The sequence below is a fragment of the Flammeovirga sp. OC4 genome, from assembly GCF_000812565.1.
Classification (GTDB): Bacteria; Bacteroidota; Bacteroidia; order Cytophagales; family Flammeovirgaceae; genus Flammeovirga.
In genome coordinates, this window is record NZ_JTAM01000013.1 from 57,672 (window position 1) to 115,342 (window position 57,671).

Genomic DNA, 57,671 nt, shown 5'->3' on the forward strand with positions numbered 1-57,671 from the left:
CAACAGGTTTTCCTATGGATGTGTTGGATGTTATGGTCGAGCGTGATAATATTGCTAACTACCTTGATATTCCTTTACAACATGGTTCAACAGCAATGTTGAAAAGAATGCGTAGAGGCACATCAAGAGAGAAGCAAGAAGAACTCATCAATGCGATTAGAGAAAAAGTACCAGGTATTGCTATTCGTACTACTTTGATTACAGGTCACCCCGGCGAGACGGAAGAAGAGTACAATGAGATGTATGATTTCGTAGAAAGAATGCAGTTCGAAAGAGTAGGGGTATTTACTTATTCACATGAAGAAGATACGCATGCTGGTGACGATATGGAAGACGATGTTCCTGAAGATGTAAAACAAGATCGTGCAGACGAGATTATGCAACTTCAAGAAGAAATTTCTGATGCATTAAACCAGAAGAAAGTAGGTAAAGTTTACAAAGTATTATTCGATAAGATCGAAGGTGGGTATTTTGTAGGTAGAACAGAATTTGATTCTCCTGAAGTAGATAACGAAGTTTTAGTACCTGTCACAGAAGAGAATCATGTTCGTTTAGGAGACTTTGCTAATGTGAAGATTACAAGTGCTGAACCGTTTGATTTATACGGTGAGGTTGTTAAATAAAAAGTTAAAAAATAGATACTGTCTGATATTTCATCTCTGATTATTAAAAAAGATTTGAAAAATTGAGTTGAAACTGTTAGAATAGTTGTATAAATATCGAAAGACGTGAAAAATCACTTTAAAGTAAATTTTTCACGTCTTTCGTTGTAAAGAAATGAACTTGTAAGATTTTTTAACATTAAAAATATATGAATACGATTTTAACACTATTAATCGTCTTAAATATATTTTCAGATCATAACGGAATCGGAAGAATCGCGGAAGCTAATAAACAAAAGTCCGCAGGTGAGGAAGCATTCATTGCAAAAGATTATAAAACTGCAATTGAAGCTTATACTATTCTACTGGACTCTATGAAAATTGAAGATGATGCGGCAATGCTTGATTTAGCACATTCTTATTTCCTTTCTGAAGATAAAGAGAATGCAACTAAACGCTATGCCAGCATCCAGAATTCAGCAAACAAAAAAATTGCTTCTATTGCAAACCAACAGTTAGGAGTACTTAAAGCTCAAGAACAAAAGCTGGAGGAGGCATTGGCCTTTTTGAAAGCAGCAATGAAGCATGATCCCCAAAATATGGGAGCAAGGTATGATTATGAGATGTTGTTGAAGCAAAAGAAAGAACAAGAGCAGCAGAATCAAGATAATAAGGATCAAAACGAAGACAATAAAGACAAGCAGGATCAAGATCAGAAAGATCAAGACCAAAAGGATCAAGATCAAGAAGGTCAGGATGAGAACCAAGATCAAAAAGATCAAGAGAAAGGTGATCAGAAAGACGATAAAGATCAGAAAGATTCTGAAAAAGGAGATCAAGAAGGTGATCAGAACGAAAACCAAGAGCAAGAAGGAGAACAGGGAGAGGAAACTGAAGAAGAGCGAAAAGAACGTGAAGAGGCAGAAGAGAAAGCCAACTTCAATAACCGTATGGAGGAAATCAAAATGCCTGCTTCTCAAGCTCAGATGATTTTGGATGCCTTAAAAAATAAGGAAGTACAATACTTCCAACAGCAAAAGAAAAAGTCGAAAAAACAGGATAGAAACAAACCAGACTGGTAGAATGTTTCTGCTGAAAATGATCAATAAAAAGAGACCGCAGTTCTAAAAATTGTGGTCTCTTTTTCTATTTTAGATTATTGGAATTCGTTCCAAAATTCCATCTCCATAAATTTTATCTTGTTCTAATTCTTGAAGATGAACATACCCAATATGACAACCACAAGTAGTGTTAGAACATAATTTTGGCTGTAATGCCTCTTCAAAATTATCATGGTAGATATTTCCAATTTGATCTTTGATAAAGTGGCAGGACGTCATGTTACCGTCACCGTCCACTGAAAAAGTAGTGGAGCCAGCACGGCAGAGTTTGCCTAGACTCTCATGCCGTTGATTATTCCAATCGAATAATGGGTCTACTTCAAGGATCCTATTCAAATGCTCTTGCTCATAATAATCAGCTTCTCTTTTGTAAGCATTTACCCATAAATACACGGAAGAAGGAAGCCTTTTTCTTAAATGAGTAATCACATCAAGATCTTCTTTTAAACCTACAGTCCCCACGCTAAACCTAATGTTTTTCTCGATCAATGAATGGCATTTTTCTAGAAATGCGTCTAAGGATAATTGGCTAGGATGATAGGTGGTCCATAGTGCAAAACTCTCTTTGTTAACTTCATCCATCCAATCGACACCACAAGATAAATTGGTTTGTATGGCGACTCTATAAACATTGTTCATGTGACTCAATGCTGTCATCGCTTGCTGATAGTATTTTCTGATTAATCCTTCACCCCAAGGTGTGAATAAAATACCGATCTTTTCATTTCTATGCTTTACCCAATTTTGAAACTGCATTAACTTTTGAGCATCAATCGCCAATTCTTCTCTTGTGTTTTTTGTTTTGGCAAAAGGGCAGTAGTGACAAGAATAATTACAGCTGGTCAAAGGTCCTCTGTAAAGAATATTCCAAGTTTTATGCATTATACTAAGTCAAATTGAGCAATAGATTCTTTTATGGAATGAGAGTACAACCAAGGGCCAATCACGTCTTCCAGTGTTCGTCCTTTTAGGTTGAGTTGGATGTATGATGTGCTGATGTCAATCAATTGGAGTTGGTGCATCTCTTCTATTTCAAGTTTGAAATCCTCCAATACAGAAGAATTAAAGTAGGCTTGATAAGAAGCAATGGGTAAACCTGTTCCTTCGCAGAAAGACTTAATGAAATACCTTCTTTTTTCTTCTTCTAGATCAAGTTGAATACCATAATTCACTTTTTTGAATTCCTCCTTAGAAGTATTGTTATAGTTCTCTATAATATGTTTAATGGAAGATCTGCCAACAGCATAATCGCTACTGTAATGCAGTGATTTGGTATAAGAGCGAGCTCCGACGCCTAATCCTAACATTGCATTTTCTTGTGGTAAATAACCGGGGTGAGCAAATGAAGGAGCGTTCTTTTTCTTGAATTGTCTCATTGTGATTTGCTCATAGCCATTGCTCATTAAGAAGTCCCTTGCCTGTAGGTACAACTTCATTCTGAAATCATCCCAAGCTCGTTCCTTTAATCCCAAACCTGTCAATGGTCTTATATACAAAGGGTAAAGAAAAACCTCTTCGGGTGAAATTTCTATCATTTGATCCAAGGTATATTGCCAACTTTCCGTCGTTTGATTTTCTGCTCCATAAATCAAATCCAAGTTGAGTAATGGAAATTGAGCTTCTTTCAGGTCTCTGATCGCTCTTCTCACTTCTTCCACTTTTTGGGGCCTTCCCATTGCTTTCACTTCCTCTTCAATAAAGCTTTGCACGCCCATACTTACCCGGACGAAGCCTTTTTCTTTAAGGAGTTGAATTTTATCAGCCGTGATGGTTTTAGGAGAAACTTCAATAGCGGAATTGACGACTTCAGTTTTTAATCCTAAAGAGGAATTCAGCGTTGATAAAACAGACTGTAATTCTTCTGCTGAAAGATAACTTGGGGTACCTCCTCCAAAAGCGAAATTGGCAAAATGAAGGTTTCCTAATTCCTCTTTAACGGCTTCAACCTGTCTTGTCAACGCATTAAGAAACTCGTTTTGAAGGTTGCCTTTTGGGTTGGCAATTGTAAATAGATTACAGAAGCCACATCTCATTTCACAAAAGGGAAGATGAAGATAGAGAAAAACATCACGCTTCTTTTCCTCGCTCCACACTTCTTGGAGTGATAATGTTTTTTTAAAGTTTCTATATGCCATTTTATGAGGGTAAGAGTAGGCATAAGAATGATAGTATGATTGGTTGATATATTCTTTTAAATTCATTTTTCATTCATTAAAAATTCAGCATAAGGGACATTCCAAACCACTTCATGGGCCAATCGATGTCCATTGTATCCGTCTTCTCCATAAGCAGTTCCGTGATCTCCCATCAATAAAAATAACGTTGGTCGTCCCTTGAAAGCATTCATCAAAATTTCCCATTGACTATCCACATACTCTAATGCTTTGGCATGTGTAGTGATCGAATCCTCTTTGGCTCCTTGTTGGTAGAAATAATTGGGTTGGTGTATGGCTGAAATATTGATAAACAGAAAAAGCCTGTTTTGTTGATTTTGCTGTACAATTTCCTCTGCTTTTTGAAACTGGTATTTTGTTGAAAAAGGAGAGGTGACACCTAGGCGATCTTCCCAGTGGCTTTCATCAAACATGGAAGGAAACACTTTGCTCAATGCAGACCTTCTGTTGAAAAAGCCCACTCCACCAATACACGCTGTATGATATCCTTTTGCTTTTAAACCATCAATAATTGTAGCTTGTTCAAAAGTGAAAGTATTGGTGTTGGTCGTTTCACTTCCCGCAAATTGAGTGGCAAACAACCGTTCTTGCTTTGGTTGATCAATGGGAGTGGGGAAAAAACCCGAAAAAATTGCATGATGAGAAGCATAAGTAAAACTCCCCGGTGCATGCCTTTTCTCCCATCCTGATTCTGGTAGATATTTTTGAAGTTGAGGTAATCGCTTTTCTTTAAAAAGTTGTTGGCTGACATCATACCTCAACGTGTCCAACGTGATCAAAACAATATCATAATCACCCACAATTTTATTCGCATTGATCATATATAATTGGCTATTTCTTGAATGTCATTGATTTGAATATCCGCAATTGATTCTTTTGTTTCAGTAGGGTTGAGGTGAATTGTTTTCCATCCCATTTGATGAGCACCTTTGATATCCTTGTCATAATCATCACCAATCATTACAATTTCATCAGGCGTATACCCATATTCCATTTGAATTAAATGAAAGAAAAGTGGATTAGGCTTTTCAAAACTATAATCTCCCGATATGAAAGTAGAAGTTGGAGGGAAGGCTTTAAATAATCCAGAGTTTACAATCTTTTTCTGTTGATTATGATTCCCTCCATTTGTTAGTAATACAAGGTGAAAATGTTCTTTTAATTCCGCTAAAAATTGAAGGATTGAAGTGTCTATTTTCTCCACAAAATCCCCAACGACATACTTCTTCTGAAACTCCTCAAATAATTTTTGATGAATGAACTTTGAAATAAGCCATTGATAAAAAGTATCTCTTGATCTGTACCCTTTATTATCATATTCAAGAATAGTGGCTTTATGTTCAGTCCATATATTAGGTTGATTGACAAACTCAAATGCTTTTTCCAAGTAAGTACTATAGGCTTTGTCTCTATCGATTAAAGTATTATCTAAATCGAAAACGAGACATTTAATATTTTTAGGTAAGGACTTCATCGAAAATGGATTTAATGATAAAAGCTTGTTCTTCATAGGTTGTTCTGCCTTCAGAATTGACAATTCTAGGCACTAAATCACCAAAAGCATTCACTTCAATAATTTTTACTTTATGACTGTTGGCTTGGACCATCAGGTCAACTCCTGTCACCATAGCACCTTGAAATGATCTGACCGCTTGTAACGCTGTCTTTTTAATTTCTTCCCACTTTTCATTTCCTAAATAATCGATCAATCCATTGAGGTCTCCTCTCTCATTGCCAAGGTGTAGATTGGTCATCGGTGAGGTGCTGGACCTCATCACTACATGTTCTACTTTTTGACCAATGACGACCAATCGCAAATCAAATACTTTATTGTTGAAAGTAGCTTTAGGTTCCCATTTTTCAACAATGAGGTGTTCTTTCGCCAATTGATTGATGATCAATTTAATTTTTGTAGCATCACGATAAGTACTAATGTTTAATGAGTTGTATAAAGCGGAAGATTTATCAATTTCAACAGACGTTTTTAATACTTCTCTACTTTTACTTCTTCTATAAGCCATTACTCCTGAAGAGGAAGAACCGTGTGCAAGCTTAATGAAAACTTGATGTTCTTTTGCTTGATTCATCATTTGATGTAGTTCTTCATAACTCCGAACCGTCCCTAAAAATTTTGTTTTAGCAACATGATGTTCCAAAAGAATTTGATGGGCGTTCTTCTTGTCAAACATCTGAAGAATAGCCGTAGGAGTATTCATAAACCTTACGTTTCCCTTCTTCATGACACAATTCTCCACAAACTTTAAAGCTTCTTTAAAACCTAAATAAGCTTGTCTAGAATATTGAATTCTACCTTTATCATTAGGAAGAATATCAATTTCTTCTTTAGAGATTTGATGAAATTCTTCTTTTTTTATGCTTTCACTTCCCCATTTCAATAATCCTTTAAAGACATCGAAATTCTCACCAAAGGAATCAATTTTTATGATGTCGTTCTCTTCAACAAGTTCTTCAAAAGAATGAGGCGTGGATAGAAGATCTATCCACGCTATTGTTTGGTAGTTTAATTGATAAGAGTGTAGTGCTTCTTGCATCATCTGAAGCCTACGGTTCTCAGGATTGCCTATAAGTATTACTTTCAAAACTGGATTGATTATTCACCTACATCAACATAACGATAGGTTTCATCGTCATAAACATCTTCTTCTTTTTGTTCCCCCATTTTTAGTTCAATATGTGGGAATTTCTCTTTGATTTTTTGACCGATTCCACTAGATAAATAATTACTACTTAGGTTTAAGTAGCATAGTTGTGGCATACAAGGTGCATTGAGTAAACCTTCAGCACTTTTATCTCCTAAAGTTCCCATTGATAAGTCCAATGAAAGAATTGTTTCTTGTAATGGAGTCATGGAAATCAACTGTACAATGTCATCAGCATCAATGCAGTTTTGAAGCCCTAAATGAAATAATAACGGAAACTTACCGTCTTCTAATAATGGTAAAATATCAGCCTCTACCTCACAGTCATACCCATAATCATCTGTTCCTAGCCATAGTTCAAGATGTTTTAATTTAGGAAGAGTAGCATTTCCAATTTCTTGAAGTACGTTTTTGGATAACCCTCCAGATTGAATCACTAGTGTTTCTAGATTTTGATGTTCTATTTCACCAAGAGCCAATCCTTCACTTCCTTTGATCTGAAATACTTTAAGATTCGGAAAGTTCTTGAAAATCGCATTGAGGTTGGTTTGTTGAATCCATGAAATTTCACATTCATCAAAGTCCATATCACCAATAAATAGGGCTTCAATATGTTGTAAATGTTCTTTTTCTTCTACAAGCTTATTGATAATACTTTCACAGTCAGAATCATAAGCATCGGCCCAAATACCAATACTCAATCCAATAACTTCTTTGAGATTAGGGTCTTGAAGAAAAGCATCAATCAATTCAATTAGCTTTTGGTCTTCATCGTCCATATATTCAAGTCCTAGACGATAAACGGAATTTTTCTCAGTGATCCCTTCTGATTTTGTGAATTGATGTACTTTTTTATTATAAAAAAAATCTGCTGCCATATTTACGTTGCTTTTTGAGTTACTTCTTCTAGTATTAATTTGATAACCTAAAATTAGAGATGAAGAACGTAAAGTTGATACGTTTAAGTTTTTTTATCGAAGTAGAGTCAATTTTCCCTCTTTCTATTACAAAATAGTATTGCATAAAAAAAGCACCTATTCCTTTGGTGCTTTCTTCAGGTTGTGATTTTTGACTTAATGTTTTAAGATCCTAGGTAATAGATATACCCACAAAATAATGGCTGCTGGGACAAAAAGTAATTGTGTTCTTTTTGAATTTACTTTCATGGAGGGATCTAATTTTTGACCTCCCCAGAAGTAAAAATAAAATCCAAATATTAGCCCGCAACTGAAATAGATCTTAAATAGGAGTAGGAATATAATTACTGTTTGTTCTACAATGGTCATAGTAAGTTGGGCAATAAGTTATAAATACTTTAAGTTACTCAATGCATGTTTGACTCTATCTTAAGCAATGAAAATTCTATTGTGATATAATTAATTTTTGAAAGTGTAATCGTTTTTATGGTTTTATAAAATTAACGGAGTCACGTTGTAGATGAGTGTTTTTTTTTACTTAGAGTGAGTTTTTATGCACGCTTTTATTGGCTTTGGTGACCAATCATTTTATAATATAAACTATTTTTATTCATAATTCAATATGAAAAACGAATTCTTAACCTTTGTCTCAATACATCAACATTTTATTAATAAAACTGTTTATCTTAGTTATACTAGTATAATGTATAAGTAATACTGACTTTATACTTCAAAAAATTAACTTCTCAAGCTCATTATGATAAAAATTCAAAGGTTAAACATGGACAATTCATGGTACATTGAATTGGACTCACTCAAACTACTTGTTGATCCTTGGCTAGAAGGTGCCGAAATAGACTATTTCTCATGGTTTAATAAACAATGGCATCGAACACCACCATTAAGATATGAGGATATTCCTAATTATGATTTGGTGTTGATTACTCAAAAATATCCAGATCATTTTCATCATAAGACCTTAATCAAATTGCAACCCAAAAAGGTGATGGGCCCTGAAAGCATTAGAAAGAAGGTAAATAAAATACTACCGAAAGCTGAGTTTATAGCTTTTAATAAGAAGAAGAAACAACAACTTTTTGAAGGGGTAACGTTTCATTTCTTACCTACTAAAAGGTGGTTAGATCCTATTTACGATGCATTTTTGATTGATGATGGGAAAGAGAGTATATGCTTAGCCACACATGGTTTTGATATAGATTATAAATACGTCAAAGAGATGGGAGATTTCAGTCCAGTGACATTATTGATGACTCCTTTCAACTTTTATCAATTGCCGGCTTTTTTAGGTGGAACTGTTTCGCCAGGTTTAGAAGGCGTAAAACAATTGGCAGACGAATTTAATCCAATTTGTGTGGTGCCTACACACGATGAAGATAAACATGCTAGAGGCCTTGTTTCAAAATTTGCGAAAATCATTAAATCGATGTCCAAGGAAGATCTAAGGAAATTACCTTGGTTAGAAGAAACATATCAACCATTAAATCACTATCATCTTACTAAAATATCATGAACAAAAAACAACAAGCACTTTTAGAAATTACCATCATCTATTTGATTGTTGGTGCAGTCGGGTATTTAACTTTCCAATATACAGAATATGAATCTCTAGCTTTACGGTTTCTCGTTGCTGATCTAGCGATGACGGTTGTAACGTTTGTATTCTCTGTTGTAAAGAAAAATAGTAGTGTTTATGATGCTTATTGGAGTGTTATCCCCTTTTATTTCATTTTACAATACTTCTATTTATTTGATGGCTTATCTTGGAGCTTACCACAATGGGTCTGTGCATTTGTAATTTCCTTTTGGTCTTGGAGGCTTACATTAAGCTGGGGGAGAGGATGGCCAGGATGGCATCATGAAGATTTTAGGTATGCTGATTTTCGAGTTCAGTTTAAATCTTTCTTTCAGCCGATTAATTTTTTAGCGATACACTTATATCCAACATGTATCGTTTTTTTGAGTATATGGGGGATAGAATGGGTTTACTCGGGAGCAGAGTTGAGTAATATATGGTTGTTTGGATTGGGCGCCATGACTGCTTTTGTAGGAACTGTATTTGAATATTTGGCTGATAATGAATTGGACAAATTTCGTAAACGACCCAATAAACAGAAAACAGATATTTTAAGAACAGGCATTTGGGCAAAATCAAGAAACCCTAATTATTTAGGGGAAATGATGTTTTGGTTTGGAGTAGCGATGATGGGGTTATCTTATAGTGCACCATGGTACACCGCTTTAGGTTCTGTTGGAATGTGGTTGATGTTTATGTTTGCTTCCATTCCTTTAAAAGATAAACAAATGATGAAAAATAGACCGGAAGCCTTTCAGAAGTACAAACAAGAAGTTTCAAGGGTTTTACCTTTTTGAATAAAAACAAAAATGGCGATCTATGTTTAAGATCGCCATTTTCATTATCTAACTCTTAAAGTCCGTCCAACTCTTAGGGTAGTCCGTTTAGAAATACCATTAAGTCTACAGATTTTAGTGATAGATGTTCCATATCTTCTACTGATTTTCCAAAGAGAATCACCACTTCTGATTCTATGGTAAACACTCTTTTTCGATTCAATTAATAATTCATAATTCTTCGCGGTCAATGTAAAGTCTGAAGGAGGGGTGATCTCATGATTTGCAAAGTCAATCATATCTTCTGGATTAAAAGCATACCCTTGATACCTGATTTCAAAATGAAGATGAGGGCCAGTACTTCTACCTGTATTACCACCAAGACCAATTACTTCACCAGCTTTTACTTCCTGTCCTGGTCTTACTAAATATCTGCTTAAATGGCCGTATAATGTTTCAAGGCCATTTTTATGACGAACCATTACGTAATAACCATACCCTCTTCTGTTGTATTTTGCGATTCTTACCACACCATCAAACATAGAGCGTAGAGTATCCCCTACGGCTAGCTTTACATCAATACCATGATGAAATCTCCATCTTCTGAAGCCATACTTTGATGTTATCTTTCTTTTTTCATCCAGAGGAAAAGCCCATGCAAGTGTATCACCCTCTTCGTATAAATGAAGATCAACACTATCTTTTAAAACCTTAGAGGAAATATTATAAGGGTTGACATTCCAATTATCCCAATTGTTGTAATAGTCAAATCCAGTAAGGTAAGCTGCATCTACAAATTTACCTTCTTGGATTTCTACGAGATTTTGACATTGTTCAGTCTCGTTGAGATTAATTCTTTTATAGCCTTCAGGAAGTGAGGCTAATTCTTCTTGATGTTGACAGTCCTCTAGTCCATTTTCTAAAGTGAAAGTTGGAACAGTGATGTTAACATCAGAAATAATATTTTCTTGTACTAATTCAGTATTAGCTTTTTTTTCTTTCCCCTTAAATAACTTTTTAAAGAAACCTTGTCCGTATGATGCATTTGACGAAAGTTGTATCACACTCAAGAATAAAACAGTATATATAAAAGTAGGCGTTGAAATACGATTCAAGTTCATGATTTAAATTGTCACAGAATGAACTAAAAAATAAGTTTTTTGTTCGTTTAATTTATTCAAGCAGAAAGCTATAATTCATATAGACTTAATACTTAAGGTTACAAGAATACTAAAGTAATTGCTAAAAGGCAATTCGTGTTAAATAGTATTTGTCATGTAAACGTTAAATATCACTATACATTATGTGACATAACAAAAAAAGGTGTGATAAAATTCAATTATCACACCTTTTTTCATCTATTTTACTGAAGCTTAGTCCTCAAGCTCAACTAAATATCTTTCCGCCTCTAATGCAGCCATACAGCCAGTACCAGCAGCAGTAACCGCTTGTCTGTATATAGTATCTTGAACGTCACCAGCAGCAAATACACCTTTAATATTTGTTTGTGTACTGTCAGGTTTAGTGATCAAGTATCCTGCATCATCCATGTCTAATTGACCTTTAAAGATATCAGTGTTTGGTTTGTGTCCAATAGCAACGAAGAATCCAGTTACATCAATTGTACTTTCCTCATTTGTTTTATTATTGAATACTCTTACACCTTCTACTGCATCTTTACCTAAAACTTCTTTTGTTTCAGTGTTCCAGTGGATAGTGATGTTCTCTTTCTTCATCACACGCTCTTGCATGATTTTAGAAGCTCTCATCTCATCACGACGTACCAATAAGTGAACATTTGCAGCAAGATTAGACAAGTAGTGTGCCTCTTCAGCAGCAGAGTCACCTGCTCCAACTACCACTACATCTTGACCTCTGTAGAAGAAACCATCACAAACAGCACAAGCAGAAACACCCATTCCGTTTAAACGAGTTTCAGACTCTAATCCTAACCACTTCGCTGAAGCACCAGTTGAAATGATAATTGAATCCGCTTCGATTTCAGTCTCTTCGTTGACCGTAGCAACGTGAGGACCTTCCTCGTTAAATTGAACACCTGTAACAAAGCCAGTACGGATATCTGTACCAAAACGCTCTGCTTGTTCTTGTAATTCCATCATCATTTGTGGTCCCATGATTCCTTTAGGATAACCAGGGAAGTTCTCAACATCATTTGTGATTGTTAATTGACCACCAGGTTGAGGGCCTTGGTATAATACAGGAGATAAGTTAGCTCTTGAAGCATAAATTGCTGCAGTATAACCTGCAGGTCCTGAACCAATGATGAGGGTTTTTACACGTTCTCTTGACATCTTTTTATTTTTATTTTATATCAAATTCAACTTTATAAATACTCTACTGTGTTTTGTTTGAAAACGATGTTGGAGCACTTATTAAAAATAGTAACTATAATAACGGTGTGAGCGATCTTTTTTCATGACTTCAATAATCACTCTACCTCTAATTCTTGAAAGAATTTTTGCGAAATCTTTTGGATCATCCAAAGGGTATCGGTTGATTGAAACTAGAATCATTCCTTCCTTTAATCCCATTTCGCTGATCAAACCATTTCTTTCTACTTCTTCAATACGAATACCCGTTTCGAGATTTAGCTTTGATCTTTCAATTTTTGAAATCGCCGTAAATTTAGCACCGATTTCTTTAGCATCGTAAATCTTCTTCTCATTTACGTTAGTTGTTCCATCAATGTTTGTTAAAACAACATTTTTTTCTATTTTCTTTCCTTCACGTAATATTTCAATAGAAATTTTATCGCCAGGGACATAATAACTGAGTTGTTCATCATAAGCGGCTTCTGTTTCAATAGAGAAATTATCGATAGACAGAATGACATCACCCACTTCCAACTTATTCTTTTCTGCAGCACCACCTTCAATTTTTGTGATGACCACACCGTTGATTTCTTTCATTTTGAGCTGCTCCGCAATTTTTTCATTAACTGCTTTTATGCTTACTCCTAAGAAAGCCTTTTGAACTTCTCCGTATTTCTTCAAATCGTTGACCACTTTGGCAACAATATCCGAAGGTACTGCAAAGCCATAACCAGCGTAACTTCCGGTTTTTGATAGAATAGCAGTATTAATACCTACTAAATCACCATGTAAATTGACCAATGCTCCACCAGAGTTACCAGGGTTAATCGCTGCATCTGTTTGTATGAAAGATTCAATAGGGAATACATCGTTCATGATCCCAATCTTACGACCTTTTGCACTTACAATTCCTGCTGTTACAGTACTTGTTAAGTTAAAAGGGTTACCAACGGCCAATACCCAATCACCTACTCTAACTGCTTTGGATGAAGCAATTTGAATGGCAGGGAGATCATTTTTATCTATTTTCAATAAAGCAATATCCGTTGAAGGGTCAATACCAATCAACTTTGCTTCATAGGTTCTTTTATTATAATTGACTTCGATTTTATCGGCACCTTTGACCACGTGATTGTTTGTAACGATGTACCCGTCCTTTGAAAAAATCACGCCTGATCCAGAACCTACAGCTATACCTTGTGGATTTTTTTGTGTAGGTCTTCCGAAAAATAAGTCACTCCAAGTTCTTCTGTTGCTATACCTGTCTTTCACATAAGTGACAATATAGACCACAGATTTTGTGCTGACAGCTGAAGCCTCTGCAAAGTCAGCAATATTTAAATCTCTTGAGTTCTCATCTGTAAAATCATCAGAAGAGATGGCTGTTAATGGTGTAGGTGTTGGTTGTTCTTGAAGTGTATTATTAGCAAATCGGAACTCTTGTTGTTCCGAAGGAGCAAAGTAATTTTGGTAGAGAAAAGCACCTCCAAAGCCACTTATTAGACTCACCAATACCGTAAGTAGGATTTGTTTCATTTTGTTAGTGTTTACCTTTTCGTTTTCCGTATTACCTTTCAATTAAAATGCCTTTTCAACTTTTCTGACAATATGACTTAAGAATTAAGTAGATCAGATGATAAGATGACAGTTTCGAACTGTGTTTTTAATTGTTTTTCGTAAATCTCTTTATGAGATGTTTGAATGGCTAATTCTATGTTTTCAGATAGATTTTTCTTGATGAAATCAATATGATCAAGGTGAATTTCCTGTAATATTAATGAGTCAATTCCTGTTTGGTGGCAAATATTGATGATTTGATTGAATTCTTCTTTTCTTAAAACAGTATCTGGAATTCTTAGCGTATGCAACACTTCTTGTTGATGAGCAGTTTCAGAAAGTTGTAAGCATTCAATTTTACACCATCCTGCATTGGTTCTTAGAGCACCAACATTCAATGTGGAAATTACTTCATGAGTCCCCACTTTGATCAATTCTTTCATTGCAAAAACTTTTATTTGTGTAAGATCTTCACCATGAAAAGAACCAGCATTTGATTGAATGAGGATCGCTTTATTCTTAAGCTCTCTTGCTACTTTTTTTACCCAATAAGGAGCTATTTTAACTCCTTTCAGAGGAAGTTGTTTTCCAAGTTGAATCACTCGGTCCACCTCTTCCTCTGAAGCAAAAGGGTTGTTCAAATCAACTATGATTTGTTCGTATTGCATTATTTCAACTGCTTTAAATAAAGTTGAATAGTATTTTCAAGACCATAATACAGCGCATCACAAACTAATGCATGACCGATTGAAACTTCATCCAAACCTTTAATATTCTGATTAAAGTAGTTGAGGTTGTCTAAATCCAAATCGTGTCCAGCGTTTAATCCCAATCCCAACTCCACTGCTTTTTCAGCTGCTTTGATATAAGGGGCAATGGCCTCCTCTTTATTTTTATGGAATTGAGCTGCATAAGGCTCTGTGTATAATTCTACTCTGTCGGCACCACATGCTGCTGCACCTTCTACCATTTTTGGATCAGGATCCACAAAGATAGATACTCTAATTCCTTTTGCTTTAAGCTTAGCCGTTACTTCAGTGAGGAATTCTTTATTCTTAATCGTATCCCAACCTGCATTGGAAGTAATTGCATCATCAGCATCAGGTACAAGTGTTGCTTGTTCTGGAACGACATCTAATACCAATTCCATAAAACGAGGTTCAGGATTTCCTTCGATATTATATTCTGTTGTAACGACAGGTTTTAGATCATAGGTATCTTGTCTAGTAATATGTCTCTCGTCTGGGCGAGGGTGAATAGTGATTCCTTCCGCACCGAAACGTTCCGCATCCTTTGCAACTTTTACCAAATTTGGATTGTCCCCACCTCTTGCATTCCTAATGGTCGCAATTTTATTCACATTGACGCTTAGTCGAGTCATAATTCTATTTTCTAGTTAAATTTAAAGTTTCACAAAAATGCTTTATTCCATTTATAAAAGCATAACAAAAGGGAAAATTAATAGACTGTTAAGGAAAAATAGACCATAAATTATGTTCCTTTTGAAAGTTCTAACACTATTTACGGGCTTTATGTTCTAGAATTGAGCGGATCTAATTGCATTTTAAAGGTATTTCAGAAGGTTTTTTGTAACTTGATAGTAAACGTGCAAGAAGTTGTTATTTTTGTAGATAGAAATAGATTTCAAATCTTAACATTAAAACAATGAGCTTAAAGGCGAAAGTACAAGAGGCCATGAAAACGGCCATGAAAAATAAAGATAAAGCCACTTTAGGTACGTTAAAACAACTAAAAGCGAAGATTCAGTTAGCTGAAACAGCTCAAGGCAAAGATGCAGTTTTGACAACGGAAGAAGAATTGAAGCTTTTAATGAAAGAAGCAAAGCAAAGAAAAGAATCTGCTGAAACGTACCAAAGCTCAGGAAGAGAAGACTTAGCAGAAGTTGAATTAGTAGAGTTAGCAGTAATTGAGTCATACTTACCAAAACAGATGTCTGATGAAGAGATTTCTGCAGGTGTAAAAGAGTTAATTGCTGAGGTAGGAGCTACTTCTCCAAAAGATATGGGTAAAGTAATGGGCGCAGCAGGTAAGAAATTTGCAGGTGTAGCAGATATGAAAGTCGTTTCTGCTAAAGTAAAAGAAGCGTTAATGTAATTCAAAAAATTTAATAAAGACAGTGGAACAAGACTTAGGATTTTTTACATCATACATCAGAATCACAGATATCATTCTTGCGGGAATGATTGTATATGGTGCCTATAAAGGATTTAAAAGAGGTTTTTTATTAGAAATAATATCAACGTTGGTATTTGTAGTGGGTGCTTCTTTAATTTTCTTTGGTGTTGCAGGAGCTTTTTCTTCATCGAAAACGTATGTCAATACACCTAAATCCACTGTATTCTTTGCTTACGTCGTTTTCTTTTTTGCAGGAACCATGGGACTTAATTTATTAGGAAAATGGTTGCAAAATAAAATCGATTACTCTGTATTAGATGATTTAGATAATGTGGCAGCACTACTGTTAGGTGGTTTTAAATATGCACTTTCATTATCTGTAATACTGGGACTTTTTAATTCAGCAGGTTTAGGTTTACCCAAAAATGTGACCGAAGATTCAGTTGTTTACCCAAAACTATTGGAGTTGAATGATTGGGTATTGGATGCAGGAGGTACCATAATGCCGAGTATGAAAAGGTATAGTAAAGAGATTCATGAATTATTTGAAGAAAATTTATAACAAAAAGGGAAGTTAAATGACTTCCCTTTTTTATTTTTGTGCTCAAATAAACTAAGCATCATGATTTTATTATTAGATAACTTTGATTCATTTACATATAATCTAGTAGATTATTTTACTCAATTAGGACAAAAGGTGGAAGTAGTACGAAATACAACCCCTTTAGAAGAAATTGTAGTTTATAAATATGATGCTATCGTATTATCTCCTGGACCTGAAACACCAGATAAAGCGGGTAATATGTTAGAGGTAATAGATTATTACCACAAAACACATCCTATTTTAGGAATTTGTTTAGGGCACCAAGCAATTGGGGAATATTTTGGAGGAAAAGTAGTGAAGGCACTAAAACCTATGCATGGCAAAATATCTCAAATTGATGTACAGACTTCTGTATTATTTCAAAAAATTCCATCAGAGTTTTCTGTAGTGAGGTATCATTCATTGATTTTGTCGAATGTTCCCAATACAGTAGAAGTCGTAGCATCTTCTAAAGAAGGAGAAGTGATGGCAATTGCACACAAAAACTTACCAGTTTTTGGCGTTCAGTTCCACCCAGAAGCAATACTAACAGAATTTGGATTGGATATTTTAAAGAATTGGATTGGAACTTGGAAAGAGAATAATTGAAAAATGTGATTTTACTTTTTATATCCAATAACACCATGAAATAATACATCGGTTTTTAAAAATCAATTCTTATATTTATATATGAGAAGTATAGAAAAATTAAGTATTTCGATAAAAGTTTACTATTTTTATTGCTACTAAACCTCAATTTCTTGATTAGACTTACTTTCTCGACATGTCTCTACAATGCAATAATAAAGCTCTCAGTATCTAATTTATGGCGAGGTTAAAACATATCATAAAGCAATTATCTGAAAAAGACTACGAAGCAATAAGAAATTCTCTTATGGAAAGCAACGCTGAGAAATCGGCGTACCTTTTATCTTCTATGAGAGAAAAGAAGATATCTGATCAGCAGGTGATGTCTGAGTTAGATGTGAATACTAATGCTTATTATACTTTAAGATCAAGGCTAAATCAAAAAATTGAAGAATATTTGCTGCAACAAATGGAAAGCCCTAGAGCGGACCTTTTGAAAAAAGTAGCCAATATTCATGAAATGGTTTTTACGAAGAAAAGAGCTATTTCAATTGTTACTCTCAAAAAGTTGGAAAAAGAGTTGTTAGATTACGATTTGTCCAATGAATTGACTGTAGTTTATAAAGCTTTAAAAAGGCTTCATATTAATTCTCCAGATTATTTTGTCTATTCTCAACTTTACAATAAGCATGTAGCTTATATGTTAGCAGTCGATAAGATTGAAGATATATTAGCAGATTACTTTAAGAAGTTTGGTGTTTATGCATTTACAGGCGATGAAATTGATAAAATGGGTTTAGACCTGTTACATCAAGAGATGCAAAATACTTGTAAGCTCTATGAGTCACATCGACCTTTTGTTTATCAAAGCTGTATGAATATCTTCCACCGTTTGTTTATAGAAGATGATTCTAAAGTAAGTTTTTCAGATACAGAAGATATAGAACCCATTGAAGATATATTCTTAAAAATTGATCAGGTTTTTGATCAATATCAAATGGATTCCATCTACTTCCACCTTCATAATGTTTTTGAATTTTTGAAGTTGGAGTACTATACACACTATGGTGTATTTAGAAAAGCAAGTAAATACTTCGATTCTGTAAATGAAGATGTGGTACCATTACTGATGCACAGTAATTTATACACATTCCCTTCTCAATTTCTTCAGACAAAATTACAAAGAGCTTTACAGACCGATACACAAACAGAACTGTTTGAATCCAATAAAGATATTTTTGCAGATTACGAACCAGATAAAGAAGACGTACCCAACTATGTTTCTTATGTAGTTTACCGAGCAATGTCTGCTTACCATGCAAAAGAATTTGATGAAGCGGCTCGTTTCCTTAATAACCTTCTCAATGAAGTTAGTTTGAAAAAATACCCTCATGCTTTCTTGGAGGTGAAGTGTCTTTTGGCATTGCAATACGTTTGTATTCGCGATTTTGAATTGTTCAATCAGTTAGCCAATAGTATACAAAGGCAAATTCGATTGATGGGTAAAGAGAGTTGCCCTTCTATTTCACTTTTCTTGAAGATGCTTAAAACTGGAATGAGTGAAGCCAAGCGAGATAAAATGTCAAAGGTTTCAAATATCATTACAAAATATACGCAAATTAAGTCACCTTATATATTCGCTCCAACTCGACAAATTAGAATGGATGATCAATTTATTCGATATGTAAGTGGAGAAAATGAATAGCTGACCGCTACAAATAGAAAAGGTATTGATAATAAAATCAATACCTTTTTTTGTTAATTAATGATTAGAGTGCTGAGAATATAAGTGAGCTAATTAAGAGTAGATAAACTCTTTGTAAACTAGTCACCGTTCTTAAATTTAAGACTTACAATACATGTTTAACAATGCCTCTAACACATTTATATATATGCTGTGTTTTAAATTTCAAGTAGTGATAAATTTTTCTGGGTCAACGGCTTGTTGACGTATTTTTTAACGTAACTATAGTTTTGTGATCTGCTGATGTCTTGGGGGTTGATAGAAGAAGTCAACATGACGATGTTGCACTTTGCTTTCGTTTTTTCATCCAATTGATCAAACAGGTCTAGAAATTGAAAACCGTCCATTAGAGGCATATCAATGTCTAAAAAAATAAGCTCAGGTAAAACTTGATCTGCTATATCTCCAAGCTTTTCTATATTACGAAGAAACTCAATTGCACTTTTTGCTCCTGAATGAATAAATATGTTGTCGCTTATTTTAGAAGCTTCAATCATTTTTTGATTTATGAGATTGTCGATTTCATTGTCGTCAATCAACATCACAGAAAAGTATTTGTTTTGAGCCATAAAGTAATGTTAAAAACAGATAGGTATGTACTATTGTATGTAAAGAGAGTACTATAAAAATATTTATATTGGTTGAATAATCTCTAATTCAATATAACCAATGAAGGTGCAATGTCAAAGAAATTTGACCATTAAATAATCAATAAAAAAGCTCTTTTGATGTAAGTTTTAATTATTAATACTATAAAAAGAGCTTTAAAATAATGAATCTTAAAGCTCTTTCAACATGATTAAATATCGAATTTAATACCCTGAGCCAAAGGAAGTACTCTTCCATAGTTGACGGTATTGGTTTGCCTTCTCATGTAAGCTTTCCAAGAATCTGAACCGGATTCTCTTCCTCCGCCAGTTTCTTTCTCGCCACCAAAAGCACCGCCAATTTCAGCTCCAGAAGTGCCAATGTTTATATTCGCTATCCCACAGTCTGAACCTGCTGCACTTAAAAATGCTTCCGATTCTAGAAGATGATTCGTGAAAATAGCAGAGGATAAACCTTGTTTTACATCATTCTGAATTTGAATAGCATTTTCTACCTCTCCATTGTACTTTATAAGGTAGAGAATTGGAGCGAATGTTTCATCTTGTACAATAGCGTAGTGATTTTCAGCTTCAATAATAGCGGGATATACGTAATTTTCAGAAAGACCTTCAGCATGAAAGGAATCTCCACCGATTAATAAATTTCCACCCTCAGCTTTCGCCTTCTCAATCGCAGCTTTAAATGTAGTTACAGCGTCTTTGTCAATCAAAGGACCAACAAGCTTACTTTCATCCAAAGGATTGCCAATAGATAGTGAAGGATAGATTTTCAGCAGGCGCTCTTTCACTTTTTCGTATACACTTGAATGTACAATCAATCTACGTGTGGAGGTACATCTTTGACCACATGTTCCAACGGCTCCAAATACAGTGGCTCTGATGGCCATTTCTATATCTGCATTTTCAGTAATGATCAATGCATTATTTCCTCCAAGTTCTAATAATGATTTACCAAGACGTGCCCCTACAGCAGCACCCACTTTTTTACCCATACGAGTAGATCCAGTCGCTGAGATTAATGGAAGACGTTGGTCATTTGACATTTTAGCACCCACTGCAGCATCACCAATAATGTAGCTGAATAAGCCTTCTGGGAGGTCATTTTCATTCAATACATCTTGAAGAATATATTGACATGCAATGGCTGTTAATGGTGTTTTTTCTGAAGGTTTCCAGATACAAACATTACCCGCAATAGCTGCAATCATTGCATTCCATGACCAAACCGCTACAGGGAAATTGAAGGCAGAAATAATACCGACAATTCCAAGTGGATGCCATTGTTCAAACATTCTATGATCTTGTCTTTCGGATTTCATTTCAAGGCCATACAATTGTCTTGATTGCCCTACAGCAAAATCACAGATGTCAATCATTTCTTGAACTTCACCTAGTCCTTCTTGGTAGATCTTACCCATTTCGTAAGTAACTAATTTACCAAGAGGTTCTTTATATTTTCTTAGTGCCTCACCAATTTGACGGACGATTTCACCTCTTTTGGGAGCAGGTAATACCTTCCATACCTCAAAGGCTTTTTGAGACTCTTCAATAATGATTTCAAGGTCCGCTTCCGTAGCCATTTCTACTTCAGCAATCAATTCACCATCTGCAGGAGAGTAGATTTTTCGTGTTTCACGATTCTCATCTAGTTTCGCAAATTTTCTACCTGTAGAAAAGGCAGGGTTGCGTTGTCCAATTCCTAATTCTTTAAGGAAGTCTAATTGAACCGAAGTTGTATTCATGTTTATGTAGGTTATATGTGTTTAAATGGTAAGCAAAGTTGAAAAAAAAGTAAGTTAAGACAAAGAAAAAAGCCTTAGAATTTGTATTGAAAACCAAATCTAATATTTCTTTCAGTAAGTAATGTGTAAGAGTAAGAGTAAATAATAGGGGTTATATCCTGTTTGAGGAATGAAGTGTTATCTAAAATATTATTGATTTTAAAATAAAAATTGGAGTTGATTTTGGCAAGGAATATAAAATTTTACAATGTAGATTCATAAAATTAAGATTTTGAAGTCCGTCTTGCCTTAAGTATTGTATAGTTGGAGAAATTACCAATCTTCTTTTAACTATGTAGGAATTTATTTTCCCTTTGATAGAGATACTATTCATCTCATCTGTATCATTTGCATTCTGGAATAAGGTCTTGTTGTAGTGAATTGTGCTTTCAAAATTATACCATCGTTTTTTATAAGTGCTACTGATCTTGAAGATGGAAAGATAGCGATTGGTGTCACTATGATACTCCTCATCGTCTATCGTTTTATTTAATTGACCATTTCGAATATTCCCAAGTTCAAGACTCATTTGAATAGGGTGATTGGTGAAATTTTTATCAAAACTGAGTACTGACATTAACAATGAGTTGGAATTTTGATTTTTTTGTACCTCAATGATTGGGAAATTTTCAGAGAAAAAATTATCACTGTTGTAAATGAGACCGTATACAGAGGCAGCCGAAACAATCAAACCTATTTTATAAAAGTTACGGTAGAGGTGAGCTTCAAAGTTATATTCTAATTGAGGTTGATATTGATCAAAATTAGGAGGGTTTAATATTTGATTATAAGCAATTAATCGCTTACCGTTTGTGAGTGTTGTTAATTCAAAGTTGCTGACTTGCTGTTTAGAGACCAAATCACAATCTATATTAAAAGGTAATCTGAAATTGATTTTGCTATTGTATTCAAAAAAAGGAATTGTTTTATCATCATATTGCACAACACTATATCCAGGCTCAAATTTCAATTTAATTCCATTCCATCTTTTGTTGAAATTGATGAAAAAGGTATTTTTTTGAAAATTACCTTTATTCCCTCCGGAGAAATCCTCTGAAGAACTAATTAGATTTGTGGTGTTGGATTTATTGAAAAATAAATAACCAAGTTTAATACTTCCTTTCTTAAAGCGTTTATTAATGGCTACTTGAGCAACAAAAAAAGGATTTTCGGAAAGATCATTTTGTGTGAAATCTTGAAGATAATCAGGGAAAAAAGTATCATTATTTTTGTTTGAAATTTTTAGTTCATTTTTCACAAAAGATTGATGGATTTTCACTTGCAGTCCTATCTTTTTTGGAAAAAGTTTTTCATATAAAAGGTTCCCGTAAAGTCCTATTTTGTTTTTTTCTTTCAAGTAATTATAGTCAAATTGGTTTTGCTCATACAACTGTTGGTATTGATGATCATTTCTTCCTTGATCATACTCAAGGTTCATGTCAATTTTCAATTTTTGCTTTTTTTGATTGAAACGGTATTCAATCTTATTGATAGAGGTGAAGAGTTCTTTTTGTTCTTTTTGGGTAAGTGAATTGACAGTTCCTTCTTGAAGAATATATTGTTCACTGATAAATTGATCTTTGTTGTTTTTTAATTCAGAAAAAGAACCAATAAATAGTGAGCTATTTTTGGATATTTTCTTTTTAAAAGCGAAACCACCAATAGTATTTTCTCTGCGGTAAAAGATATTATTTAGGCCATAGAAATCTTCATTAAAGGTTTCTCTACCGATCAAATCGTCAAATTGTATAGGAGTTGAAAACATTTTATTTTGAGCTTCCTGACCAATATTCTTTATTTGTTCAAGTGAGATAGCCTGTTCTCCAAAATTATTTCGTTCTGAAAAAACTTGGATTGCATAACCTTTATTCGGTACTGAAAACAAATTGACTAATCCACCAATCGGGATTTCATTTTCAATTTTACCTGTTTCAAAGCCAACTTTACCAAACAACCCCAAATCCACATTTTTTTTCAATGAAATATCAATTATTACTAGTTTTTCATCGTCCACAATACTGTTTTTCATCGCAGTATTTTTCTCATCAAGCCGGATTTGAATTTTATCGACATCATTAGGGTTAATAGACCTTGTAATTAAAGCACTGCCATAATCACTTACCTCTTGTCCGTTGATTAAAATCTTTTGAACTTTCTGATTCTTAACAGTTATTTCTCCGTTCTTATCAATACTGAGGTCGCCTACTCTTGAAAGAGTATTTTCTAAATGTTCATCCGTTTCCTCTTTATAATAGTCGGTATTGATAGTAATAGAATCTTTACCGTATTTAATGGGAGATTTTTGAGCAGAAATATTGACTTCCTCTAATTTTTTAACCTTTTCACTCAATACAAAAAGTAGTGTTTTTTGCTGTTTTAGAGTATTTGGGTTGATGGTTTGGGGCAAACATTTATAAAAATGACTATTTACATGTAATTGAATAGAATCACAAGGTAAGTACACTGATATGTCTATTACAGTCGTACCATTTTCATCTGTTTTTACAAAGTAATTTAAGGAATCTTGTGTGTGATAAACTTTCATCTCGAAAGTAATACTAGGAATAGATTGTTTTGTAGCATGATCTATTGTTTTAAGCTCTATTTTTTGTGCGTAGGAGTGAAGAGTTAGTAAAAAAAAGCTCATAAAAATGAGCTTTAATTGTAAAAAATTAAACATTTCCCTTTTATTTACTTTGTGAAAGTTGAGGATATTGAAGTTGTTTTTGTTTCTTTCTCCAACCTTTTTTATACCATTTCCCAGAATAAATAGCATCCATAGTAATCTTTATAGGATATTTAGGAAGTTGTACAGTTGGTTCTTTTATTTTAGTGACGGTGATGGCTTCTAACGATTCTTCTATGTTGGAGAATTCCACTTTTAAAACAACACCGGGAAGACCAACAAATTCGGTAGGGCCATATTGATAAGGAAGATCAGGTGTATACCAAGCATAAACATACTCTATAAAACCATCCATACCATTTGGGTATAAAAAAGCATTTGTATCTTCAGGTGCTTTTGCGATTGCTTTGTATGCTTTATAGCCAGCAATTGTTTGAGTTTCCTCTGTGATTTCCCATTTGTAGATTGGTACTTTTTTTTCTAAAACTGTAGTGTCGGTTTCTAAAACAGAATAATTTTTAAAGATTCCTTCATCCACGGTATTAAAAGTGTATTTTTCAGGTATTTCTACCTCCCATTTTCCTGTTTTATTTTCAAAGTATTCACTTTTGTAGATGCAAATAGAACTTTTATTAGAAAATTCTAGTGAATACTCTTGCTCTAATCCTTGGTATAGTTCATTTGCTGAAGAGAATTCATAAGTAACTCTATAATATTGCTGTGCTTGTGAGAATCTTACAACAAACAGTAATGCAAAGATTAATATTGTTTTAGCCATATTAGTTAGTGTGTTGAAATTTATATTTTTTCTTACATGTTTTTAATAAAAAGAAATAGTAAGTATAAAGTTAAACTAGAAAGAAGGTATTTATATTTTGAAATTCATAATTAAAATCTCTTCTCTTAAATGGGATTTAGTTTTACTTTTTATACTCGAAATATAGATTTAAAGTATTTCCCTTCAAGTATATTTAAGTTTTTGAGAAGAGTAAGAGAACGAACTAGTTTAATATTAAAAATCTTCTCATTATCTATATATTGTAACTTTTTTGATTAATCTTAATTTTAAAAACTTGAAAATCAGTAAGAAAATGGAGTGGTTGTTTTGCTGAGGCTGTCCCTTAATTGTAGAGACAGCCTCTTTTAATACATGATTATTATTTGAAAGCGTATTCAAATAAAGACCAGACCATAGATATGTCAAGTTCTTTAATGAGACAGCTTCTCTCATAAGTTGACATATCATTTAAGAAAATACCATGTATTATTGAACTTACTCACGTAATTTGGAACAACTGTAAACCCAACAAATATGTTTATTTCCATTGCTGTCAAATGATTTACAATACAATCCATCATCATAGTTAGCATTTGATTTTTTTTTCAACTTCTGCATTAGAAATTGAAAAAAGAGAGACGAGAAGAGTGATGATTACTCCAGTAAAAAACGAAGTTTTTAATTTAGAATTCATAATTGATTTTAATAAAAAAATTAAATTAGTTAGGAAACAGTTACTGTTTTAGTTTTTAAAGTACTTCGTGAACAATGATCTGAGTTATGTAAATAAAAGACAAAAAAAGTAACATTTAAAAATTAAAACAATGATAATTTTTATAAAATATCTTTATATAGTTCAACTTTTTAGATATGTAATAAATGTACATTCTTGTATATGATAAGGGGTGAATTGGTATATTTTGTAATTTTTGAATAATAAAAACTCTCCTAAAATAGACGTTTTTGGAAATATTCGAAGGAATGAATTTCTAAAAAAGAGGCTGTCTTTTAATAAAAACAGCCTCCATTTATGTTCTAATAAAATTGTATTTTAATTCTGCATCAAAAATGCTTTGATGAAATCATCCAAATCACCGTCCAATACTTTTTGAACATCAGTTTTTTCAACTCCTGTTCTAATATCTTTTACGAGCTTATAAGGATGCATGGTGTAGTTTCGGATCTGAGACCCAAAGTCAACTCTTTTCTTAGAGTTTTCCACTTTAGCTTTCTCAGCATTTCTCTTCTCTACTTCCTGTTGATACAATCTTGATTTCAACATTTTAATTGCTTTCTCCTTGTTTTGTAACTGAGAACGCTCTTGTTGACATTCGACTATAATTCCTGAGGTGTGACGTAAACGAACTGCAGTTTCTACTTTGTTTACATTTTGACCGCCAGCACCACCTGATCGGAAGGTTTCCCATGTAATATCAGCTGGGTTTACTTCAATTTCAATAGAATCATCTACCACTGGGTAAACGAAAACAGATCCAAAAGTGGTGTGTCTTTTTCCACTTGAGTCAAATGGACTCAAACGAACCATTCTATGAACTCCAATTTCAGATTGTAGATAACCGTAAGCGAAATCGCCTTCGAATTCGAGTGTAGCTTGTTTGAAACCAACAACATCCCCTTCGTTGGTGTTGACTACTTTTACTTTATAACCGTGAGACTCCCCCCACATTTTATACATTCTGAAAAGCATTTCTACCCAATCATTGGATTCAGTACCGCCTGCACCCGAGTTGATTTCCATCATGGCACTGAGACTGTCTTCTTCATTACTCAACATCTTTTGTAATTCCAAAGCCTCAATAGCCTCTTCGGTTTTCTTTCCTTCAGCATTCAACTCTTCCTCATCAACATCACCAGCTTCAAAAAACTCAAACAAGGTTTCAAGATCTTCCAATAATGAACTGATTTCATCAAACTTATCGACCCAAGATTTCAATCCTTTGATTTCTTTTAGCAAAACTTCAGCTTTTTTAGGGTCATCCCAAAAGCCAGGGGCGGTAGTTTCAGCTTCTTTGCTTTCTATTTCTTTCTTTTTTGAAGATATATCAAGGTATCCATCTAGTGCATTGACACGAGTTTTTAACTCTTTCAGCTGAGATGTGTTCATATTAAAATTCTTACTTTATCTAAAAACTTGAAACTAATTAAGTCAAGTCTTTTATCTATTAAAGCCCAAATATAGGAGATTTTTTTGAGCTTAACTTGTGTTCTAGTGTATTTAGAATTGGTGAAAGAGCATAATTTTAAAGAATTTTAATACTTTTTTTTCATCAAAAAGGACGTATTGTGTGTCACGAATAATGCACGGCAATTCTAATTAATTAAATTTGCCACTATGATTAAGAAAAACTTCTACATATTTAGCTTGATGGGCTTGCTTTTGATGACAGCTTCTTGTGATCAAGTCAAAAAAACATTTTCAAAAGTAATAGAGGAAGAGAATATTCAAAATTCTAGAATCCCTTTGGCTAGAGTGAATGATAAAGTGTTATATGATACTGAATTGAAGAATTTATTTACAGATAGAATGTCTCGTAAAGATTCCATCAATATCAGAGATAGATATATTAATACTTGGGTCCGAAAAGTGATTACTTTGGAAAGGGCAGCTTCTCAGGTGAATGTGGAGAAATTGGATTTGGATAGGAGATTGGAGGAATATAAGTTCCAACTGATCATGCACGAATATGAGAGAGAATATATTACTTCTCATCTTGATACGATAGTCACTGATGAACAAGTGAAGTCTTATTACCTTCAAAATTCGGAGGACTTTATTTTGAAAACAAACATTGTAAGAGGTTCTTTTTTGAGGTATCCTAATTCAGCTCCTGAATTGAAGAAAGTGAAGGATTGGGTGAAAAGTAAAAAAGTGAAAGATAAAGAAAAATTAAGATCTTCTGCTTTTGCTTATGCAGATTTTGTACATTTGGAAGATTCGGTGTGGTTAGATTTGGATGAACTTCTCTTCGGTACTCCATTTATGAACTCCCAGTCTGAGGTGACCAATTTGCTGAAAAGAGATAAATTGTGGGAAGCAAGTGATGAATCCAATACTTATATCTATAAAATTGATGATTATAAGATCGTGGATCAAACACCTCCTTTACAGTTTGTATCAAAACAAGTGAAGAATGTGATCTTAGGAAAAAGAAAATTGAAGCTTCGTAGTGAGTTGGAAAGTCAATTGTATGATGAAGCTACAAAAAATAATGAATATGAGATTTTTGTCTCAGAAGAATAAACGCTAAACAGAAAATACTTTAAATAGAAGTATAGAGTCAATATGAATCAACGTACTTACACCTTAATAGGAATTTTATTCCTTTTTGCATCATCTCTATTCGCACAAGACGATGCTGTACCGGTCGATAAAATCATAGCCAAAGTAGATAATAACATCATTTTATTGTCTGAAGTTGAAGCGGGCTATCAACAAATGCTTGCTAATGGACAATATCCTCAAGATAAAAAAGCAGCAAAATGTGATATCCTAAAGGGGTTGATCGTGAATAAAATCATGTATGCAAAAGCTCAAATTGACTCCATTGAAGTGGATGATGCAAGAGTGGCGGACGAATTAGAAAGACGTATGCAGTATTTTATTCTTCAAGCTGGTTCTCAAGAAAAATTAGAAAAGACATTAGGTAGTTCTGTAAACGACTTGAGAGATGATTTGAGAGATCAAGTAAAAGAACAAATGACTGTGCAGACGATGCAACAGCAAATCATTTCTGGTGTTACGATTACGCCAAAGCAAGTGAAAAAATATTTTGAGTCTATTCCTAAAGATAGTATTCCATTCCTATCTGCAGAAGTGAAAGTAGGTCAGATTGTAAGAGAGCCTCAAGTATCAGAATCAGAGAAAGAAAAGGCAAGACAACAATTGTTGGACATTAAGAAAAGAATTCAAGACGGTGAGGATTTTGGTGTTTTAGCAAAGCAATATTCTCAAGATTATGGTTCAGCAAGAAAGGGTGGTGACCTTGGATGGCACGGTAGAGGTGAATTAGTACCAGAATTTGAAGAAATTGCTTTAACTGTAGAACCAAATGAAATAGCAGATCCTGTAGAGTCTGATTTCGGTTATCACTTAATTCAGTTGTTGGAGAGAAGAGGTGGTCGTTTCAGAGCAAGACATATTTTGATTAGACCAAAGTCAAATTACCAAGACGTCAAAGATGCGGTGGTCTTTTTGGACAGTATCCGTACCTTAATTGCTGAAACAGATACATTAGGTTTTGAAAAGGCAGTAAACCTTTATTCTGATGATCAACCTACACGTGCCAATGCAGGTTATTTCAAGAATAACGTAACAGGTAGTTCTTATATGGCAACAGACGAGTTAGATCCTGTAGTATTCTTTGCTATTGATACAATGAAAGTGGGTAATACTTCTAAACCATTAAAGTACCGTACGGAAGATGGTCAAGATGCGGTGAGAATTATTTACTATTCTGATTATAAGCCTCCGCATTACGCGAACTTAAAAGATGATTATCAAAAGTTACAGCAGGCTACTTTGAATAGTCAGAAGAATGAGATCCTTGAAAAATGGATCAAGACAGCCAAAAATGATGTCTTCATTGAGATCGATCCAGAATATGAAGGATGTAATCTTCTAGAAGGGATATAAAACAAGATATTGAATCTTATAACGAGAGGTATAATGATGATAATTATTATACCTCTTTTTTGTGAGTTTTACTTTTAAAACTTTGAAGTTGAGGATGAGTTTAAAGAAAAAGGGACAGGATCTATATCTTTGATAGAAGGAGAGGAGGCTTTTCATGGAATCTTTTTAGTTCCTTACATTTTTGAATGAATGCTCTTTTCTTTAGAATACATAATATTTTTGTTGTTATACTTCTAAATTCGTTCTTGATTTATTCCTCAAAAAAAACTAATTTCAATTGTCCTAAAATATAGGATGAATTGATAAGTGAATACTTCATTGATTTTTTACTTTGCTTTTAGCAAGCAATTAAGTCGCTAGAATAACAATTAAAACATGACGTCAAAAATCACTTTTGGATCTGATAAAGAAGCAGCAGATGCATTACATAAAAAATATAATCAATTAAAAGAGGAAATTGGAAAGGTTGTCATTGGACAGGAAGATACCGTACATTTTGTATTGACGGCTATTTTTAGTCAAGGACATGCACTCTTACAAGGTGTGCCAGGTCTAGCCAAAACCCTTTTGATTAATACAGTTGCTCAAGCCTTAGATTTGGATTTCAGCAGGATTCAATTCACTCCCGATTTGATGCCGTCAGATATTTTAGGAGCGGAAACAATGGATCAGGATCGTAAATTTAAATTCGTAAAAGGTCCTATTTTCTCTAATATTATTCTAGCGGATGAGATCAACCGTACTCCTCCAAAAACACAATCGGCGCTTTTGGAAGCGATGCAGGAATATAAGGTGACAATTGCCAATCAAGAGTTTCAATTAGAGAAACCTTTCTTTGTATTAGCAACACAAAACCCTATTGAGCAAGAAGGTACATATCCATTGCCAGAAGCACAATTAGACCGTTTCATGTTCAATATCATTTTGGATTATCCGTCATACGCAGATGAGGTAAATGTTGTGAAAACGACAACCAATGATGAAAAGAAAGTGGTAGAAAGAGTCATGGGAGCAGAAGAAATTTTATACTTCCAGCATTTGATTCGTAGAGTACCAATTGCAGATAATGTAGTGGAATACGCAGTGAAACTGGTGCATAAAACACGTCCTAATTCAGAGTTAGCAGATGATTATACTAATAAGTTTGTGGATTGGGGAGCAGGACCAAGGGCATCACAGTACTTGGTAATTGCAGCAAAGTGTCATGCTATTTTATCCGGTAAATATTCTCCAGATATTGAAGACATAAAAGCTGTGGCAGTAAGTGTACTAAGGCACAGAGTAGTAAGGAACTTCAAAGCAGAAGCAGAAGGGATTACAATAGTAGATATTATTAAAAAACTTTTATAAGTTTACAGAAAGGCCAAATACACCTAATTATTTGGCCTTCTTTTTTCTTTAGAAATACGAAAACAAAATAAACTTTAAATAATCTTCATGAACCGTACATTAAAACACACAATTCTATTTTTATCTAGTTTTTTGATAATACACTTAGCATCCGCTCAAAAAAAGAAAAATTATACAGATAAAGCACAAGGAGTTTCATTTGATATGGTCTTCGTGAAAGGAGGCACTTTTAAAATGGGCGATAAGAAAGGGGATTTATTATTAGACAATGGAGTAAACCCTTCTATTCCTGTTCATGAAGTTTCAATTGATGGATTTTTTGTAGGGAAACATGAAGTTACTCAATCGCTTTGGGAAGCAGTAATGGGAAAAAATCCAAGTGAACTGAAAATGGGAAATCACCCCGTTGAGATGGTTTCTTGGAATGATTGTCAAGAGTTTCTTAAGAAGTTAAATACATTAACCGGAGAAAACTACCGTTTGCTAACAGAAGCAGAATGGGAATATGTAACGAGAGGAGGAAAGAAGATGGCTAACACCGATGCGGCCTCTCAAAATATACCAATGAGAGCATGGATTTCTTCTAATACAGATGACCACCAACATCAAGAAGTAGGCACAAGAGCAGCCAATGAATTGGGTATTTATGACCTGCAAGGAAACGTTTGGGAGTGGGTCAATGATTGGTATAGTGAAACTTCTTACAAACAATCTACTCATTCGAACCCTCAGGGTATTCAAAATGGTACGACAAAAGTATACAGAGGAGGCTCATTTATGAGTGAAGCACTTTTCTGTAGACCTGCCTACCGTAATTTTGATAAGCCAGATGTGAAAATGAATTTCTTAGGCTTAAGAATAGCAAGATCGCTCTAATTGTTTTTCTGAAGTTCTTTCTTTTTATTCCTTGCGATAAATAGGAAACCTAAAGGAGCAAATATCAACGTCGGAATTGTTGAAAGCTCTGGGTTAGGAGTTCCTTTAAAAGAATGAACGGTATAAGTAGCAAGGATTGCGATAGTGGAGGGAATTAAAACCCCTTTTAAAAATTCACCCTTTGAGGTGTATCTTTCACAAAGTGCCGATACATAACCACCAAATAGGAATGTATAGGCACTTTGTTTTAATGCGGCAGTGGTGGCCAAAGGAACGGATTGAGCATCATAATAATTAATGCCAAACACTAAAACACCCAAAAAGAGCGCTCCAGCTAAACCATACCTTATACTTATGTATGTTTTTATATAATGCTTTATCGATTCAATCATCTCTGTCCTTCAATTTTATTTTTTAACTTGGCGTTTTAAACTCAACTTAAACCATAGCTAATTTAATAATTAGTGATTTAAACCATAATAAACAAACGAGACTATGAAAGAAAATGTTGAACAATTCAGTAGTAAATGGGGTGTCATTTTAGCTTCATTAGGAATGGCTATTGGAGCAGGGAACTTATGGAGGTTTCCACGTTTGGCAGGGCAGTATGGAGGAACATTTATCATCTTGTGGTTTATGTTCTTATTTATATGGTCAATACCCATTCTCCTTTCAGAGTTTTCAATAGGAAAAAAGTTTAAGCAGGGAGTAATCGCTTCTTTCGCTCAAGCTGCCGGAAAGAAGTATACCTGGATGGGCTTTTTCATCACGATATGTACATTAGGAATCACTTTTTATTACTCCGTCGTAACAGCATGGGGGTTAAGGTATGTTGGACTATCCACAACTTTATTGGATAATGCAACAGCTCTTGAAAATCTTAATCAAAACTTTTTAGATCAATATTGGCAAAATGTAGCCAACGGAAGTGCATTGACAGTTTTACTTCATATTGGAGTGGTTTTGTTTGCCGTTTTTATGTTGTATAAAGGCATACAGCAAGGTTTAGAAAGAGTCAATAAAATACTGATTCCATCTTTACTCTTTTTGATGTTGTTAGTTGCTGCAGTAGCATTATCAACCGAAAACGGGCCTAAGGGATTACAATATATGTTTCACATTGATCCAGCTTTATTTTTTAATTCTAAAGTATGGATTGAGGCCGTTACACAATCGGCTTGGAGTACAGGTGCAGGTTGGGGATTAATGTTGACTATTGCTTCTTATTCAAGGGAGAAAGAAGATGTGACTTTTAATATTCTGGTCAGCGGAATTGGGAATAACATCGCTTCATTAATTGCAGGAATAGCCATTTTACCTGCTGTATTTGCTATTGCTTCTGATGATGCACAAGCCATAGCTTATCTCCAATCAGGAAATACCGCCCTTACATTTACTATTATTCCATTATTATTTGCCAAGATACCTTATGGAGAATTTCTAGGAGTGATTTTCTTTATCGCTTTTACTATGGCCGCCTTTAGTTCATTGATCAGTATGATAGAACTTTGCATCAAAACATTTACCGATTTAAAGTTCAATAGAACAAAAGCGAGTTTCATAACAGCGGTTTTATGCATCGCATTTGGTATGCCTTCGGCAATTTCTTTGGACTTTTTCTCCAATCAGGATTGGGTATGGGGTCTTGGACTTTTGATCTCAGGTTTGTTTATCAATTTTGCAGTTCAAAAAAATGGCATCAAGAAATTCAAAGAAGATTATATTGATGAAGATTCGAGCATTATTATACCTACAGTTTTATACCAATTCGCCATGTATCTTAATATAGGAATTGGCGTGTTTCTAGTTTGGTGGTGGATGTCGCAAGGTTACAGTGACGCACCTTGGTTTACAGAAGAGGGAACGTGGAATTTCTTTGACGCTTATTCAAATGCAACAATCGTAACACAGTGGGGAATTTTAATCTTAGTTGGAATGATTTTTAATAATTGGTTGTATAGAAAATTCGTGAAGTAAGGTACAGATTGTCATTTCAATTCGTAACTTCGTTGTTCCAAGTAAAACTACAACGTCAAATTGAATAATGATTTCCTTTCCAAACGCTAAAATTAATATTGGTTTAGCCATAACAAGCAAACGAGAAGATGGGTACCATGATATAGCATCATGTTTTTACCCAATTGGATGGACTGATATTTTAGAAATTGTTCCAAGCGAAGAATTATCTTTTTCGAGTACTGGTATTGATATACCCGGAGATGCGAATGGTAATTTATGCTTGAAAGCCTATCATTTATTGAAGAGTGATTTTGATATTTCTCCCGTAACTATCCATTTGCATAAGGTGATACCGATTGGAGCAGGATTGGGTGGCGGTTCAGCAGATGGGGCTTATGCTTTAAAGATGCTGAATGAAATTTTTGAATTGAATTTGTCTACAGAAAAGCTAGAAGAATACGCGTTGGAATTGGGAAGTGATTGCCCGTTTTTTATTACTAATAATCCATTGTGGGTGACAGGAAGAGGAGAGGTGTTTTCTAAGATAGAATTATCCCTTGAAGGCAAGTGGATTTTGATGGTCAATCCTAATATTCATATTTCAACAAAGGAAGCGTACTCAGGAGTAATTCCAATGGAATTAGAAACGGACTTGAAGCAAATTGTTGAGGGTGACATTTCAATATGGAAGGAAAAAGTAAATAATGATTTCGAGCAAGGAATTTTCAAGAATCATCCGCAAATAAAAGAGATCAAAGAGCAGCTGTACAAAGAAGGAGCAGTGTATGCGAGTATGACTGGATCTGGTTCTACACTTTTTGGAATTTTTGAAACTAAACCCGTTGAAACTTCATTTTCAACTTTTACTACATGGGTTGGAAAGTTAGATTCATAAAGGTAAAATATAGTAATTTAATGAAAGGTTACGAATTGGCGAAAATTCGTAGCCTTTTTTTGTCCGTTTACATTAGTTTAAAAAGATGACTTTTGTTTCCTTTTAAAGGAAACATTTTACTTTTGCAAGTGTCTGACTGACTATTAAATCTTATTTACAGGTTTGTATACTGTTGTAATTCAGTGTTGTATGAGAGATAAAATCTTAGCAGAAAGCAAACTGTTTCTGTTGTTTAGATTTATTCAAAATAAGGTTCTGCTGACCACGATTATTGTATCTGTTTTAGTTGAGGTATAATTTTGCAACGAAATAAATTAGAGAACTATCTCACCACAATATTTATCTAAACGTTAATTTTTATGAGTTGGCAGAAATCGTTGAGTAGTACAATCGGGAGAAAGATTATGATGTCTCTCTCAGGTATTTTACTCATCTTATTCTTAGCCGGACACGTGTCTGGTAACATGACGTTATTAATGGGAAAAGCTGATGCTTTTAACATGTACGCTCACTTTATGTCTACTAACCCTTTAGTACAAGTAGTAGCGAACGTTTTTAAATTATTCTTCTTAGCTCACATTGTGTATGCGATTATTTTAACAGCACAAAACAAAAAAGCTAGAGGCGGACAAGCTTACAAAGTAACAAACAAAGACGGTTCTCAAGTATCTAAATACATGGGAGTTTTAGGATCTGTGATCGCAGTATTCTTAGTTGTTCACTTAGCACAGTATTGGGCAGTAATGCACGAATTAAGAGGTGAAATTTCAACTACAACTATCGACGGTGTAGAAATGAAAGATCTTTATTCTGTAGTAGCAGTATCTTATGCTAATCCAATGATTGTTGCAGCTTACGTTATTTCTATGTTTGTATTGGCATTCCACTTATGGCATGGCTTTGCAAGTGCTTTCCAAACATTAGGATTAAATAATAAGAGATACACTCCAATTATCGCTTTCTTAGGTAAAGCATATTCTATTATCGTTCCAGTATTATTTGGAGCAATTCCAGTTGTAATGTTTTTGAATAGTTAGTAAAACAACTTTCCAAAACAAAACATTACAGAGTTATTAATCAATAACATTAAAACTATAGAATAGAATGTCATTAGAATCAAAAATCCCTGCAGGCCCATTAGCCGAGAAGTGGGAAAAACATAAATTCAACGTAAAACTTGTTAACCCTGCAAACAAGAGAAAATTCAATATCATTGTTGTAGGAACAGGTTTAGCAGGAGCTTCAGCTGCTGCAACTTTAGCAGAACTAGGATACAATGTAGACGCGTTCTGTTTCCAAGATTCACCTCGTCGTGCTCACTCAATTGCAGCACAAGGTGGTATCAACGCCGCTAAAAACTATCAAAATGACGGTGACTCAGTTTTCCGTTTATTCTACGATACAATTAAAGGTGGTGACTATAGATCACGTGAAGCAAACGTTCACCGTTTAGCGGAAGTATCTACAGAAATTATTGACCAATGTGTAGCTCAAGGTGTACCTTTCGCTCGTGATTACGGTGGGTTATTGGACAACCGTTCATTCGGTGGTGCTCAAGTATCCCGTACGTTCTATGCTCGTGGTCAAACTGGACAACAATTACTATTAGGTGCATACTCAGCGTTAACTAAAATGGTGAACACTGGTAAAGTAAAAATGCACACACGTAAAGAAATGCTTGACGTAGTAACTATCGACGGTGCTGCTAAAGGTATTGTAACTCGTGATTTAGTAACTGGTAAAGTTGAGTCTCACGCAGGTCACGCTGTATTGCTTTGTACTGGTGGTTACGGTAACGTATTCTTCCTTTCTACAAACGCAATGGCTTCAAATGGTTCTGCTGCTTGGAGAGCATACAAGAAAGGAGCTAAGTTTGCGAACCCTTGTTTCACGCAAATTCACCCTACTTGTATTCCTGTACACGGTGATTACCAATCGAAATTAACGTTGATGTCAGAGTCATTACGTAACGATGGTCGTGTTTGGGTTCCAAAAGATAAAAAACATGCGAAGATCACTGCTGCTGAAGCTGTGAAACTTCCAGAATCAGAAAGAGATTACTACTTAGAAAGAAGATATCCTTCATTCGGTAACTTAGTACCTCGTGACGTAGCATCTCGTAACGCGAAGATGGTTTGTGACGAAGGAAGAGGTGTTGGTGTAACTGGTCTTGCTGTATTCTTAGATTTCGCTGATGCAATCAAGCGTGATGGACAGAAAACAATCGAGGCGAAGTATGGTAACTTGTTTGACATGTACAAGCAAATTACTGCTGACAATCCTTATGAGGTGCCAATGATGATTTATCCTGCCGTTCACTATACAATGGGTGGTCTTTGGGTAGATTACAACTTATCAACTAACGTTCCTGGTCTTTATGCATTAGGAGAGGCGAACTTCTCTGATCACGGTGCTAACCGTTTAGGTGCATCAGCATTAATGCAAGGTTTAGCGGACGGTTACTTCGTAATCCCTTACACAATTGGTGATTACATTGCAACACTTCCATTAGGTCAAGCTGTTGATAAATCAAATCCTGCTTTTGCTCAAGCTGAAAAAGAAGCGCAAGCAAGAATCGATAAATTATTAAATATCAAGGGTAACCAAACTCCTGACGACATCCATAAGAAATTAGGCCACATCATGTGGGAATACTGTGGTATGTCACGTAACAAAGAAGGTTTGGAGAAAGCTCGTGGTATGATCCAAGAATTACGTAAAGAGTTCAACAAAGACTTGAAAGTAATCGGTGCTAACGAGGAGTTAAACATGACGCTTGAGAAAGCATTACGTTTAGAGGACTTCTTAGAATTAGGTGAGTTAATGGTAATTGACGCACACAACCGTTCAGAGTCTTGTGGTGGTCACTTCCGTGAAGAATCACAAACTGAAGAAGGTGAGGCATTACGTCAGGACGAAGAGTTCTCGTATGTTGCAGCTTGGGGTTATGAAGGAGAAGGTAAAGATCCTTCATTAACTAAGGAAGACCTTGTATTCGAAAACGTGAAGTTAACGCAACGTTCTTACAAGTAATTTATCGAAGGGTTGGGGCGACTCAACTCTTCCTCAAACAAAATCAACAAACAGGTTGTTAGCACACTAACACCTACAATTTGAAGATCATGGCAGGAAAAACAATTAATATAAAGCTTAAAATTTGGCGTCAGGCTGGTGAAAACAAGCCGGGTAAATTTGAGTCATATGAAGTAAATGATGTATCAGTTGATATGTCATTCCTAGAAATGCTAGACGTTCTTAACGAGAACGAATTAAAGAAAGGTAACGACCCTATCCACTTCGATCACGATTGTCGTGAAGGTATTTGTGGTATGTGTTCTTTATATATCAATGGTAAGCCTCACGGTCCTAAACACGGTATCACTACTTGTCAGTTGCACATGCGTACTTTCAATGATGGTGAAACTATCGTTGTTGAGCCTTGGAGAGCTTCTGCATTCCCAGTATTGAAAGATTTGGTTGTAGACCGTACTTCTTTTGATAGAATCATGCAAGCTGGTGGTTACGTTACAGTATCTACTGGTGGTGTACCTGACGCAAACGAAATTGCTATCCCTAAAACAGTAGCGGATGAGGCAATGGATGCTGCGCAGTGTATCGGTTGTGGTGCTTGTGTTGCGGCATGTAAAAATGCTTCAGCAATGCTATTCACTTCAGCGAAAGTATCTCAGTTAGCTTTATTACCTCAAGGTGGTGCAGAGCGTAAGCGTCGTGCATTAGCAATGGTAGAGCAACATGATGCTGAAGGTTTCGGTGCTTGTACTAACACTGGTGCTTGTGAGGCTGTATGTCCGAAAGAAATCTCTATCACTCATATCGCAAGATTGAACAGAGAATTCACTCGTGCATCGTTCTCAGGTAACGAAACTGATTACCAGAACTAATTTTAACGTTTAGTTATATATTGGAAGGGTTAAGCACTTAGTGTTTAGCCCTTTTTTTATATCTTTAAGCTCCTAAGTTAAACCAATTTTACTTGAGGAATAGAACTATTGAAATCACAAACAACTAACAGTTTGATGATCTGACTTTTATTGTAAATATTTAAATGAAACTAATATCAACAATCTTATTGTGGGCAATGATTGCCACTGGACTTCATGCTCAAGAATCAGCACTTCGCCGCGGAAAAATAATAACACTCCAAAATGATACATTGGATGTGATGCTTTATCATAAGGACATTACAAACTATAAAAAATGTACTTATGACAAAGATGGAACAGTTGCTGTATTTTTACCTTCAGAAATAAAAGGGTATTATTTTGATGAGGGTGAGCATTATGTAGCTAAAGAAGTGCCTATAAACGATAAGGAATATCAAATGTACTTTGTAGAGTACCTGGTAGAAGGGGTTAAAAACCTTTACTTTTCTAGAGTAAAAGGAGCTTTTCAATACTATATTGATTATGATGAGACAAAGTTAGTCAACTTACATCATGGTAAAAAAGAAGTGGAAATTGATGGTGTCACCTATTTTAAAAATGACAATAGAATAAAAACTTCATTGTTGTATTATTTTGAAGATGCATCTGTCAGCGTTCAAAACAAGATAAATGCAATTTCGACAACCCCATCCACCAATAATTTAATTAAAATTACAAAGCAGTATCATGATGAAAATTGTGGTGAGGATGCATGTACGGTATACCGTAAGGAGAAAAGAAAAATACATCTATCAATCGCTCCTTTTTATGGAATGACCTATATGAAAGACAACAATACTTCGTTTACAAGCTATGGTGCTTTGCTCTATTTATGGTTGCCAAAGGCCAGCGAGCATTTATATTTAAGAACAGGTTTTCAAAGAAGAAATCTTGAGCACGTGCCAGAGAATGGTTTTGTGGGGGCTTTACATAATTATACTACTATCCCATTTCAATTTGAATACCGATTCTTAAAAGGACGATTTCAACCACGTTTAAATTTTGGTACAAATTGGTTTTTTGGTGACGGTGGTAATGGTGTAGGGCTAACTATTGCAGGTGGAGCAGGTTTTAATGTAAACGTTCATAAAAAAGTATCTTTGTTCGCAGAGTTACAGACTGATATTATATCAATTGTATCACTTGCATGGTGGGATAATGTAGATCCATTTTTTACGTATTCTCCCTTAGCTGGTGTCCAAATAAGATTCTAAATTATTAAGCATAATCCAAACATTTGTAAAGGGTATTCGTATTACTATATATAGTGTCAATTAATAAAATATATAGTAAAATGAAATCAAGTTTAGTTGCTTATTTATTGTGGTTCTTCTTCGGATTGTTGGGTATTCATAGATTCTATTTAGGGAAGACAACTTCCGGAATTGTTTATCTTTTAACAGGAGGAGTTTTTGGAATTGGTTGGATTGTCGATTTATTCCTGATTGGAGGAATGGTTGATGAAGCCAATTTTAAAGCAGGCAATATAGCAGCGATGGAAGATATGATGAACAGGTAGTCATAAAAAATTATAGATAGATCCAAGGTCTAACATATTGATGTTAGGCCTTTTTTATGTTTCAAAAGAATTATATTTGAACGACAAACTATTTATTTAACAAACTCTTCTTTAATTTATGAAGTTGATATTTACATTATTGATCAGCTGTTTATCTTTTACTGTGTTTGGACAAACGGAAATACAGTGGAAAGAAGGTATTGAACTTAGTTTTGAAGATTTTCAATCTCCGAACACCAAAGTATCCAATACTCTGTCATCTTATTCTATTCAATCAGGGGTGATGTTGGAAATGGGGTATCAAATGACTGCGTATGAATTAATGTTTAAGAAAAATTTCAATCAAGCATTTAAAGCAACATTTAATCCTAAAACAGCATTGATTACAGCACCTAATATGGAGTTAGCACAGCATATGGTTGATTATGCTCAAGTAGAATTTGATTTAGCAGAATTGTACACTAGGAAAATTAGAAGAGAATTATTTTTGAATAAGAAAACATTTTCAAGTCTTTCTATTTTTCAAACCTACTTTACAATGCATCATCAAAGGATGTTAACTGAAATGTCTCAGCTTCTTAATGAATCTGATTTTGGGAGAAAAAAAGAGGTTTTGGAAAGAAAACAGTTAGAGGTCCAAAATGAATTGGAAAAATTATCAGATTTCTGTTTCGATTGTACTCCAGTTAAAAAGAAGAAAAATAAAAAAAAGCGCGACTCATAATTCATTTATGAATCGCACTTTTTTTATAGTATGATATGAACTTAAATATTAGTTCAAAAGATTACCAATTTTTACTTCAAAGAAGAACATTCTTGGAGTAATTGGACCATAAACGAAAGCAGCGTCTTTGTCCGGGCCACTTACAAATTGGTCTTGCATTTGGTTGAAGATATTCTTCACGCCACCACCTAATTGAATATTAGCATTCTTACTCAGCTTAGTAGTGTAAGTTACTTTTAAGCTCATATCCATGAAGGATTCTGTTTTGATCAGTTCTTCTTCAGTTGTCAATTCACCATTGATGAATCCACCTGGAATATAAGGAACATGCATACTACCTGTATAAACTCCTGTCAATGATGTCTGCCACTTTTGAGCAGGGCGGTAGTTCATCGTAAATGAACCATATTGATTTGGTGTTCTAAGGATATATTTTGAAGTACTTGTCTCTTCGTCACCCCATTGGTTGTCTTCTTCATATTCTGCTGTTTGAACAGTAAAACCTGCTTGGAAGTCTAGGTTTTGCGAAGGAGCAACTTTTGCTTCAACGTTGAAACCTTGTACAACGGCATCAGAAAGAGAGTTTCTTTTGTAGTTAATTAAAGTACCGTCAGGAAGTTCCGTTAATTGATTATCAAATCTATCTTTGATTCTAGTATGGAAACCTTCTACTAAGAAGTACGCTTGAACATTACCAATTTTCTTCTCCCAATCCCATGCAAGGTTATAAGATAAAGAAGTCTCAGGCTTTAAATCTGGATCTAAAACTGTTCTTACAGCTTGTCCTCCTTGTACTTCAACGTGTAAATCTTCAGAAAACATTTGAGGAGCTCTAAAACCAGTTGCAAAACCACCTCTTACTTGCATGTCTTTCGTCAAGTTATATTTTAAGTTGATTCTTGGGTTAATGGCAGGAACACTTTTGTTATTTTCAGCGTTGGCTAAATCGTTGATTTGCACATAATCCATTCTAGCTCCGACTAATACTGATAGTTTTTTACCCTTCCATTCATTTTGAGCAAATACAGCCATAGTGCTAGACTCTTGATCAGAGATTAATGCATCACCAACTTTTTCTCCTGTCTCCGGATCAGTATATCCGTTTTTTCGATCTTCGATTTTATCAAAAATGTATTCAACACCAGCCACGAAGTAAGTATTCGCATTGAACATTTTACCAAGATCTCTGTTTATTTGAGCACCACCAACGTAAGTTGTACCCGTAGTTAAACCATAGCCGTCCGCTGCTTGATTAGCACCATAATAACTATCTCTATTTACATACTGAATATTTGAATAAGCATTAATATGCGTTTTCTTATCAGTACTGAACCAGTCATAATTTACACTTCCACCAAAGATATTCATATCAATCATCTCCGTGATGTCTGTTTCATGAGGAGCTAGATCGAGTTTGTTACCACCTCTTCTTTGTTCATTTAAATATCTAAAATCTGCGGTAACTTTATTTTGATCATTAAATTGATGATAAACTTTGGTACCTACTGAAGCGGTTTTCAATTCAGGTAATTCAGAGAAATCATCTTTTATTGCACCTCCTGTAGGATTTCCATTATCATCAAGTTGATACCAAACATCATCAGGGTTTGCATTCCAAGCGTCTCTATGACGATATGATCCATAAATGTAAGCTCCTGTTTTATCATTTTTAGAAACTAAAGATGTATTGAAATAAGTATTGATATCATTTGATTTTCCATCAATTGTTCCAAAGTTAGTACCTACTTCATAAGAGTTAAATTGTGGTGCTTTAGTAATGATATTTACAGTACCACCAATTGCGTTGGCACCAAATAATACAGAACCACCACCTCTTACAACTTCTACTTGGTCAACCATTGAAACTGGAATTTGTTCCAATCCATAAACACCTACAAGGCCATTGAAAATGGGTCTACTGTCTACCAAAATTTGAGTATAAGGCCCTTCCAATCCATTTAATCTTAAGGCAGAAGCACCACAGTTACCACAAGTATTTTCTACTCTTGCTCCAGAAACGAAGTTTAATCCATCAGCTACTACTTTAGAGTTGTTTGCCATGAAAATTTCTTTACCCACAACATTAACAACAGCAGAAGTTTCTTTTCTACTTTGCTCTCTTCTACTACTAGAGACAATAACCTCATTGAGTTGTAAAAGGTCTTTTTCTAAATCAAAATGAATATCAGTTCCATTTTTTGCTTTAAAGTTTTGTGTAATTGGTAAGTAGCCTACCGCTGAAATCATGATAGAATATTCTACGCCTTGCTCTAACTCAATAAGGAAATGCCCTGTTTCGTCAGAAGAAGTTCCAAACTCTCCGTCATTAATAGATACAGTAGCAAAAGGTACGTGATCTTTATTAGATGTCACATGACCTTTGATCGTAATTTTATCTCCTGCAAAGCTAAGTATATTTATAGCTAACAATAAAAAAGTAATTAGTGATGCCTTCATGGCTTATTTGAAAATGTTTTTAATGGTTGACTAATTTTCTGTTGTCACAAATCTAAATAAAAAATTTAGACAAGCCTAAAAATAAGATTGTAATAATTATAAATTATATTTTAAAGTACTCTAGTGTCTATAAAATTCAACTTTTATTATCTAAAAATGTTTAGTGTGAACATGAATCTACTTTCTTACTTTCTTCTTCTTTATTTTTGGCTTAACACAAAAACGAACCAAAAAAGTCAAGGCTGAGGAAAGTACTACTGAACGAATTAGTTAGAAAGTCCACTGGTGCGAACGATGCCTTTCACTTCACATTCGTAATTAAATAATACTATTATGTTGGTTGGATTGACTATTCTATTGGAACTATTATTCTAAATCTTTCAAAGATGTGAACTTTAGTACTTTTAGTCTTTATGAATCTTTTATACTAAATCACTTATTACTAACTTTAAATGTTAATTTAACAAGCAATATTTATTAATAAGCAACTATTATGTGTTTTAAGACTACAATCATTGCAGGGATAATGTCCTTTTTATCTCTATGTGCCTACTCTCAAGAAACTGCAGGAGAATACATGAGCAAAATTGGTGAACAGTATCATCAGATTAATGAAGATACTTGGGATTACATCAAGAAGGCTTCAAGGGGACGTAATGCCAGTACAATTGAAAAAAAACGTCAAGCTTTGATTGGGAGTCTCCAATCTTCAAGAGCTCAGATTAAAAAACTTCCTCCTTATAATGGTGATACCTCTTTGAGAGATGTATTTTATGAATCGTTGAGCTTGTCGTATCATATTATGAATAGCGACTACCAAAAAGTTGTCGATATGGAAAAGGTAGCAGAGATGTCTTACGATGAAATGGAAGCATACCTTCTGTTAAAAGAAAGAATTAGAGCGAGGAAAGATTCTATGCATAATGTGGTTTCTGCTGTTCAAGAAACTTTTGCCGAAAATAATAATATCACACTTCAAGAAAGTCAATCAAGACTAAGTCGTAAATTGGACAATGCATCAGAAGTAAATAGATACCATAATCAACTTTATTTAATTCATTATAAATGCCATTGGTATGACAAAAAGGTCGTAAAAGCTAAAAAGGCGAAGGATAATGAAGCGGCAAAGAAAAATATCGCATTATTGGAACTTGCTGTTAATGATGGTAGAGGTAAACTAAAAAACATTGAAGCATTCAGAGGAGATGAAAGCTATAAGGTAGCGTGTGAAGAATTATTGACTTGTTATTATAAATTGGCTACTGAGTACTATCCAAGGCAGATTGAAATACAGGAGCAAATGACAAACTTCAATAAAGTGGTGGAAAACTTTAATGCAATCAAGCAAAAAAATAGAACGCAAGAAGATATTGATCTTTATAACTCAGAGGTTCAACGTTACAACAAGAATGTAAATGAGTATAATACATTGGTAGAGTCTTCGAATAAGAACCGTAGTAATGGTACAGAGAAGTTCAATAAAGTAGCAGATAAATTTCAATCGAAATATATTTAATAGCATTCTACTTAATAAGCATGTTTGTGGAGGAGTTACTTCATTAAACATGCTTTTTTTATTTACCCTAACTTTTTTATGATGAGGTTCCTATTTATTATGATCGCTTTTGTATGTTCTCACACACTATTAGCACAACAAGATAACGAGATAATTTTTGCAGAGAAACACTGTAGCATCACTCCACCTAAGTCATTTAAAATAGCACAAGTTAAAGGAGCAACAGGATTGGTGGATCGTTTATCAAAAGTGGCTATTATAGTGGAATACTTTCCGATGAGCGTCAATGGAATCTACTTGAAGATGCTTTCTGATGAATTGGAAGGTTATCTTTCAGATGGTAAAATGGAGAAAGCCGTATTGAATAATGGAACACCTGCCTATAAATTCAACCTCACATCAAAAAAAGAAGGGTATTCAAAATTTATTTACCTTTTTGGAGATACGGAACACACGGTAATTCTAATAGGGGCTTATCCTACAAGTCAACCACATTTTGAAAACGTGTTGGTTAGTGTCATGCAAACCGCCAATTTATTGAATGGTAAATTAGATGACTTTTCAGATATGGAGATGGCGGATGGTATTTTTTCAATCACAACAGATGAGACAGAGTATCAGCCTTTATTACAAAAGAAAGGAAAGGCTATTTTCTTCAAAAAAAGTAAAAAAGAGATTAAACCATCCATCTTCAAAGTTGATGACATCAGAAAAAAAGTAGTGGCTAAAAACTTTAAAAATTATGCTATGGCTCGTTTTAGAGAATTACCAATGAGTAATGAAACAGTGATTAGTAAAGTAAATGCCATCGAAATTGAAGATATGCTTGGATATGAAATCATCTCGAAATCTCCCAATGGATCAAAGAAAAATACCCCTGCAAACGAAGAAGCAGTTGGGTATATGGTTATACTTTTTAAGCCTGATAATGGTTATTTTTTAATGAGAGGAATGACTTATGAGCAGCATTCAAAAAACTTGAAAGCTTTCAAACAAATGGGGAAATCTTTTAAGGTCAAAATGCAAAAGAAACAATTGAAGCCTGTGCCTGTTCCTAAAAAAGTAAAACCTAAAAAGAAATATGCAGAATCTTAGAATTGGTCAATAAACTCACTAATTATTGAGAATTAAGTAGTTTTAGATCTTAACAATCAATCACTTAATAAAAGGTAACGAAAACAGAGATATAGGCAGTTCAATTTATTTTTGTGTATTATATATCAATAACTTACTGTAAATAAATAAAATGAATCGTTACCTTTTCTTGGTAATTTTACCATTAACTATCTTTTCTTGCCAATTCAATACACACGACAAGAAACCAAAAAATACGGTTGTACTCGTTTCCATTGATGGATTCCGTTATGATTATTCAGAAAAGTACAACACACCTCACCTAGACCAAATAGCAAAGGAGGGAGTGAAAGCCGCTTCCATGATTCCTGCTTATCCTAGCAAAACCTTTCCCAATCATTATTCAATCGTTACAGGTATGTACCCTCAAAACAATGGTTTGGTACATAATAATTTCTATGATCCAGAAAGAGAACAACATTATAAAGTGGGATTGGGTAAAAAAGATGGTTCATGGTTTAAGGGAACTCCACTTTGGAATTTAGCAGAACAGCAAGGTCAAAAATCAGCGACTTTTTATTGGCCTGTTTCAGATGCTAGAGTAGAGGGAATGACACCTACTTATTATTTTAAATACAACAAGCCTACTCCTTATTTTGAAAGGGTAGATCAAATACAAAAGTGGCTTTCATTGGATGAAGAGGTACGTCCATCATTTATAGCGACTTACTTTTCATTGGTAGATACACAAGGACATCTTTTTGGTCCGGATGCTCAAGAAACAAAAGAAGCTGTTGAATACTTAGACCAAGTGATTGGTAGGTTATATGAGGTCGTGAAGTCTTATCCTGACCCTATTGATTTAATTATCGTTTCTGATCATGGAATGCAGCAAGTAGATGTTGAAAATGCGATTGTGTTGGAAAGTCTGGGAAGATATAAGGATTTTGAATGTGTGAATGGAGGTGGAATTCAGTATTTCTTATATGCCAAAAAAGGGGCAGATATAGAAAAAACGTATCAAGAACTGAAGGCTCAGGAAGACAAAGGTTTTGTAGTTTACAAAAAGGAAGAGGTACCAGAACGACTTCATTTTTCAAAGGGAAAGCGAATTCCAGAAATATTTTGTGAAGCAATTCCTCCAATGACTTTTAGAAATTTGAGGGGAGCAGTGAGCAATGGAATGCACGGTTACGACCCTTATAAAGTAAAGAATATGCATGCAATATTTTATGGAGTAGGGGATCATTTTCATAAAGGGCAAGCCATTGAATCCTTTGAAAATATTCATATTTACCCTCTAATTGCTAAGATCTTAAACCTAAAAGTTCCAGAGGAAGTAGATGGTGATCTTAAAGTATTGTCACCTGCTTTGGTCGAATAATAAAAAAGCCTTGTGAAAAATGACTTCACAAGGCTTTTTTAGTCTCCAAGTTTGGATTATAAAGGTGCTTCACCGTAAAAATAGTCCAAAGCTGCAATTTTTATTTCAGGATTTTCCTTTTCCAATTTGGCTTTATGATCTTTTGTCATCTTATTCCATTTTTTAACCGCATTGTTATAATATCCTCTTGTAAAAGTATCTCTAGCGTTGGCGTCTGAAACCTCTGAAAGTAACATTTCTGTTTCTTCTTGAGCATCTAAATCATCTACAGAATCAATCAAGTCATTCAGTGCAGTGATCATTTCAGTGATACGTTGATCGTACTGCATCACTTCTTCGTTGTTATTAAAACTCGATTTAGAATACTTTGCTCTTGATGCTTTTGAAATCGCTGATTTAGCGGTTCTTTTCTTCTCTTTGTCCAATTTGGCATTGGAACGGTTGAGGATTTGAACAATCATTTTAGCTTTCGAAATTTTTAATTCTTCAGAAGCAAAAGCCTCTTTTTTGAGAGAATCAATTTCTTGATATAATGCTTTAGAATCGACTTTACTCAGGTCTTCCACTTCCATTTCATATCCTTCCTCAGACTCATCTTGCTTTTGTTCAGTTGAACACGCAAAAAGTAAGAAGAATAATGCCGCTAAGGTAAGGTGAATCTTTTTCATTATGTTATTGTCTTTTGTAGGATCAATTAAGTTATCACCTTGATTATATCAATTCGCAGACCAAAATTAGTTTAATTCAATTTTTTCACCTTTTTGAAAATCATAAAGCGTGAAAACTCTTAGTCGATAAAAGGAAAGCCAATACTCTTTTAACGCCGCTAGATATTCCTTGGTAGCATTGTCTTTATCTCTTAATGTAATATTGAGGTCAGTGACACTAATCTTACCTACCAAGTACCTTTGCCTTGCAATTTCATAACTTTTTTCTGAGACAATTTTTGCTCTTTCAGTAGATAAAACTCTTTTCCGAATAATAGGAATTTGCCTTGCAAGCATATAAATTTCTTGAGTAAATCGTTGTTCCTGCAATGCGATAGTACTTTCTTCCAATCGTTGATTCGAAAGTGCGGTTTCCACTCTTGATTTTCTTCTTCCCCAATCCACAAGAGGTATATTAAAACCTAGTCGTACTTGTTGCTGATCGTTGGGATTTTGATATACTCCTGAAGGAACATTAGATTGTTGCGTAAGGCCAAATTGACCATTTAGGTTAACTTGTAAACCTGTTTGACCTTTTGCTTGAGCCACCGCTCTTTCTGCTTCTAATTTTCTTCTGTGGAAACTGATGTATTGTTGTCGATTGAGTTTGGCTTGTGCAACAGCCACATCAGAACTGATGGTGATATCAGGAATTTCAGCAGGAAGAGATAAGTCGACTCCATTTGTACTTGGTGTCAATCCTAAAAATGTATAAAGATTCAAAGTGGCTCTTTCGACTTCCAAATCTGCCGATTGTACATTTCTCTCTGAGGTGATTACACTCAATTCGAGTTGTAAAAGCTCATTTTCTGCTATTTTACCTAAGTTGTAACGGCCTTTTCCAATTTTAAAAATAGTATCGTTATTGGAAAGGTTGGTTTCAGCTACTTTTTTATTGACTTGTGCCAATAATAGATCAAAATAGTATTCCGTGGCATCGTAACCTACTTGTTCCATCTCCTCTGTAAACTTCTTTTGTGATTCCTCGTATTTCAAAGGCTCAATCACTTTATCAAATTTATAGGGGTTGAAATTAAAAAGAGGTTGATTAAAGCCGACTACTAAAGGTTGTCCCGCATAGCTCACTCCTTGATTTGAACCTTCAAAGTTGTCGATTCTTTGAATACTAGAACCTACATAAATCGATCCTCCCGTTAAACCGATATTTTGCTGTAGTGCAAGGTTCAATTGTGAAGTGGACATATTTACACCTCTAAACTCATTGGAACCATCTGGCTGAGTAACTGATGAAATGGAGCGGTTGAAATCAGGTAAATAACCATCTAAAACCAATTGAGGAAGGTAATTGGATTTGAACTGTTTGTACAACCAGTAATTGTTTTCTTTTCTATTCTCCGCTTGTTGAGACGAAAGCGACTCTCCTTTTGCAATACTGATCACTTGGTCTAATGTCATCAGTTCCTGAGCGAATAGAGGCGTGTTCAGGAGCAGCAAAAGGTATATAAATATTTTTTTTAAGTTCATTTGAAGTAATGTTAGGTTTATTCGTATCTCAAAGATTCAATTGGGTCTTGATTCGCTGCTTTTCTAGCCGGTGAAATTCCAAAAATGACACCGATGGAAGTAGCTACCCCAAATGAGATAAGTACTGATGAGAATGAAACAATAGTCGGTATGTCTGCAATATTAGAAATCAATACCGCCAAGGCAATCCCGAGAATTACACCAATTGTACCCCCAGAAAGACTAATTAATACCGCTTCTAAGAGGAATTGTAGGATGATATCATGTTTTTTGGCACCCAAAGATATCCTTAAACCAATTTCTTTGATGCGTTCTAATACCGAAGCCAACATAATATTCATGATCCCTATGCCACCTACTATCAGAGAGATAGAGGCAATTGCTCCCAAGACAATATTGAAAATATCCTTTGTTCTTCTTTGCTGCTTTAGAAGCATTTCAGGGATCGATATTTCGAAGTCAATTTTATCAAAATGCCTTCTGGTCAACATTCTTTGTAAAACTTCTGAAGCTAAAGCAAGTTCTTTACTTTCTGACATTTGAATAACAACCTTATCAAGCTGATGATAATTGCTTGGTTTTTTCTCCACATCATCATTGTTTCTGTTTTCCTCTCTAGCAGCTTGTTGAATATCAGATTTAGTCACCTTTGCTCGATCTTGATAACGAATTAACATGGTCTGAAGGGGGACGTAGACATCTAAATTCGCATTTCTGATTCCTAATTTCTCTAGGTTTTTTGAAGCCGAACTTCTTTCTTTTAATACACCTATGACAGTTAGCCACTGACCTCCACATTTGATTTGCTTGCCAATGGGATCTTCTTTACTAAAAAAACGGGTTTGAATACCACGACCGATAATACAAACAGCCTGACCAAATTTGAAGTGTGTATTCGAAAATAATGCCCCTGATGACAAGGTATGATTGTAGATTTCGAAGTAAGCATTTTGGACACCAATTAATTTAGTAGACCTACGAATACCATTTTTTATGATATAGGTTTCTAGCTCAATTTCAGGGCTGATTTTTTGAATATTAGGGATGGTATGTTTTATATTTTCAAGATCAAGTATAGTCAACCCTGGAGAATATTTATCCTTGTCACCTTGATTTGATTGTGCAATTTTTTCCTCCGTTTGCTCCTTTTTGGGTGTGACAACAATATTATTGACGCCCACCAGCTTCATTTGATTCAAAATTTCTTGTTGTGCACCTTGTCCAACAGCAAGCATAGCAATTACGGCACTAACCCCGAAGATAATTCCCAATGCAGTTAAGATTGAGCGAACGGTATTGGCCAAAATTGCTTCCCAAGCAATAGACAGGTTAATAAGTATTCTGTCCATTGTCTATTGAATTAAAATAATGTCTTTTGATACGTTTGTTGGAGTGGATAACGCTACAATATCTTCAGGAGAGAGTCCTTGTAAGATTTCTATATCTTTATCATTCATCTCACCCGTTTTTACTTCTCTTTTTTCAAAACCACTTACTACTTTTTTGTAGACATAATTAATAGAATCACCTTTGGTATGAATGGCTTCCAATGGAATTAAAAGTGTATTTTCAATAAAATTGGTTTGAATAATATTTGATGTAGTCATTGAAGGGCGGAGTGTACTGTCTGATTCGTTTAGCAGAATAATAACCTCAAATACTTTAGCATCAGAATTCGGTTTTTGTTCTCCCACATTGGCTACTTTTGTGACTGTTCCAGTGAGTGATTTATCAGGAAATGCATCCAAACCTAATGTTACAGTTTGCTTAGGTTTAATTTTACGAATATCGACTTCGTTGACATACGTTTTTGAAATCATTACTGATAAATCAGGTAAGGTAGCCACAACAGGGTCCCAACCTCTGATAGTCGATCCTTCCTTTTTCTTCTTACCGTCCCAATCTTTAGCATAAATCACCATGCCTTCTTCTGGAGCAAAAATGGTAAACTCAGCAAATAAATCTTGTAAGAACTTTACCTTTCTTTTCGCTTCATTTAGCGTAGCAGTGATTTCTCGCATTTTTGCACTTAACTGCTGTTGTTTTACAAGGTAATTCGACTTGGTCTGTTTTAGATCTCTCTCAGATTTTAGTACTTCAATTTCTGCTTGTTTGATTGTCGCTGGAGGTTCAAATGCGGATTGCTCTAACGCTAATTTTTTCTCTTCAACCGTAAATTGAAGATTAATAATCTTATCCCTTTCCTGACTAAGCTGAAGAGCAGTATCCAGCTTTGTTTGTTCCCATTGAGATTCTGCTTTCGTAAGATCCGTTTCCCTTTGCGTTAATTTGTCGGATAGTGAAGAAGCATCAAGTTGAGCAACTTTATCCCCTTTTTTAACGACGGTACCTTCAGGGACAAGACTATTTAGTTTTGTTTCCCAAATACCAGCTTGTCTCATTTTTATAGGACCTTGAATCTCCACAAAGTTTTTTGCTTCCAATTCACCAGTAGTAGAAACATTGATATAGAGGTCTCCAAACCGGGCTTTTGTGAGTAAAACTTCTTCTGAAGCCTCCTTAAAAAAGAAAAAATAAGATAGAATTAACACTAGAACACCAGCTGACACGGCTAGAATTGGTTTGGTTTTCATTAGTTAGATAGAATTAGATGAATTAAAATAAACAGTTTTAACGCTACTGTTTTTGATTTAATTGGAGTACTAAAGAGTAACTGCTCCACCCGTAATCAATCAGATACAATGGAACTTTTAATTTCACGATTCTATTTTAATCAAAATAAATATCAATTAGCACTTTTAGAGTATTAACCTTTGTTAATCATGCTTCCTAGACATCTAATCGATTAGAATTAATATAAAAGAGTGTTTAATTCTACAATTCGTTGGAAAGTAACTATAAAACTAGGCTAAACTTTTTATATTTGTGCTCAATTTTCGGCATACGTTTTAGTATGTCATTTTTATTTTAAACATTTAAACTACCACGCAAGTGAAAAGAATAAAGATTAAAGACTTGCTGGCCCACGGTGAGGTTGGAGCCAAAGTAACTGTAAAGGGATGGATTAGAACATTTAGAAGCAATCGTTTCATTGCCTTAAATGACGGTTCTACTATCAATAATTTGCAAGCAGTGGTAGATTTTGAAAATACAGACGAAGATCTACTTAAAAGATTAACTACAAGTGCTGCTGTAGCAATTGACGGTGAAGTAGTTGAATCTCAAGGTAAAGGTCAAAGCATCGAAATCGTTGTTGAGAAGATAGAAATTTTGGGTGATGCAGATCCAGATGAGTATCCTTTACAACCTAAAAGACACTCTTTAGAATTCTTAAGAGAAAAAGCTCACTTACGTCCTCGTACGCAAGTGATGAGTGCTGTTTATAGAGTAAGAAATGCGTTAGCGTATGGTATCCATAAATTCTTCAACGAAAAAGGATTCCTTTATATGCACACGCCGATCATCACAGGTTCTGATGCTGAAGGTGCAGGTGAGATGTTCAGAGTTACAAACTTTGATCCGTTGAACCCTCCAAAAACTGAGGATGGTGAAGTAGATTACAAAGAAGATTTCTTTGGCAAAGCTGTAAACTTATCCGTTTCTGGTCAGTTGGAAGCAGAAGTTGGAGCAATGTCAATGGGTGAGGTTTATACATTTGGACCTACATTCCGTGCAGAGAACTCAAACACTTCTCGTCACTTGGCGGAATTCTGGATGATTGAGCCGGAGATGGCATTCTATGACTTAGACGACAACATGGATCTTGCTGAAGAAATGATCAAGTACTTGATCGATTTCGCTATGGAGCAATGTCCTGATGACTTGAAGTTCTTAGACCAACGTTATGCTCAAGAACAAAAAGGTAAGCCTCAAAATGAACGTTCAGACCTTGGTTTATTAGAGCGTCTTGACTTTGTTTCTAAAAATGACTTCGAAAGATTGACTTACACTGAGGCAATTGAAGTATTGAAGAGATCTAAGCCATTCAAGAAAGGTAAATTCAAATATCCTGTAGATTGGGGTATCGATTTACAATCTGAGCACGAAAGATACTTAGTAGAAAAAGAATATAAGAAGCCTGTAATTCTTACAGATTACCCTAAAGACATCAAATCATTCTATATGAAACAAAATGATGATGGTAAGACGGTAAGAGCAATGGACGTTTTATTCCCTGGTATTGGTGAAATCATCGGTGGTTCTCAAAGAGAAGAGTCGTATGACAAGCTATTAACTAGAATGAATGAAATGGGAGTTCCTCAAGAGGAATTATGGTGGTACTTAGAGCTTCGTAAGTTCGGTACAGCTCCTCACTCTGGTTTCGGTTTAGGATTTGAAAGAATTGTATTGTTTGTGACAGGTATGGGTAACATCCGTGACGTAATACCTTTCCCAAGAGCACCAAAAAGTGCTGAATTCTAAAAAGAATTTTTATAGCAAAAAGGCTGTCTTGAACTTTGCGTTTAAGACAGCCTTTTTTATTTAAACCTCTTTAAAGTCTAGATTATTATTTAAATGCCTTCACTTGTGTAGTTTTGTTATCGACAGGTCTCCAACCTAAAGAAGGTAAATATTTATAGGTATAAATTTTCCATTTTACCTCCTTTGTTTTTTTATTTTTCTTTTGAGCTTGCCAAATGATTAACGCTTTTTGTCCATCTGTATAATCGGTATAAACACGAACAAAATCCTTTCCTTCTACTAATTTGTCAAAGAGAATATTTTCAGTTTGACGGTCAATTAGCATTTTTCGTTTTCCTTCAACAAAGATTTCCAATGTGGCATCATCTCCAACACCTCTTGAGAAAGGTGCAGTCTTTATTTTTGGAGCATTTGAAGCATCATAGTTTTTATTTCTATTCTTTTCATCTTTTACGTTATCAGCAAATAGCATATTCGTAAACAACAAAAGTGAGGTAAAGATTAGGGTTATCGATTTCATGTTATTAAAAGGTTGATTTGCAACATTATATACATCGATAAAAGCAGCTAAGTTTATTTAATTTACCTTTATTAATTACCATTTATTGTTGTTTTATAAAAAAAACATCATAACTTTAAAATATGTTTAAATGAGAACAATACTGGTGCTAGTGTAATTTTTTCGAATAAAAACTAAATATGATTGTATTTTTACCTCAACGTGAATTATATCTAAGTAATTGTTAACAGGTTAATTATGCACTCTGTTTCATTTAAAAAAATAATATAAATTCGTAAATTAGATTTGCATGAGTAAACTATGCTAAGACATGTTACTGTTAAAAACTTATTAAATATCAACAATAAACTCTTTTCGTTAAATGGAAATAACTACCAAACATACCCTATCACTAAGTATAGTGGCAGCACTTTTGATATTTGTTGTCATTTTTGAGTCTTGCATGACTACCTCTATTGAATTGCCATGTCAAAAAAATACATGGTATACCAGTAATGTAGGCTTGAAATTAGAAGATACTAAAGCAGATATTAATGTTTCTGTGAAATTTACAGATTCTTATGCATTAGTAGAGCTTATGAATGATCAAACTCATGAGGTGTATAAATTACATCCTTCGGAAACATCAACAGATGAGGAGTACGTATTTGAAACACTACAAAGAGTGGGATCGAAGTATCATAATGCAAAACTGTCACTTGCAAGAAAAAGTAATCTTGAGAAAATAGAGGTTTCTTTTAAAGATTACGACAGAAAAATTGATTATAATTCAATTCTTTACATGTAAAAAACAGATTCAGTTTTTTTCTCGAAATAGGTTAGTATTTATTGAAGTACTAACCTATTTTTTGTTTATATTTTATATAGATTTGTCAACAAAAAAAGTTGAAATGCAAATAAGGCCTATTAAAACATCAGATAACGAAAAAATTGGACATTTAATACAGGAAGTGTTGGAAGAACATGAAGCGAACCTACCTGGTACGGCTTATTTTGATGAAATGTTGTTTAGTTTAAGTCAAGTTTATCAACCCGAAAAAGCTATTTATTATGTCATTGAAGAAGACGGTAACATTATCGGTGGTGCCGGTATAAATGTTTTAGAAGGCGGAGATAACAGTATTTGTGAACTCCAGAAAATATACCTAAAAAAAGAAGCTAGAGGTAAAGGTCTAGGTAGAAAATTGATCAAAAAATGCCTAGACTTTGCTGCTGAAAAAAAATATTCTAATTGCTATTTAGAAACGATGCCTCAACTATCAAAAGGAATTGAACTCTATGAAAAGGAAGGTTTTAAAATGTTGGAAAAACCTTTGGGAAATACTTCCCATCACGGATGTTCAATTTGGATGTTAAAAAAAATACAATAATGCCAATTATTAATTCTCAGTTTTCACCAAACTTTTGGTTTAAAAACCCACATATCAATACGATATTTTCTAATCGTATCAAAAAACAGAAATCACCCAAATACTTAAGAAAACGTTATGAAACTGCTGATAATGACTTTTTTGATGTAGATACTATCTTAAGTGAATCTGACACTGCTGTAATCATTCTTCATGGTTTAGAAGGATCTTCAAAGTCTGGTTACATCTTAGAAATAGCGGATTACTTTTCCAAGACTTGGGATGTATGGGCTATGAATCACAAGAGTTGTAGTGGAGAACTTAACTTAAGAAAAACATCATATCATAGTGGAAGAACGGAAGAATTGATATTTCTTCTAGACGAAATTATAGATAATTATCGAAAAATATACATTGTTGGTTTCAGCTTAGGAGGGAATATCACGTTAAAATACTTAGGAGAAAATGCTCAGGAACTTCATCCAAAAATAAAAGCAGCAGTAGCTATCTCTGCTCCTGTTCATCTCAACTCTTCAGCAAGGACACTCCAAGAAAGAAAGAATTGGTTTTACTTGAATGATTTTTTGGTATCTCTTAAAAAGAAAGCCATTGAAAAAATCAGAAGAGAGGATCCAGATTCAGCTAAAATTCTCTTGTTGGAGAAAGCGACAACGTTTGTAGAATTTGACAATCTTTATACAGCTCCCGTACATGGCTTTTTAGATGCAGAAGATTATTGGACAAAATGTAGTTCGAGGCAATTTCTACCAGAGATTTCTATTCCTACATTAATCTTAAATGCAGAAGATGATCCCTTTTTATCTGATGAATGTTACCCTTATACAGAGGCAATGGGCAATCAACAATTGTACTTAGAAGTCCCAAAGTATGGAGGGCATGTAGGTTTTATGGAATCTTCAGGAAGGGATCGATGGTATTTGCACCGTTTGATGACTTTCTTAAAAAATTACTAGGTATACTGGCAGTAGCCAATTACACGTTGGTATAATTGATAAGGCTTTTATCGTGTTTCGAGTAGCGGCTCTATGAACGAGACTATTCTAAACAGGATAGAAGCCATTTTTTTTGAATATTTCTTCTTTATTTATCGAAAAGTGGTGATCAATGACAAGCGTTTGAGTATTTTATTAGTGAAGAAATACTTTACAACATCCTTATTTTTATCTGTTTAGCTTTATTATAGTGATTCTAGTATACTAAAAATGATTTAAATCACTTTTTAACGGCTTTAAAGTTGTACTCCCGAAAAATAACCAATAACTTTGTTGAAATTATTTCAGACTGTTTACAAATAAACTTTTCACTAAACATTATGCATGGTTACTTATTTACATTGGTAGGAATTATAATGGTTGTTTGTTCATTTACAATTTATAAGGACGAAGCAACGATAAAGTATTCTATGTTGGTTGCATCTTTCTTCCTGTTTGTTTTTGGATCTTTTATTAAGTTCAAGACACTTGTGAAGTTAAAAAAAGATATGAATGACAAACTAGAAGCAGCTCAAAAAGAGAGAGAAAGAAAGCTACAAAGCTAATTAAAGCCATAAAAAACTTTATATAAAAGTAACAAGAGGTTATTTCATTTATGTATTAATAAATGCATATAATATTGGATTTTCTTTTGGGGAATTATTAAATATTTACAGACGTTATAATAAACATTCCTAAAAGTGTAGAATCTTCTTTTATATCCATATAATACGTTGTTTATTGTGTTCTGAAATTACATCATTCTGAGTAAATACAGAATTATAATAATCTTTTAAATATGAAAATGAAATATCTACTAACCCTCTTGATGAGTATCACTATACTCCATCTTTCTCATGCCAAAGGAAAAGTGTCTATTGATCGTGTCGAACCTGCTTTTTGGTGGGCTGGTATGGTCAACCCAGAATTACAAGTACTAGTGCATGGTGAAGGAATCAATGATTTAGACCCTTCAATTGCTTATGAAGGTGTTGCCTTGGAACAGGTGATTAAGGTAGAAAATCCCAATTACTTGTTTTTGAATCTAAGACTTAGTGATTCAGTGAAGCCAGGGAAATTCCCAATCCAATTCAAAAGAAAAGGTAAAGTAGTTTTTACTTACGATTATGAATTAAAAGCTAGAGCAAAGAACTCAGCAAACAGACAAGGCTTTTCTAACGAAGATGTGATGTATCTGATCACTCCTGATCGTTTCGCAAATGCAATTCCAGAAAATGACCATGTAGAAGGAATGTACGAAGATACAGACCGTTCTGATAATGGTAAGCGTCATGGTGGCGATTT

General features: G+C 34.4%; 52 protein-coding genes (2 of these 52 cut by a window edge). 29 read left to right on the plus strand and 23 right to left on the minus strand.

All coding sequences use genetic code 11. From position 1 onward, the window contains the following. Both rimO and PL77_RS11440 read left to right on the plus strand, forming a co-directional pair. Nucleotides 1–623, plus strand: the 3' portion of a protein-coding gene (rimO, locus tag PL77_RS11435) for a 30S ribosomal protein S12 methylthiotransferase RimO (protein ID WP_044205052.1). The gene continues 697 nt to the left of window position 1, outside the view; the window shows 623 of its 1,320 coding nt (coding positions 698–1,320); the start codon falls outside the window, past its left edge; the stop codon is at nt 621–623. 188 nt (nt 624–811) lie between these two features. Then, nucleotides 812–1,684, plus strand: coding sequence for a hypothetical protein (locus tag PL77_RS11440; protein WP_044205055.1), 873 nt, complete (start codon nt 812–814; stop codon nt 1,682–1,684). Between the two features lie 69 nt (nt 1,685–1,753). Here PL77_RS11440 and PL77_RS11445 read toward each other — a convergent pair whose 3' ends face one another. From PL77_RS11445 to PL77_RS11470, 6 genes are read right to left on the minus strand one after another with little or no spacing between them, the layout of a single operon-like run. Next, nucleotides 1,754–2,605: an STM4011 family radical SAM protein gene (locus PL77_RS11445; protein WP_044205058.1), complete on the minus strand. Its 852-nt coding sequence runs from the start codon at nt 2,603–2,605 to the stop codon at nt 1,754–1,756. Beyond that, the gene (locus PL77_RS11450) at nt 2,605–3,924 is read right to left on the minus strand and encodes an STM4012 family radical SAM protein (protein ID WP_044205060.1); all 1,320 of its coding nucleotides are present in this window, start codon (nt 3,922–3,924) and stop codon (nt 2,605–2,607) included. The genes PL77_RS11445 and PL77_RS11450 overlap by 1 nt, the downstream gene beginning before the upstream one ends. Then, complete coding sequence (locus PL77_RS11455) at nt 3,921–4,718, minus strand: STM4013/SEN3800 family hydrolase (RefSeq protein WP_044205062.1); 798 nt, start codon at nt 4,716–4,718, stop codon at nt 3,921–3,923. Before PL77_RS11455 ends, PL77_RS11450 begins: the two co-directional genes overlap by 4 nt. Continuing rightward, nucleotides 4,715–5,371: an HAD family hydrolase gene (locus PL77_RS11460; protein WP_044205065.1), complete on the minus strand. Its 657-nt coding sequence runs from the start codon at nt 5,369–5,371 to the stop codon at nt 4,715–4,717. The genes PL77_RS11455 and PL77_RS11460 overlap by 4 nt, the downstream gene beginning before the upstream one ends. Further along, nucleotides 5,355–6,497: an STM4014 family protein gene (locus PL77_RS30470; protein WP_156152330.1), complete on the minus strand. Its 1,143-nt coding sequence runs from the start codon at nt 6,495–6,497 to the stop codon at nt 5,355–5,357. Before PL77_RS30470 ends, PL77_RS11460 begins: the two co-directional genes overlap by 17 nt. 11 nt (nt 6,498–6,508) lie before the next feature. Beyond that, a complete protein-coding gene (locus tag PL77_RS11470) occupies nt 6,509–7,435 on the minus strand; it encodes an STM4015 family protein (protein ID WP_052444334.1) in 927 nt (308 codons plus the stop codon). Nucleotides 7,436–8,231: 796 nt separating this feature from the next. Between PL77_RS11470 and PL77_RS11475 the strand changes: the two genes are divergently transcribed. After that, nucleotides 8,232–9,005, plus strand: coding sequence for an MBL fold metallo-hydrolase (locus PL77_RS11475; RefSeq protein WP_044205068.1), 774 nt, complete (start codon nt 8,232–8,234; stop codon nt 9,003–9,005). Continuing rightward, nucleotides 9,002–9,865: a DUF1295 domain-containing protein gene (locus PL77_RS11480; protein WP_044205070.1), complete on the plus strand. Its 864-nt coding sequence runs from the start codon at nt 9,002–9,004 to the stop codon at nt 9,863–9,865. Before PL77_RS11475 ends, PL77_RS11480 begins: the two co-directional genes overlap by 4 nt. A 44-nt stretch (nt 9,866–9,909) precedes the next feature. Here the strand turns inward: PL77_RS11480 and PL77_RS11485 are convergent, their stop codons facing one another. The 5 genes from PL77_RS11485 to PL77_RS11505 all read right to left on the minus strand — a co-directional run bounded on the left by PL77_RS11485 (nt 9,910) and on the right by PL77_RS11505 (nt 15,115). Further along, a complete protein-coding gene (locus PL77_RS11485; RefSeq protein ID WP_044205073.1) occupies nt 9,910–10,965 on the minus strand; it encodes a M23 family metallopeptidase in 1,056 nt (351 codons plus the stop codon). A gap of 252 nt (nt 10,966–11,217) precedes the next feature. Then, entirely contained in the window at nt 11,218–12,156 is a 939-nt protein-coding gene (trxB, locus tag PL77_RS11490; protein ID WP_044205076.1) for a thioredoxin-disulfide reductase, read from the minus strand. 81 nt (nt 12,157–12,237) lie between these two features. Beyond that, nucleotides 12,238–13,713: a trypsin-like peptidase domain-containing protein gene (locus PL77_RS11495; RefSeq protein WP_044205233.1), complete on the minus strand. Its 1,476-nt coding sequence runs from the start codon at nt 13,711–13,713 to the stop codon at nt 12,238–12,240. Nucleotides 13,714–13,790: 77 nt separating this feature from the next. After that, nucleotides 13,791–14,402, minus strand: coding sequence for a hypothetical protein (locus PL77_RS11500; protein ID WP_044205079.1), 612 nt, complete (start codon nt 14,400–14,402; stop codon nt 13,791–13,793). Further along, entirely contained in the window at nt 14,402–15,115 is a 714-nt protein-coding gene (locus tag PL77_RS11505; RefSeq protein WP_044205081.1) for a pyridoxine 5'-phosphate synthase, read from the minus strand. Before PL77_RS11505 ends, PL77_RS11500 begins: the two co-directional genes overlap by 1 nt. Nucleotides 15,116–15,399: 284 nt before the next feature. Between PL77_RS11505 and PL77_RS11510 the strand changes: the two genes are divergently transcribed. From PL77_RS11510 to PL77_RS11525, 4 genes are all read left to right on the plus strand, one after another. Then, the gene (locus PL77_RS11510) at nt 15,400–15,849 is read left to right on the plus strand and encodes a GatB/YqeY domain-containing protein (protein ID WP_044205084.1); all 450 of its coding nucleotides are present in this window, start codon (nt 15,400–15,402) and stop codon (nt 15,847–15,849) included. 22 nt (nt 15,850–15,871) lie between these two features. Beyond that, entirely contained in the window at nt 15,872–16,432 is a 561-nt protein-coding gene (locus PL77_RS11515; RefSeq protein ID WP_044205086.1) for a CvpA family protein, read from the plus strand. Nucleotides 16,433–16,492: 60 nt separating this feature from the next. Continuing rightward, nucleotides 16,493–17,062: an aminodeoxychorismate/anthranilate synthase component II gene (locus tag PL77_RS11520; protein WP_044205089.1), complete on the plus strand. Its 570-nt coding sequence runs from the start codon at nt 16,493–16,495 to the stop codon at nt 17,060–17,062. Between the two features lie 217 nt (nt 17,063–17,279). Further along, on the plus strand, nt 17,280–18,746 hold the full coding sequence (locus tag PL77_RS11525) for a hypothetical protein (protein WP_044205092.1): 1,467 nt from the start codon (nt 17,280–17,282) through the stop codon (nt 18,744–18,746). Nucleotides 18,747–18,943: 197 nt separating this feature from the next. On the opposite strand, the gene PL77_RS11530 is transcribed toward PL77_RS11525, so the two are convergent. The 5 genes from PL77_RS11530 to prfB all read right to left on the minus strand — a co-directional run bounded on the left by PL77_RS11530 (nt 18,944) and on the right by prfB (nt 26,703). Beyond that, complete coding sequence (locus PL77_RS11530) at nt 18,944–19,354, minus strand: response regulator (RefSeq protein WP_044205094.1); 411 nt, start codon at nt 19,352–19,354, stop codon at nt 18,944–18,946. 230 nt (nt 19,355–19,584) lie between these two features. Next, nucleotides 19,585–21,135, minus strand: coding sequence for an aldehyde dehydrogenase family protein (locus PL77_RS11535; protein ID WP_044205097.1), 1,551 nt, complete (start codon nt 21,133–21,135; stop codon nt 19,585–19,587). 181 nt (nt 21,136–21,316) lie between these two features. Then, nucleotides 21,317–23,821 (minus strand): hypothetical protein, encoded by a 2,505-nt coding sequence (locus PL77_RS11540; protein ID WP_156152331.1) that lies wholly within the window; start codon nt 23,819–23,821, stop codon nt 21,317–21,319. Nucleotides 23,822–23,861: 40 nt separating this feature from the next. Continuing rightward, nucleotides 23,862–24,578, minus strand: coding sequence for a GLPGLI family protein (locus tag PL77_RS11545; protein ID WP_044205101.1), 717 nt, complete (start codon nt 24,576–24,578; stop codon nt 23,862–23,864). Between the two features lie 1,051 nt (nt 24,579–25,629). Beyond that, nucleotides 25,630–26,703 (minus strand): peptide chain release factor 2, encoded by a 1,074-nt coding sequence (gene prfB, locus PL77_RS11555; RefSeq protein WP_044205105.1) that lies wholly within the window; start codon nt 26,701–26,703, stop codon nt 25,630–25,632. Between the two features lie 228 nt (nt 26,704–26,931). On the opposite strand from prfB, the gene PL77_RS11560 reads away from it, so the two are divergent. The 4 genes from PL77_RS11560 to PL77_RS11575 all read left to right on the plus strand — a co-directional run bounded on the left by PL77_RS11560 (nt 26,932) and on the right by PL77_RS11575 (nt 31,458). After that, nucleotides 26,932–27,840 carry a hypothetical protein gene (locus tag PL77_RS11560; protein WP_156152332.1) on the plus strand — a complete coding sequence of 303 codons (909 nt, stop codon included), beginning with the start codon at nt 26,932–26,934 and terminating at the stop codon, nt 27,838–27,840. A gap of 42 nt (nt 27,841–27,882) precedes the next feature. Next, the gene (locus tag PL77_RS11565) at nt 27,883–29,232 is read left to right on the plus strand and encodes a peptidylprolyl isomerase (protein WP_044205110.1); all 1,350 of its coding nucleotides are present in this window, start codon (nt 27,883–27,885) and stop codon (nt 29,230–29,232) included. A gap of 375 nt (nt 29,233–29,607) precedes the next feature. Then, the gene (locus PL77_RS11570) at nt 29,608–30,582 is read left to right on the plus strand and encodes a MoxR family ATPase (RefSeq protein ID WP_223241283.1); all 975 of its coding nucleotides are present in this window, start codon (nt 29,608–29,610) and stop codon (nt 30,580–30,582) included. A gap of 87 nt (nt 30,583–30,669) precedes the next feature. Then, nucleotides 30,670–31,458, plus strand: a complete 789-nt coding sequence (locus PL77_RS11575; protein WP_052444335.1) for an SUMF1/EgtB/PvdO family nonheme iron enzyme — start codon at nt 30,670–30,672, stop codon at nt 31,456–31,458. On the opposite strand, the gene PL77_RS11580 is transcribed toward PL77_RS11575, so the two are convergent. Then, nucleotides 31,455–31,850, minus strand: a complete 396-nt coding sequence (locus PL77_RS11580) for a hypothetical protein (RefSeq protein WP_044205112.1) — start codon at nt 31,848–31,850, stop codon at nt 31,455–31,457. The genes PL77_RS11575 and PL77_RS11580 overlap by 4 nt on opposite strands. 103 nt (nt 31,851–31,953) lie before the next feature. Here PL77_RS11580 and PL77_RS11585 point away from each other — a divergent pair, with 103 nt between their 5' ends. From PL77_RS11585 to PL77_RS11620, 8 genes are all read left to right on the plus strand, one after another. Further along, the gene (locus tag PL77_RS11585; protein ID WP_044205114.1) at nt 31,954–33,435 is read left to right on the plus strand and encodes a sodium-dependent transporter; all 1,482 of its coding nucleotides are present in this window, start codon (nt 31,954–31,956) and stop codon (nt 33,433–33,435) included. A gap of 67 nt (nt 33,436–33,502) precedes the next feature. Beyond that, entirely contained in the window at nt 33,503–34,312 is an 810-nt protein-coding gene (gene ispE, locus PL77_RS11590) for a 4-(cytidine 5'-diphospho)-2-C-methyl-D-erythritol kinase (RefSeq protein ID WP_044205117.1), read from the plus strand. A 359-nt stretch (nt 34,313–34,671) separates the two neighbouring features. Continuing rightward, entirely contained in the window at nt 34,672–35,349 is a 678-nt protein-coding gene (locus PL77_RS11595; RefSeq protein WP_044205119.1) for a succinate dehydrogenase cytochrome b subunit, read from the plus strand. Between the two features lie 67 nt (nt 35,350–35,416). Next, nucleotides 35,417–37,345: a fumarate reductase/succinate dehydrogenase flavoprotein subunit gene (locus PL77_RS11600; RefSeq protein WP_044205121.1), complete on the plus strand. Its 1,929-nt coding sequence runs from the start codon at nt 35,417–35,419 to the stop codon at nt 37,343–37,345. A gap of 104 nt (nt 37,346–37,449) precedes the next feature. Further along, entirely contained in the window at nt 37,450–38,214 is a 765-nt protein-coding gene (locus tag PL77_RS11605; RefSeq protein ID WP_044205241.1) for a succinate dehydrogenase/fumarate reductase iron-sulfur subunit, read from the plus strand. Nucleotides 38,215–38,378: 164 nt separating this feature from the next. Next, the gene (locus tag PL77_RS11610) at nt 38,379–39,470 is read left to right on the plus strand and encodes a hypothetical protein (RefSeq protein ID WP_044205124.1); all 1,092 of its coding nucleotides are present in this window, start codon (nt 38,379–38,381) and stop codon (nt 39,468–39,470) included. An 80-nt stretch (nt 39,471–39,550) separates the two neighbouring features. Next, nucleotides 39,551–39,775, plus strand: a complete 225-nt coding sequence (locus PL77_RS11615; protein ID WP_044205127.1) for a TM2 domain-containing protein — start codon at nt 39,551–39,553, stop codon at nt 39,773–39,775. A 118-nt stretch (nt 39,776–39,893) separates the two neighbouring features. Next, nucleotides 39,894–40,499: a hypothetical protein gene (locus PL77_RS11620; protein WP_044205130.1), complete on the plus strand. Its 606-nt coding sequence runs from the start codon at nt 39,894–39,896 to the stop codon at nt 40,497–40,499. A gap of 48 nt (nt 40,500–40,547) precedes the next feature. On the opposite strand, the gene PL77_RS11625 is transcribed toward PL77_RS11620, so the two are convergent. Next, nucleotides 40,548–42,956 carry a TonB-dependent receptor gene (locus tag PL77_RS11625; RefSeq protein ID WP_052444336.1) on the minus strand — a complete coding sequence of 803 codons (2,409 nt, stop codon included), beginning with the start codon at nt 42,954–42,956 and terminating at the stop codon, nt 40,548–40,550. Nucleotides 42,957–43,449: 493 nt separating this feature from the next. On the opposite strand from PL77_RS11625, the gene PL77_RS11630 reads away from it, so the two are divergent. The 3 genes from PL77_RS11630 to PL77_RS11640 all read left to right on the plus strand — a co-directional run bounded on the left by PL77_RS11630 (nt 43,450) and on the right by PL77_RS11640 (nt 46,930). Next, nucleotides 43,450–44,472, plus strand: a complete 1,023-nt coding sequence (locus PL77_RS11630) for a hypothetical protein (RefSeq protein ID WP_156152334.1) — start codon at nt 43,450–43,452, stop codon at nt 44,470–44,472. A 78-nt stretch (nt 44,473–44,550) separates the two neighbouring features. Next, nucleotides 44,551–45,567: a hypothetical protein gene (locus tag PL77_RS11635; protein WP_156152335.1), complete on the plus strand. Its 1,017-nt coding sequence runs from the start codon at nt 44,551–44,553 to the stop codon at nt 45,565–45,567. A 151-nt stretch (nt 45,568–45,718) separates the two neighbouring features. Next, on the plus strand, nt 45,719–46,930 hold the full coding sequence (locus PL77_RS11640; protein WP_044205139.1) for an ectonucleotide pyrophosphatase/phosphodiesterase: 1,212 nt from the start codon (nt 45,719–45,721) through the stop codon (nt 46,928–46,930). 56 nt (nt 46,931–46,986) lie between these two features. Here PL77_RS11640 and PL77_RS11645 read toward each other — a convergent pair whose 3' ends face one another. The 4 genes from PL77_RS11645 to PL77_RS11660 all read right to left on the minus strand — a co-directional run bounded on the left by PL77_RS11645 (nt 46,987) and on the right by PL77_RS11660 (nt 51,716). Beyond that, the gene (locus PL77_RS11645; protein ID WP_044205141.1) at nt 46,987–47,598 is read right to left on the minus strand and encodes a LemA family protein; all 612 of its coding nucleotides are present in this window, start codon (nt 47,596–47,598) and stop codon (nt 46,987–46,989) included. 66 nt (nt 47,599–47,664) lie between these two features. Beyond that, nucleotides 47,665–49,122 (minus strand): TolC family protein, encoded by a 1,458-nt coding sequence (locus PL77_RS11650; RefSeq protein WP_044205144.1) that lies wholly within the window; start codon nt 49,120–49,122, stop codon nt 47,665–47,667. Nucleotides 49,123–49,139: 17 nt separating this feature from the next. Next, nucleotides 49,140–50,471 (minus strand): ABC transporter permease, encoded by a 1,332-nt coding sequence (locus PL77_RS11655; protein ID WP_044205145.1) that lies wholly within the window; start codon nt 50,469–50,471, stop codon nt 49,140–49,142. Between the two features lie 3 nt (nt 50,472–50,474). Further along, nucleotides 50,475–51,716 carry an efflux RND transporter periplasmic adaptor subunit gene (locus PL77_RS11660; protein WP_044205148.1) on the minus strand — a complete coding sequence of 414 codons (1,242 nt, stop codon included), beginning with the start codon at nt 51,714–51,716 and terminating at the stop codon, nt 50,475–50,477. A 358-nt stretch (nt 51,717–52,074) separates the two neighbouring features. Here PL77_RS11660 and asnS point away from each other — a divergent pair, with 358 nt between their 5' ends. Further along, nucleotides 52,075–53,505, plus strand: coding sequence for an asparagine--tRNA ligase (asnS, locus tag PL77_RS11665; RefSeq protein ID WP_044205150.1), 1,431 nt, complete (start codon nt 52,075–52,077; stop codon nt 53,503–53,505). Nucleotides 53,506–53,590: 85 nt separating this feature from the next. Here the strand turns inward: asnS and PL77_RS11670 are convergent, their stop codons facing one another. After that, nucleotides 53,591–54,025 (minus strand): hypothetical protein, encoded by a 435-nt coding sequence (locus PL77_RS11670; protein ID WP_156152336.1) that lies wholly within the window; start codon nt 54,023–54,025, stop codon nt 53,591–53,593. Nucleotides 54,026–54,386: 361 nt separating this feature from the next. On the opposite strand from PL77_RS11670, the gene PL77_RS11675 reads away from it, so the two are divergent. The 5 genes from PL77_RS11675 to PL77_RS11695 all read left to right on the plus strand — a co-directional run. Then, a complete protein-coding gene (locus PL77_RS11675; RefSeq protein ID WP_156152337.1) occupies nt 54,387–54,812 on the plus strand; it encodes a hypothetical protein in 426 nt (141 codons plus the stop codon). Nucleotides 54,813–54,915: 103 nt separating this feature from the next. After that, the gene (locus tag PL77_RS11680) at nt 54,916–55,395 is read left to right on the plus strand and encodes a GNAT family N-acetyltransferase (RefSeq protein ID WP_044205247.1); all 480 of its coding nucleotides are present in this window, start codon (nt 54,916–54,918) and stop codon (nt 55,393–55,395) included. Further along, nucleotides 55,395–56,348, plus strand: coding sequence for a YheT family hydrolase (locus tag PL77_RS11685; protein WP_044205160.1), 954 nt, complete (start codon nt 55,395–55,397; stop codon nt 56,346–56,348). Before PL77_RS11680 ends, PL77_RS11685 begins: the two co-directional genes overlap by 1 nt. 359 nt (nt 56,349–56,707) lie before the next feature. Continuing rightward, nucleotides 56,708–56,932 (plus strand): hypothetical protein, encoded by a 225-nt coding sequence (locus tag PL77_RS11690; RefSeq protein ID WP_044205163.1) that lies wholly within the window; start codon nt 56,708–56,710, stop codon nt 56,930–56,932. 239 nt (nt 56,933–57,171) lie between these two features. Next, nucleotides 57,172–57,671, plus strand: partial view of a glycoside hydrolase family 13 protein gene (locus PL77_RS11695; protein ID WP_253273982.1) — the 5' portion only. It continues 1,369 nt past the right edge of the window; only the first 500 of its 1,869 coding nucleotides appear in the window; the start codon lies at nt 57,172–57,174; its stop codon lies off the right edge, out of view.

Excerpts from the sequence above, each read along its gene's own strand:
- ispE (WP_044205117.1), top strand. The coding sequence starts at position 33,503 with ATGATTTCCTTTCCAAACGCTAAAATTAATATTGGTTTAGCCATAACA.
- PL77_RS11480 (WP_044205070.1), top strand. The coding sequence starts at position 9,002 with ATGAACAAAAAACAACAAGCACTTTTAGAAATTACCATCATCTATTTG.
- PL77_RS11585 (WP_044205114.1), top strand. The coding sequence starts at position 31,954 with ATGAAAGAAAATGTTGAACAATTCAGTAGTAAATGGGGTGTCATTTTA.
- PL77_RS11615 (WP_044205127.1), top strand. The coding sequence starts at position 39,551 with ATGAAATCAAGTTTAGTTGCTTATTTATTGTGGTTCTTCTTCGGATTG.
- PL77_RS11450 (WP_044205060.1), bottom strand. The coding sequence starts at position 3,924 with ATGAATTTAAAAGAATATATCAACCAATCATACTATCATTCTTATGCC.
- PL77_RS11455 (WP_044205062.1), bottom strand. The coding sequence starts at position 4,718 with ATGATCAATGCGAATAAAATTGTGGGTGATTATGATATTGTTTTGATC.
- prfB (WP_044205105.1), bottom strand. The coding sequence starts at position 26,703 with ATGAACACATCTCAGCTGAAAGAGTTAAAAACTCGTGTCAATGCACTA.
- PL77_RS11560 (WP_156152332.1), top strand. The coding sequence starts at position 26,932 with ATGATTAAGAAAAACTTCTACATATTTAGCTTGATGGGCTTGCTTTTG.
- PL77_RS11595 (WP_044205119.1), top strand. The coding sequence starts at position 34,672 with ATGAGTTGGCAGAAATCGTTGAGTAGTACAATCGGGAGAAAGATTATG.
- PL77_RS11690 (WP_044205163.1), top strand. The coding sequence starts at position 56,708 with ATGCATGGTTACTTATTTACATTGGTAGGAATTATAATGGTTGTTTGT.
- PL77_RS11680 (WP_044205247.1), top strand. The coding sequence starts at position 54,916 with ATGCAAATAAGGCCTATTAAAACATCAGATAACGAAAAAATTGGACAT.
- PL77_RS11610 (WP_044205124.1), top strand. The coding sequence starts at position 38,379 with ATGAAACTAATATCAACAATCTTATTGTGGGCAATGATTGCCACTGGA.
- PL77_RS11495 (WP_044205233.1), bottom strand. The coding sequence starts at position 13,713 with ATGAAACAAATCCTACTTACGGTATTGGTGAGTCTAATAAGTGGCTTT.
- PL77_RS11645 (WP_044205141.1), bottom strand. The coding sequence starts at position 47,598 with ATGAAAAAGATTCACCTTACCTTAGCGGCATTATTCTTCTTACTTTTT.
- PL77_RS11625 (WP_052444336.1), bottom strand. The coding sequence starts at position 42,956 with ATGAAGGCATCACTAATTACTTTTTTATTGTTAGCTATAAATATACTT.
- PL77_RS11570 (WP_223241283.1), top strand. The coding sequence starts at position 29,608 with ATGACGTCAAAAATCACTTTTGGATCTGATAAAGAAGCAGCAGATGCA.
- PL77_RS11580 (WP_044205112.1), bottom strand. The coding sequence starts at position 31,850 with ATGATTGAATCGATAAAGCATTATATAAAAACATACATAAGTATAAGG.
- PL77_RS11685 (WP_044205160.1), top strand. The coding sequence starts at position 55,395 with ATGCCAATTATTAATTCTCAGTTTTCACCAAACTTTTGGTTTAAAAAC.
- PL77_RS11510 (WP_044205084.1), top strand. The coding sequence starts at position 15,400 with ATGAGCTTAAAGGCGAAAGTACAAGAGGCCATGAAAACGGCCATGAAA.
- PL77_RS11530 (WP_044205094.1), bottom strand. The coding sequence starts at position 19,354 with ATGGCTCAAAACAAATACTTTTCTGTGATGTTGATTGACGACAATGAA.
- PL77_RS11485 (WP_044205073.1), bottom strand. The coding sequence starts at position 10,965 with ATGAACTTGAATCGTATTTCAACGCCTACTTTTATATATACTGTTTTA.
- PL77_RS11505 (WP_044205081.1), bottom strand. The coding sequence starts at position 15,115 with ATGACTCGACTAAGCGTCAATGTGAATAAAATTGCGACCATTAGGAAT.
- PL77_RS11525 (WP_044205092.1), top strand. The coding sequence starts at position 17,280 with ATGGCGAGGTTAAAACATATCATAAAGCAATTATCTGAAAAAGACTAC.
- PL77_RS11545 (WP_044205101.1), bottom strand. The coding sequence starts at position 24,578 with ATGGCTAAAACAATATTAATCTTTGCATTACTGTTTGTTGTAAGATTC.
- PL77_RS11470 (WP_052444334.1), bottom strand. The coding sequence starts at position 7,435 with ATGGCAGCAGATTTTTTTTATAATAAAAAAGTACATCAATTCACAAAA.
- PL77_RS11475 (WP_044205068.1), top strand. The coding sequence starts at position 8,232 with ATGATAAAAATTCAAAGGTTAAACATGGACAATTCATGGTACATTGAA.
- PL77_RS11630 (WP_156152334.1), top strand. The coding sequence starts at position 43,450 with ATGTGTTTTAAGACTACAATCATTGCAGGGATAATGTCCTTTTTATCT.
- PL77_RS11620 (WP_044205130.1), top strand. The coding sequence starts at position 39,894 with ATGAAGTTGATATTTACATTATTGATCAGCTGTTTATCTTTTACTGTG.
- trxB (WP_044205076.1), bottom strand. The coding sequence starts at position 12,156 with ATGTCAAGAGAACGTGTAAAAACCCTCATCATTGGTTCAGGACCTGCA.
- PL77_RS11440 (WP_044205055.1), top strand. The coding sequence starts at position 812 with ATGAATACGATTTTAACACTATTAATCGTCTTAAATATATTTTCAGAT.
- PL77_RS11675 (WP_156152337.1), top strand. The coding sequence starts at position 54,387 with ATGGAAATAACTACCAAACATACCCTATCACTAAGTATAGTGGCAGCA.
- PL77_RS11650 (WP_044205144.1), bottom strand. The coding sequence starts at position 49,122 with ATGAACTTAAAAAAAATATTTATATACCTTTTGCTGCTCCTGAACACG.
- PL77_RS11635 (WP_156152335.1), top strand. The coding sequence starts at position 44,551 with ATGATGAGGTTCCTATTTATTATGATCGCTTTTGTATGTTCTCACACA.
- PL77_RS11660 (WP_044205148.1), bottom strand. The coding sequence starts at position 51,716 with ATGAAAACCAAACCAATTCTAGCCGTGTCAGCTGGTGTTCTAGTGTTA.
- PL77_RS11540 (WP_156152331.1), bottom strand. The coding sequence starts at position 23,821 with ATGAGCTTTTTTTTACTAACTCTTCACTCCTACGCACAAAAAATAGAG.
- PL77_RS11520 (WP_044205089.1), top strand. The coding sequence starts at position 16,493 with ATGATTTTATTATTAGATAACTTTGATTCATTTACATATAATCTAGTA.
- PL77_RS11655 (WP_044205145.1), bottom strand. The coding sequence starts at position 50,471 with ATGGACAGAATACTTATTAACCTGTCTATTGCTTGGGAAGCAATTTTG.
- PL77_RS11640 (WP_044205139.1), top strand. The coding sequence starts at position 45,719 with ATGAATCGTTACCTTTTCTTGGTAATTTTACCATTAACTATCTTTTCT.
- PL77_RS11565 (WP_044205110.1), top strand. The coding sequence starts at position 27,883 with ATGAATCAACGTACTTACACCTTAATAGGAATTTTATTCCTTTTTGCA.
- PL77_RS11600 (WP_044205121.1), top strand. The coding sequence starts at position 35,417 with ATGTCATTAGAATCAAAAATCCCTGCAGGCCCATTAGCCGAGAAGTGG.
- PL77_RS11535 (WP_044205097.1), bottom strand. The coding sequence starts at position 21,135 with ATGAATACAACTTCGGTTCAATTAGACTTCCTTAAAGAATTAGGAATT.
- PL77_RS11575 (WP_052444335.1), top strand. The coding sequence starts at position 30,670 with ATGAACCGTACATTAAAACACACAATTCTATTTTTATCTAGTTTTTTG.
- PL77_RS11460 (WP_044205065.1), bottom strand. The coding sequence starts at position 5,371 with ATGAAGTCCTTACCTAAAAATATTAAATGTCTCGTTTTCGATTTAGAT.
- PL77_RS11445 (WP_044205058.1), bottom strand. The coding sequence starts at position 2,605 with ATGCATAAAACTTGGAATATTCTTTACAGAGGACCTTTGACCAGCTGT.
- PL77_RS11670 (WP_156152336.1), bottom strand. The coding sequence starts at position 54,025 with ATGAAATCGATAACCCTAATCTTTACCTCACTTTTGTTGTTTACGAAT.
- PL77_RS11500 (WP_044205079.1), bottom strand. The coding sequence starts at position 14,402 with ATGCAATACGAACAAATCATAGTTGATTTGAACAACCCTTTTGCTTCA.